Below are 57,671 nucleotides of genomic sequence, written 5' to 3' on the forward strand. Positions count from 1 at the left end.
CAGATATTTCAGCATTTTTTTCCATTTTTTTTGCATCGTCTACAAAATCTCTTCTTATAGATCTTATAGTTACTTTAGATTTTTCGCCGTATTCTTTAACGACTTTTGTCAATTCTTTTCTTCTGTCTTCAGTTAATTGTGGAAATGGTAATCTTATAATACTTCCATCATTTGAAGGAGTGATTCCCAAATTAGATGCTTGAATTTGCTTTTCAATTTCTTTCATTATTGATTTATCCCATGGCTGAATTGTAAGTAATCTAGCTTCTGGAGCAGAAATCGTAGCAACTTGTTTTAAAGGTGTTGATGTCCCATAATAATCTACCATAATATTATCTAATACGCTAGGATTCGCACGACCAGCTCTTACTGTTTTTAGTTCTTCCCTTAAAGCATGCAATGTTTTCTCAGCTTTTGTTTCCATATCTTTTAAAATTTGTTTACTCATTTTTATCCCCCTCAACAATTGTTCCAATATTTTCTCCATGAGAAACTCTAATTATATTTTTAGGATCATCTATACCAAAAACTACTAATCCCATATTATTTTCCATGCAAAGTGATGTAGCTGTTGCATCCATTATTCCTAAGCCTTTGTTTAAAATATCAATATAAGTAAGTTTATCGTATTTGATTGCATTTTTATTTTTATTAGGATCAGAATCGTATATACCATCTGTTCCTCTTTTACCTGCTAAAATAACATCAGCGTTAATTTCTACTGCTCTTAACGCAGCTGTTGTATCAGTAGAAAAATATGGTAATCCTGTTCCTGCAGCAAAAATTACAATTCTACCCTTTTCAATATGTCTTATCGCTCTCCTTCTAATATAAGGTTCTGCAACTTGTTTCATATCTATTGCTGTTTGTACTCTTGTTTGAATACCTTTTGCTTCCAAAGATGCTTGCAATCTCAAAGCATTTATTGTTGTTCCTAACATTCCCATTGAGTCCGATGTAGCTCTGTCAATTTTAGATGATCTTCCTCTCCAGAAATTTCCACCACCAACAACAATAGCAATTTCTAATCCTTCTTCGTGGACAGCTTTTATAGAATCGCAAATATTTTCTATAATATCATCATCTAATCCGTGTCCTTGGTCTCCACTTAAAGCTTCACCGCTTAATTTTAGTAGAACTCTTTTATATTTTAAACTCAAAATTTCCTCCTAATTAATAATAAGGTTTTCTTTAATTAATCATACCAAATTAACATTTTAAAATCAATATGATACTATGTAAAATAAAAAAAGCTGCAATATAGAAATTGCAGCAATAATTTTTATTGACCCATTTGTTTTTTTACTTCTTCAGCAAAATCTTCGTTTTTCTTTTCTAAACCTTCGCCAACTTCAAATCTAGCAAATCTACGAATTTTAATGTTTTCACCTATTTTTGCAATTAAATCTGTTAATAATTCTTCTACAGATTTATTAGGATCTTTAATGAATGGTTGTTCTAATAGACAAATTTGTGAGTAGAATTTGTTTATTCTTCCTTCAACTTTCTTTTCAGCAATCATTTTTGCTTTATCTTCAGGAATATTTTTTCCGTCGTTTTCGTTCATAGCTTGATGAACTAATACTTCTTTTTCTTTTTCTACTTCTTCAGATGGTACTTCATCACGACTTACGTATTTTGGATTTGATGCTACAACTTGCATTGCTATATCTTTTGCGAAATCCTTAAATTCTTCATTTTTTGCAACGAAATCAGTTTCGCTATTGATTTCAACAATAGCAGCAATTTTTCCACCGTGAATATAAGTTTCAACAATACCTTCAGATGCTAATCTTCCAGCTTTTTTTTCTGCTCCAGCAAGTCCTTTTTCTCTCAAAAGGTCAATTGCTTTTTCAATATTTCCATCTGCTTCAGTTAGGACTTTCTTACAGTCCATCATTCCTGCGCCAGTTTTTTCTCTTAATTCTTTTACCATACTAGCAGTAATTTGTGCCATTTTATTACCTCCAATTGAATTAAAAAGCGACTGTCAAACAATTATTTAATTTTAAGTTTAACCGTCGCTTATTTTTTATTATTCTTCGTCTGATTGTTCTTCAGAATTTTCAACAAATTCTTTTAAATCTTCTTCTGATACTGATTCTTCGTTTTCAGATTCTTCTGTATCATTTTCAGTTTCAGAATAAACTTCTTCTGAATCTTCACGACCTTGATTTGCTTCAATAACAGCATCAGCAATTGTAGAAGTTAAAAGCTTAACCGCTCTAATTGCATCATCGTTACCAGGAATAGCAATATCCAATTCGTCTGGATCACAGTTAGTATCTACGATACCTACAACTGGTATTCCTAATATTTTTGCTTCGTGAACAGCAATGTATTCTTTTTTAGGATCAACTACAAAAAGTACACTTGGCATTTTTGTCATTTTTCTAATACCACCAAGGTTTTTTTCTAGTTTTTCTCTTTCTCTTTCTAATTGGCTAACTTCTTTTTTAGGTAAAAGATCGAAAGTTCCATCTTCTTCCATTTCATATAATTGGTGAAGTCTATTAATTCTTGTTTTGATAGTTTTGTAGTTTGTTAACATACCACCTAACCATCTTTGGCTTACATAATGTTGTCCACATCTTTTAGCTTCTGTTTCGATTGCTTCTTGAGCTTGTTTTTTTGTTCCTACGAAAAGAACTTCTCCACCATCTGCGACGATGTCTCTTACATAATTGTAAGCATCATCAATTTGTTTTACAGTTTTTTGAAGATCTATAATATAGATTCCATTTCTTTCTGTAAATATAAATTTTGACATTTTTGGGTTCCATCTTCTTGTTTGATGTCCAAAGTGAACCCCAGCTTCTAACAATGATTTCATTGATACTACTGACATTTTTTCTACCTCCGTTTTTTTCCTCCAGACGACTCATCTACAAATGCGACAATTAAGCAACTGCATCAGTATCATCGGCTGTGTGTTTTACTTTCAAAGTATATCATATATGCTTTTATTTTTCAAGCTTTTTATAATCACATTTTTCATTAGAACAAAGAATGGATTCTCCATGCCTATTTTTTCTATGAACTAGTAAACTACCACATTCAGGACATTTCTCACCTGTAGGCTTATCCCATAAAGCGAAGTCGCAATTTGGATAATTTTCACATCCATAAAAAACTTTACCTCTTTTAGAAACTTTTTCTATTATTCTGTGACCACATTTTGGGCATTTTACTTTAGTATCTTTTACAATAGTTTCAGTATATTTGCAATCAGGAAAAGCACTGCAACCAATAAACTTTCCATTTCTCCCATGTTTTATTACCAAATCACTGCCACATTCAGGGCATTTGCGTCCAATTGGTTCGTCTTTAACTTTAAATTTATCTTGTGCATTTTTTGCATTGATTAAATCTTCATTAAATCCATCATAAAAATCTCTAATTACTTTTTTCCATTCAACGTCGTTTTCAGCAATATTATCTAATTCATTCTCCATTTCAGCAGTGAATTTTTCATTAATAATTGAATCAAAATATTTAACTACAAATTCACAAACTTTTTCTCCGATTTCTGTTGTATAAAATTTTTTCTCTTTTAATTCAACATAATTTCTAGACAAAATACTGCTTATAATCGATGCATAAGTACTTGGCCTACCAATGCCATCTTCTTCAAGTGTTTTTACAAGGCTTGCTTCTGTGTATCTAGGTTTTGGTTTAGTAAAATGTTGTTTAGATTCTATTTCTTTTGAAATTATAGAATCTTTTTCCTTTAATTCAGGCAATTCGCTATCTTTGGTATTCAAAGAATATACTCTTGTAAAACCGTCAAAAATCACCACGTTACCATTAGATCTAAAAGTATAACCATTGTTATCAAAATCTATTGATGTAGATAGATAACGTGCATCTTTCATCTGACTAGCAACAGTTCTTTCCCAAATTAATTTATATAATTTGTGCTGATCATCTGTCAAATATTTTTTAATTTCATTCGGTCTTCTTTTTACTGATGAGGGTCTAATACCTTCGTGAGCATCTTGTGATCCCTTTTTCTTTTTAGAATAATCGTATCCTTTTGTGGCATATTGTTTTCCATAGAGATTATTAATAACATCTAGGCAATCACTCACGCAAGCATGAGAAATTCTTGTTGAATCTGTTCTCATATAAGTAATCAAACCTACTGACCCTTCGCTACCCAAACTAATTCCTTCATATAATTGTTGAGCTATTCTCATTGTTTTAGAAGTTTGAAAATATAACTTTTTATATGCTTCTTGTTGAAGTGTGGATGTTGTGAAAGGAGCGTAAGGTTTCCTAGATTTTTTTTGTTGTCTTATAGAATTTACAACAAAATTATCTGACAAATCATTTAAAATTTTATCCGCTTCATCCTTGTTTTTTATATTGATTTTATTAGATTTATCGTTTTTTGAATAATATAGCTCAGAATCAAATTCCAATTTTTCTTTGGATAAATTTGCATGAATAGACCAGTATTCTTCTGGTTCAAACTCTCTTATCTCTTTTTCTCTTTCACAAATTAATCTTAAGGCTACAGACTGTACTCTACCAGCACTTAGGCCAGATTTAACTTTCTTCCATAATAATGGAGAAATGCTATACCCTACTATACGATCTAAAACCCTTCTTGCTTGTTGAGCATCTACCAATTTTAAATCGATAGCTTCAGGTTTTTTTATTGCTTCTTTTACAGAGTCTTTAGTTATCTCTTGAAATTTTACTCTATTTTCTTCCTCTGGATTTATATCTAATAAATAGCACAAATGCCAAGAAATAGCTTCTCCTTCCCTATCAGGGTCGGTTGCCAAGAAGATTTTTTGAGAATTTTTGTAATCTTTTTTTAAAGAATTGATTACACTGGCCTTACCACGCACATTAATATATTGTGGTTCGAAATCATTCTCTATATCTATGCCTAGTTTACTTTTTGGTAAATCTCTTAAATGACCAATTGTAGCTACAACTTTATATCCTGACCCTAACATTTTTTGAATTGTCTTTGCTTTAGTCGGAGATTCTACTACCACTAGCTTTTTGTTTGCCATTAAAAGTCTATCCTTTCTGTTAACTTTCTTGTAATTTCGATCTTAGTTCACTTATAGATTCAGTTGAAATTTGATCTTTATTTATTCCTAATTTATTTATTATCTCATTTAAATGTTCTTCATTTTTTACTTCAATTTCTAAATATGGATACGGATAAAAATCTTTATCCCAGCAATCAAAATCCAGTCTTGCATCCATAAACTCAAAAGATTTTCTTTCTTTCTTAGATGAAGATTGCTTATCCAATTTAACAAATTTTAATATTTGTTTCAAGTTTTCTTCGCTATCAAACTCTATAGTATATTCATCATAATGTCTAACGTTTGTATCATTAACTCTCTTCTTGTAAGTAAGAAATTTCTTGTTTTCATTATTAAAAATATCTTTTGAAATTCTAATTCTAAGATAATCACTACTATCAATTAAATCAAAATTATTAGATTCAATTAAAATATTTTCTTGAATTTCATGAGCAATCATTTTAGCTCCCATTTCAATAGCTTTATCCATCAAACCATTAAAATCATCAGTAAATACCTTGCATTCTAATTCTTTTTCCATTTTATTCCCTAATTTTCTTAACTTTAAAATCAATATAATCCGAGGACACACAATGTACATGTATTCCGTCTATTGTTCCTTCGACGACATTTTGATGTCCATATCCGTGCAAATGTCCATATATTAAATCTGTAACATTATAATTTTTCAAACAATTAAACAACGCATTAGGTTGTTTATTGATATCAAAAGGAGGATAATGAAGCATCATAATAATATCGTTGTTATTTCGGACACTTTCTAAACTCATATTCACTCTCAAAATTTCTCTTTGAAAAATCTTTTCATCTTTTTCTGTAGCTTCTTTGCTAGTTGGATCAAGCCATCCTCGTGATCCACATATATTGATATTTCCTAAGTCCAATGAATCATTTTGAATAAAATTAATAGATTCTAAATCTAATTTTCTTAATTTGCTTATACCAGACCACCAATAATCATGGTTACCTCTAGTTAAAATCTTTCTGCCTGGACTCTTATCGATTCTTTTCAAATCCACAAAAGCATCATCTAGTTGCATTGCCCAGGAAATATCTCCTGGAATAAGTATAATGTCTTCTTCATTTAATTTTTCTAGATTACGAAATATTTTTTCTTCATAATTATCCCAATTATCACCGAATACATCCATTGATTTTTCTTTTGTATAATCCAGATGTAAATCACCCATTGCATATATCATAATTACTTTAACTCAATTTTCTTATATATTATGTCTAGTTCATTTAACAATTGCTCATCTCTGTTTTGGCAAGAAAAAAGTATTATTTGATTATTATTTGAAATTTTAAATAACAAATCCAGACATTTCTTATATCTTACATCATCTAATTGAACAAAACAATCATCTAGTATCATCAAATAATCAAGACCCATTAATTCTTCGAGCACACTTATTCTAATAAAAACAGAAAGTAAGTCAAATGTTCCAGAACTTAAATGTTTTTGTTCGTAAAATTTTACTCCATCATAAATGCTAACATCTAAATTTTCATCAACTCTGAATCTATCCTTGTATTTAGTCGAATAAGCCATCATTTCTGAAACTTTCTTGTTGATTCTAGGTATAAAATTTTTGTGTAGTTTATTTATGCTTTTATTGATCAAATCCATAGCTAATTCTATAGATGTAATTTCATCTTCGTATTTTTGAATATTCTCATTGATATCTGCTAATCTTTCTTCTTTTTCCAATAAAAGATTTACAGATTTTTCAAGTATTTTTGTCCTTTCAAATAATTTCGCATTTTCTTCAATAGATTCGTCAATTTCTTTATTAAGTAAGTTGATATCTTTTATATCATTATCCTCAAGTTTTATTGAATCTGAATTAATATCTTCTAATAAAATACTAAAATCATATTCAGATGATATCTTTTGAAGTTGATCATCTTTATCTGAAATTCTATCAATCAATTGATCATACTCTATTTTTTTTCTTCTATAATCTTCAACATCTATGTTCTTCAAATTTCTTGATGACGATAAAATATTGTTAATCTTTGACTTGGAACTTTCATCTTCATTTATAATAGAATCTAGTCTTGAATCAATATCTTGGAGTTGTCCCTCAAGTTTATTTAAATAATCAATACTTTTATCCATATCTGAGTCATATCTAAAGTCATTAATTACCTCATTGTAGTCTTTGTACCTCATATTAGTAATTTGATTAACCTTTTGCACAATCTTATTTAATTGACGATTGTATGATAATTTCTTAAATTTATTGGATATACTAACTAAAATATAATAAAGAACAAATAATACAGGAGCAATAACTAGTTCTTTTGTATACCCCATCATATAAATCATTCCTGCAACAATTATTGTAAATATAATTCCAATAATTGATAGTTTGAGCTTTAATTTAGAAATTCCATTTAATTTTTCAATTAAATTATTCATCTCATCAATATAATCTCTTATAGTTTCATAATTGCTAAGTTTTGCTTTTAATTGGTAATAGTCCTTACTTAATAATTTCTTTTCCTTCGATAACTCATTAAATGTAATTCTATTATCGTTTAATAATTTATTTTGATATTCCAAATTATTAACATCATCTTCGTCAATGTCATTGATGTATTTAATCTTTGATACCCTGTCTAATAAACTTGCTTTTTCTTTTAAAATTTGCATTTTATAGTTTTTTGCATCTTCTATTTTTTCTATATCGTTCTTTTTATGCAAATTTACTAATTTTTCTTTATTTAAAAGCAGTTGTTCGTGTCTAAGTTTGTACTCATTTAGCTTATTTAAACTATCTTCATATTCTTTTTTGTCTTTATTAATATTTTTGATTTCATCTTCTAAATCAAACTTTTTTTGATATAAACTCCCCAACGGTTTTGCTTTAGATTGTTTAGTCCCAATATTTGATTTCATCTTTTCCAGATTATCTAGTGCTTTTTTAAATGAAACAGAATCATTATTGCTATCTGATGAATTCAATAGCATATCAACAATAGAACTTACATTCTTATCTTCTGCATCCAATTCTTTTAAATTAGAAAAAACAGTTGATTTGAAGATATCTGAAGGCATTTTAAAAAAGTATTCACCTGGAAATGATAAATTATCTTGATTAAAACCATCTAGATCAGTTTCGTTATTACCAGTAGTTTCATTGAAAATATTAAAATATTTTTCTTTAAAATTACGATAAATTACATATCTCTTATTATCTTTCTCCACTAAAATACTGCCCTCATAGTTTTCACTATTCCAAGGGCGATATTTTTCGTAGTCTTCAGTAAATACAGTTCTCTTTAAGTAAGGTTTAACAAATCCATAAAATACACCTTCTATAAATTTGGATATAGTGGTCTTTCCTGACTCATTTAACCCGTAAATTAGATTAAATTTGTCTCCAAATTCTATTGTGTAATTATTAAATCTGCCAAATGATATCAAATCTAATCTAATAATTTTCATAAATTATTCTCCATTAAGGACTTAATTCCTAAATTAATTGCTCTTTTAACCACAGGATCTTCTTGATTCAAGTTTTTTGTTTCCTCAATAAAATAACCCAACACATTATTTCTGTTAAATTCATAAATTTTATCCAAATTTATATTAGATTCTGTGTTGTCAATTATTTCTACATATTCGCAATATTTTTTTAAACTTTCTTGTAAAGAATCTATATCTAGATCAAACCCTTCTTCTAATTGTCCCTTTAAATTAATTCTAATGTAATTTGTCTTATCTTCAACTAAACATTTAGACAATGAACCAACCAAATCGTAATAACTAAATTTATCTGATATATTATAGTCAAATTCATTGAAGTTTGATTCAGAACAATCTAAAAAATCGATGTCAAGTCTGTAATCAACTATACTTCCAATAACAGCACCATGCATCCCTTTTTCTTTAAAACTCAACGGTTCAATAGAACCTGGATACACAAATTTATCATTAAAAATAGTCGGTTTATGTATATGACCTAAAGCCACATAATCAAAACCCAAATTATTTACTTTATCTTGATCAAAAAACATATAACAATTGTTATCATTTAATAAATCAGAATGAATCATTAAAACATTAGTTTTTAACTTGTCTAGTTTTAAATCATCAAAAATGTTCATAAAATCGTAGTTATTTTTATTGTAACTTATCCCATAAACATCAGTGTCATCAAATTCTATTTTTTCAAGAGTATCCTTTTTGAAAATATTTAGATTATCACTAATATTTACCATGTCCCATAAATTATCTTTATAAATAGGATCGTGATTTCCACCTATAATGCAAATTTGTGAATTTGTTCTAGAAAATAGATCAATTAAACGATTCATATCACTTAGGCTAAAATTTTCCAAATTATACAAATCTCCAGACAGAAAAATATAATCAACATTTTCATCAATACTATATTCGATTAATTTTTCAACAGATGTCCAAATTCTTTGTCTTCTAATTTTAGACAAAGATTGAGGAATTGAAGATTTTTCAAATTTCATGCCTAAGTGAAAATCAGCTGAATGTATGAACTTCAAAATATATCCTACTTTTCTGAATCTAATTGTTTTAATTCATCTTCTATTAACGCATGTAATACTCTTAATTCTTCTTCTGTGAATGTAAGACCTTTACTCATTCTTGTATGATCAGGATTCCATTCTCTAATATCGTATTTTGCATCGTAATCAGACCATTTTACAATATTTAATTCTTTATTCCAATTGTTAGCTTTTGTGGATAAAACTCCTATTCTTTCTACTATTTCAAATTTTAAATCAGCCATAATTACCTCCATTTTTATAAATATATTATAGCATTATTTTAAAATATGCAAATATATGTTTTTGTGTTAGAATATCATAGAGGTGAATTTCATGAAAAAGCAAAAATTAGCTCAAGTTGTAGCAATTATTTTAGTAGCAATGATGGTTGCTCCATTTATACTAAATGTAATAATGAACATGAGATAAAATGATAATCAAAAATATTGAGTTCAATGATAAAAAAGATAAGTTCGTAATTGAGACTGATACAAAAGAAAGTTTTTTACTAAGTTATAATGATTTTGAAAGATATAAAATTCATAACGAAATGACAATAGATGATGAACTATATACTCATTTATTGAATATCTCAAAATTTACAGAGGCTTTTGAAATCAGCCTTAATTTTTTATCATATAAATTACGAACTGAAAAAGAAATAACGACAAAATTAAAATCAAAAAAATTTAGTTCTGAAATTATTGAAGACGTTATAGAAAAATTAAAAAACCTAGATTTACTGGACGATTATAACTACGCGAAAATATTTATAAACGATAAAATTAATCTAACAAATTACAGTAAAAGAAGAATAATCAATGATTTATACCAAAAAGGTATTGATAAAAGAATTTATGAAGATTATTTGGAAAATGTCTTTGGATATAATATGGAGTTAGACAAAGCAACTCAAATAGTTGAAACTAAAATCAATATTTGGAAAGAAAAACATGAGGGCTATGATTTAAAGAATAAAATAGTTACTTTCTTGCTGCAAAAAGGTTTCAGTTATGATGTTGCGAAACAAGTAAGTGGTATGTATTAATGTATTATTTATATATTTTAGAATGTGCTGATAAAAGTTTATATACAGGTATTACCAATGATTTTTTAAAAAGAATTAAAATGCACAATAAAGGTAAAGCCAGTAAATATACAAGGGCAAGGCTTCCTGTAAACTATGTTTTTATGAAAAGAATTGATAATAAAAGTGATGCATTAAAATTAGAAATTAAAACAAAAAGTCTAACTCGTGATAAAAAATTAAAGCTAATAAATTCAAATGAAAACGAAATTAATACTATATTAAAAAAAGCTTAAGTATGATATAAATCAACTTAAGCTTTTAATTTTATAAATTGTTTTTTGCTAATTCAACTAATTTAGCGAATTCTTTTTCATCTCTAACAGCCATATCAGCAAGAACTTTTCTGTTCAAGTCAACACCAGCTACTTTTAAGCCGTGCATAAATTTGCTGTAGCTTAAATCGTGCATTCTTGTAGCTGCATTAATTCTAGCAATCCATAATTTTCTGAAATCTCTTTTTCTTCTTTTTCTTCCAACGTATGAATAAGCTAATGATTTCATTACAGCTTGATTAGCTGTTTTGAATAATGTATGTTTTGAGCCGTAATATCCTTTAGCTTGTTTTAATACTTTTTTATGTCTTTTTCTATTATTTGTACCACGTTTAATTCTAGCCATTTATATCCCCCCCTCTAACTAAGGAATCATTTTATCGATTCTTCTCATATCTGCATCGCTAACTGTTGTACCTTTTCTTAAGTTTCTAATTCTCTTTGCAGATTTTTTACCTGTTAAGTGACTTGCATAAGCTTTATATCTTCTTAACTTACCTGTACCAGTTCTTCTAAATCTCTTAGCAGAACCTCTATGTGTCTTCATTTTTGGCATATTATTTCCCCCTCTAATTTTCTTTATCAGTCAAAGGACCCATAAACATTATCATCATTCTACCTTCCATAGAAGGTTTCTTTTCTATTTGTCCTACATCTTTTGTTAATTCATAAAATTTATCAAGAACTTCCTTACCCAAATCTTTATGACCAAGTTCTCTACCTCTAAATCTAACAGAAACTTTTACTCTGTTTTCATTGCTTAAAAACTTGGATGCTTGATTAGCCTTAACTTCTAAATCGTGTTTTTCAATATTTGGTGAAAGTCTTATTTCTTTTACGTTAATTACTTTTTGATTTTTCTTCGCTTCTTTTTCTTTCTTTAATGCATCATATTTGTATTTTCCATAATCTAATATTTTGCATACAGGTGGCTTAGCATTTGGTGCTACATTTACTAAATCCAGATGCTTATCTTCAGCCATTTTCAAAGCTTCTTTAATAGGAATTACACCTATTTGTTCACCTTCGTCATCGATTAATCTAACTTTAGAAGATCTTATCTCCTCATTAATCATTAAGTCTTTTATATTATTCACCTCCAAAAAAATAATGGCGGGTAAAAATACCCGCCAAAAATTAATAATCAAATTAAATTTTAACCTTATGAATTCGAAATTATAAGGTGAGAGCGGATATCTCTACTTATCAACAACAAATATTGTATACTATGTTGAACATTTTGTCAACTATTTTTTCTTTGAATTTACAACATTAATTAAAATATATGGTAAATTAAAGTCTGAAGTATATGCTATATATTTATTCGACCAGTTGGGCTTAAATTTATCTTTGTAATTTCTTAAACCTTTAAAATTATATATCTTATTTTGAGTATTGTAAACAATATTTAGAATTTTTTCCTTCTTCTTTGAATAAATTTTATCTCCAACTTTAGATAAAGGTGCCATTCCTAGGTAGAATTTTTCAAAATTATTTTCTTGACCCCATAAAATTAACTTGATAAATATAAAATCCATCAACCCATCTTCATTTGATCTATCATATCTCATTAAATCTATAGAAAGTGTTTTATCATCATAAAAAGGCTGAAGATTTGCAAAAGCGAGTAATTCATCGCCTTTATAAATACACGCAATTTTTGTTCTTTTCAGATAATATTCGTCAAAGAATCCTAAACTAAATCCCATTTCATTTTTATTTCCTAACCATTTATCTGAAACAATTTTCATTTGAGATAACAGGTTATCAGTTGGATCTTCAACTTTGAATTCATAATTTCCTTTATCGAAATTATTGAGTACATGTCGCCAAGTTCTATTTTTCTTTCCTACTAAAGAAAATTGAGTTAAATCTACAGTTGCATCTTGTCCAACCTTTACGAATCTAAAACCTTGATCACAGTATAATTCAAGATTTTCTCCATTTATTTCATAAAAACAAACATTCATGTGATATTCATTGCAATAAACTATAAAATCATCAATTGCTTCAACGAAATTTTCTTTCTTACCTATTGGATCACCTAATACTATGACACTGTTTTTAACCGGTCGATACATTATCATTACTGTATTGGTCTTGTCAAAATACACATTTTTATCATTTAAATAAACTAAATGACTGAATTCATTTCCACCAAATTCTTCCAAGAATTTATCAATATTTTCAAAATCCTCATCTGTTAATTTTGTAAATGTGATCTTCTTAGTTCGTGTATATTGAGCAAGGTAAGATAATATCAGAACAAATAAAACATATAGAAGTATAAATTTCTTGTTTTCAACCAAATAATTTAGAGAATATTTTCGATGTGATGTCAAAAAATTTACCTTGCGAACAGTATTGCTAATAAAGATAAATAATACTGTGACAACTGATAATTTACCGATAGTATTTATAAAATATTTTGGGTTGATTTTGATAGCTTTTTCTGTGAATCCATCTTTCATTATATACATTACAATTCCCAATACTAATGTAATAATAGATTCTTCAATGTCTAATCCTTTTAATAGTGTTGAAAAAACTGAAACTATTAATACTGCTTCCGCTATATAAAAAGATTTTTTAACTGATTTTTTTATTCCTTGTGAAAGAAGTATTAGTAACCCACCTGATGTAAGAGTTATAAATCTAGCCAAAATCACTACATCTTTCTTAACAAATCTCTTTAAAAATTTTATTCTTAATAACATTGATGGAGTGGCAACACTTAAACATAATATTAGCCCAACGATTAGAGTAAAAATAGACAAAATATTAAATGCGAACTGTTTCTTGTATTGATCAGTATTGTAATTGTCGTAAATTCTTTTTAATATCATAATTAAAGAAATTATCCATGGAATAACACTACTTACAATTCTGTATATCAATATAGCAATTATTGCAGCTCTAGGTTCTATCAATTTACATAAAAAGTGTATTTCTATTAAATCCGAAACAACAAATCCGTCCTGCATCAAGCTAACTTGCCCAAATACATTTGAAACACAATAAATAAGCACCAAAGATGAAAGATTTACATTAGTAAATTGTTTTATCGCAAAAACGAAAAATAATATATTACATATTGTAACAACAGTTTCATAAGCAACTGATAAAACTTTTCTTTTGACACTTATGTTATCCTTTACAACAAAATCTAAATAATATGGACTTTTGTTTTTAAAATAAATAACACAAATACCAATAACCAATATTACTAAATAAATCAAAAATAGTGTCCATTCTGGTTTCATTAAAAATATCGTGAATATACTAATTAAAGATAAAGCGATAAAATTAGAAATATTTTTGTTTAAGTTCTGATTCCTATACTCATCTTCACCAATAAATACTGATTCTAATCCCTTTATCCATACAAATTTTCTTAATGATTCTAGAACCCAAAACTTTTTTATATCCTTGAAATCAAAATTTTTATTATATAAAAAATAGGAAATTGATGAAATAAGAAATACTAAAAGTCCAAATAAAGCAATTTGTAATTTTTGAGCAATACTCAAAAAAATCTTATATTTAAAAATATGATTAGGTGCTATAAAATTGTTCCTTACGATATATAAGACAATAATTGTGAATATTATAGTGTATGTTGTCCTAATGTATTTTAGTTTTTTATCCATTAATCCCCCTTTAAATGGATGATTGCTCATCGTACATTTGTTTGTAGAAACCATCTTTTAGTAATAGTTCATCATGAGTTCCACTTTCTATTATTTTACCATTGGATAAGGCAAAAATCTTGTCTACATTTCTAATTGTAGATAATCTGTGAGCTACTATCAATGTAGTTCTTGAATATTTTAATTTTTCTAATGGTTGTTGGATAATTTGCTCTGTTTCAGTATCAATATTCGATGTAGCTTCATCTAAAATTAATATTCTAGGATTTCTAATATATGCTCTTGCAAAGGAGATTAATTGTCTTTCTCCTTGTGAAAGATTAGAGCCTTTTTCTTTTATAGGTTCATTTAAACCTTTTTTAAGCAATGTATAGCATCCTAATTCTTCTAACGCATGGATCACTTCCTCGTCACTATAATCCTTATCTAAAGTTATATTTTCTTTTAATGTAGTTTCAAAAAGGAACGGATCTTGTAGTACAACCGCAAAGTTTTCTCTCATAATATCTTCATTTAAATTATTGATATTTACCCCATCAATTAAAATTTCACCACTTTTTACGTCATAAAACTTCAATATTAAATTAAGGATCGTTGATTTTCCACTACCTGTAGTCCCTACAAAAGCTGCACTAGTTGATTTTGGTATTTTAAATGAAATATCCTTCAATACATCATTTTTATCATAAGCAAAATAAACATTTTTAAATTCAATATCTCCCTTTAGATCTTCTATCACACCATCTGACTTTTCAATTGTATCTAATTTCATTATGTCAAATATGTGACTTGCAGATGCATAAGCTTGTTCCATATCTCCAAATCTTGTAACAATTACACTAACATTCGAAAAAATCTTTGAAGTATAATCGATAATTATATAAAGCCCACCAACTGTAACTGGATAGCTTTTGGTTATCTGACCATATCCAAAATAAAATAAAATTATAACTGTTGATAATAAACCAATTATATCAATAGCCCTGTATCCTCCATAGCTTCTTAATTTAGTAAGAGCTAAATTATTTCCAAAAATTTCTTTGTTAATTTTATCGAACTTATCTTTTATAGTTTGTTTGACATTTAAAGCTTGAATTATTTCCATATTATTAATATTTTCATTAATATTTGCGTTTATTTTACTAACCAGATGTCTGATTCTTTTGTTATGTTTTGCTGATTTATATCTATAGTCATAGAATATTAAGAAAACAAATGGAAACAAAATCAAAAGCATCAAAGACACTTTAATATTTGTTACAACCATCATAATATATATTGCAATTATCATTATTGCAGCAGTTGTAATATCTGCCAATATAAGTTGAAACATTATCTTTAATCTCATAGTATCATTCGTAATCCTTGATACGATACTTCCTGCTGCCAGATTGTCAAAGTATTCTATAGGTAATTCATTGATATGTTTATAAATATCATTTTGTACAAAATATGTTACGTTATTTGCTGCCAATTCAAAATAAATCATACTCAAGTTACTGAAAATTCCACACGCAACGTAAATCACCAAATAAATAGCCAAGTATTTAATAATTGATGAAAAATTTCCAACTATATTATTCTTTGCTACAAACTCATTTAACACAAATCCTATTACAATCGGACCCAAAATTTCCATTGAAGTTCTTAATAAGGAAAAGACAAATCCAATCACCAATTCTTTAGATTGCTTCATGGAATACATTTTTAGTTTTTCTGATACAAATTTATTTCTTAATTTACTCTTCATATCTGCCCCTTACTAATTGGATATTATATTGATTGTAATACCATTGTTTGTTTTCCATTAATTCCGAATGAGTACCCATCTCACTTATTTGACCATCTTTCATTACTATTATTAAATCAAAATCGTCAATCTGATTTAATCTATGAGTCGATAAGATTACTGTTTTTTTAAGTTTTTTTAACTCTATCAAAATATGTTTCTCAGTTTGAGTATCTAATGCGCTTAAACAGTCGTCTAATACAACCAAGTTTGAATCTTTTAATAAAGCTCTTGCTAATGAAATTCTTTGTTTTTGACCTCCAGATAATGACAGTCCGTTTTCACCACACAAAGTGTCAAATTCATCAGGAAAATTGACTATATCCTTATAAATATCCGCGCTTTTAGATACTTTAATCACTTCTTCATCTGTGGCCTCTATCTTGGAAAGTTTTATATTATTCTTTATTGTATCCGAAAAAATCATACTTTTTTGAGACACATACGCCATATTATCTCTAGCTGATTTTAAATTTAATAAATTCGTGTATTTACCGTTGATTTCAAATTCATCTTGCCTTGGATATAAGAATAATAATTGTTTAAGAATAGTTGACTTTCCTGACCCTGTCTTTCCAACAATAGCCACCCTCATGTTCTTCTTGAATTCAAAAGAAATATCTTTAAGTGCGAATTCTTTAGAGTAAGGATATTTGAAACTATAATTTTCAAACTTAATACTTTCTATATCATCAATTTCCTTGTAATCTTCGTTTAAATCTAATTCATCTTTATAGTCAAGTATATTATCGATTCTATCCATTGATGCATCGGCTTGTTGATATACATTTATGAAGTTTCCTAATGCATACATTGGCCAAATTAACATATTTAAATAATAAGTAAAAGAAACCAATTGACCAACAGATATTTGATTCTTACTTATTAAAAATGTTCCATATCCGATTGCTATAACAAAAGTCATTGCTGGAATTATTCTTTGAAAAGGAGCCATCATTGCTCTGTATTTTACAACATCCATGTTTTTTTGAACCAACATTTTAGATCGATTTTGAAACGAAAAATATCTAGCATTTTTTATCCCAAAAACTCTTATAATTCTAATACCTTCAACATCTTCTAACACACTATTGTTTAGCTTATCAAATGTAGATTGCACTATTGAGTATTTTTCATGGATTTTCTTACCAATCTTTAAACACAAAAATGCCAATATAGGAAGAGGTATTATAGAAACAAGTGTTAATCGAACGTCAACGACGACCATCATTATAATTATTATAAACAAAGGAAATACTGTAGAATCGAAAAATGTAAGAGTTCCAAATCCCATCAAATCGCTTAAACTATTGACATCTCCAGTAGCTCTGTTCATAAGTTCTCCCGTTTTGAAAGTTTGAAAATATTTCATGGATTCGTTTAAGTATTTATCCATAAGTCTATTTCTAGTTACATAGTCTATTTCATTCGAAGCTCTGAATGTGTAATAACACCATCCCATTGCAAAAAAATATTTAATTCCTATTACTAAAACATCAATTAAAAGTATAATTAAAAAAGGTTTTAATTCTATCGAATTATTTAATACTCTATCGGTTAATTTCCCTGTAATATATGGGGGAATTAATCCGACCAGGTCACTTAATAAAAGAAATGTAATAGCAAGAATTAATTTGTTTTTGTAATATTTTAGAAACCAATAAAATTTCTTGTACATTTTACCTCCTTCTATTAAAAATTTGCTCTGAAAAATTCAGAGCAAATTTTTATATTGTAAAATAAGCTTTATTTATAGAATTATTTTCTATTTTGATATTCATCTACTAATTCATCAATAAATTCATCAGTATTCTTAGATCCTACATCTCCAAGATCTCTTTTTCTTACTGATACCTCATTGTTATCAATTTCATTTTGTCCAATTATTAATGAATAGTTCACTTTCTTCAATTGAGATTCCCTGATCTTAAGACCGATTTTTTCACTTCTATCATCGACTTTCACTCTCAATCCACGTGCTTTCATTTTTTGTTGTAATTCATACGCATAATCATTGAATTTATCGCTAATAGGAAGAATTTCTACTTGAACTGGTGATAACCATAATGGGAATTTTCCAGCATAGTGTTCGATTAATATTCCCATAAATCTTTCTTCACTACCTAAAATAGCTCTATGAATCATCGCTGGACGTTTTTTAGATCCATCACTTGCTATATAAGTCATATCAAATCTTTCTGGCATTTGGAAATCTAATTGAATAGTTCCACATTGCCAAGTTCTACCAATTGCATCTTCCAAATGGAAATCTATTTTAGGGCCGTAGAAAGCACCGTCACCTTCATTAATCTTATATTCAAGACCTTTGTGTTCCAACGCACTCTTAAGTGAATTAATTGCTAAATCCCAATCTTCATCTGATCCCATTGAATCTTCTGGACGAGTTGACAATTCAACTTCGTATTTAAAACCAAACTTAGAATAAATATAATCACAGAAATCTATAATCTTAGTTACTTCTTCTTCTATTTGTTCAGGTAAACAGAATACATGTGCATCATCTTGTACGAAAGTTCTAACTCTGAATAAGCCATGCAATGCACCTGATAATTCATGGCGGTGAACTTGACCCAATTCTGCAACTTTAATTGGAAGCTCTCTGTAGCTGTGCAATTCATCCTTGTAAACTAAAATTGATCCTGGACAGTTCATTGGCTTTATTGCATAATCATCACCATCTATTTGAGTGAAATACATATTTTCTTTGTAGTGATCCCAGTGACCTGATTGGTGCCATAAATCTTCGTTCAAAATCAATGGAGTTTTGATTTGACCATATCCTCTATCTAAAAGTTGTTCCTTCAAGAATTTTTCTAGTTCATTTAACACAACCATTCCATTTGGATGGAAAAATGGGAAACCCGGTCCTTCTTCTTGAATTGAGAATAGCCCCATTTCTTTACCAATTTTTCTGTGATCTCTTTTCTTAGCTTCTTCCATTCTTTCTAAATATTCGTCTAATAATTTTTTCTTAGGGAATGAAATTCCGTAAATTCTTTGAAGCATCTTGTTATTTTCATCACCTCTCCAGTATGCACCGGCAATTGATAATAACTTGAATGCTTTAATATTTTTCACTTCTAATAAATGAGGTCCTCTACACAAATCAACGAAGTCTCCCATTTCATACAATGTAATTGTAGCATCTTCATCAAGATTTTCTATTAAGTCAACTTTATAATCTTGACCTTCTTTCTTAAATCTTTCCAAAGCTTCTTCTCTTGAAATCTCAACTCTTACTAATTTAGGATTTTCCTTAACTATTTTTTTCATTTCGGCTTCAATTTTTTCTAAATCCTCAGGTACAAACTTGTGATCTGTATCTAAATCATAATAGAATCCAGAATCAATTGATGGTCCAATTGCAAATTTTGTATCTGGATACAATCTTTGAATAGCATAAGCCATTAAGTGAGATGAAGTATGCCAAAAAACTTGCTTTCCTTCTTCATCATCAAATTTTACGAATTGAACTTCACAGTCAGAATTAATAGTTTCCATTAATCCCATAATTTTACCATCTACAACTGCTCCGACACAGTCTCTTGCTAATCCTTCAGAAATTGATTTGCAAACATCTAATAAACTTATTTCTTCATCAAATTCTTTTACGGATCCATCTTTTAATTTTACTTCAAACATAAATACCTCCTAATAAAAAAGAGACCCTCATCCCGATAGGGACAAGTGTCTCGTGGTTCCACCCTAATTTTTTCTCATTTGACAATAGGCTCCAAATTAGTATTCAGCATACTGATCTCTTAAGTAAAATTTCAGCCTAAGTTTTACTCTCTCTGAAAGTTCTTATATGCCTACTGGGATTTTTCATCGCCTTTATTTTAACTTTTCAATAATTTGGTTAAGCTCTAATAATTCTTGATTACCATTTACCATATTTCGTAAAGTAAATTTATTTTGCTCAACTTCATCTTGTCCTATTATTATAACATATTTTACGGATAATTTGTCAGCATAATTAAATTTCTTTTTTAATTTATCATCTTCAAGATAACTCATACATCTTACATAAGAACTTCTCAAATCATTCATCAACTTCACTGCATTTTTTTCATAACCTTTCATAGGAATAATGATGCAATCAAAGTTAGTTTGTTGTCCTTTAACCAAATTTAATTCTTGAAGTTGATAGAATAATCTAGTTAAGCCGATACTCATTCCTACTCCAGGCAACTTGCTTTTAGTAAAATTATTCGCTAGACTATCATATCTTCCTCCAGAACAAATCGATCCGATTTCACGATATTCCTTAAAAAATGTTTCAAATACTGAACCTGTGTAGTAATCAAGCCCTCTAGTTATAGATAAATTTATTTTAATATTATCTGGACTAACTCCTAAAGATAAAATATCGTCATATACAAATTTCAATTCATCAAGCCCACATACAAATAAATCATTAGCAATATTCAATGATTCAAGTTTTTCGATTATTTCTTGGTTAGTTCCATCTATTTGTAAGAAATTTAAAATCGAATCAATTTTTTCATTATCCAAGTTTAGCTTAGATAATTCTTCTTTTACATTATCTATTCCTATTTTATCTAATTTGTCAATTATTCTCAAACATGATTCAAAGTCTTCAACACCTAAATTAGAGAAATATCCATTCAATATTTTTCTGTTATTAAATTGAAATTCAAAATCTGGAACATCTATTGATTTTAAAGCTTCATACATGCATTTTACTATTTCTGCATCATTATATAAGCTCAATTTTTGATTTCCTATGATGTCTATATCGCATTGATAAAATTCTTTATATCTTCCTTTTTGATTTCTTTCTCCTCTATACACCTTAGCTATTTGATATCTTCTAAATGGGAATGCTAAGTCTTGCATGTACATTGAAACGTATTTTGCGAGTGGCACAGTTAAGTCAAATCTCAATCCTTGATTTTTCTTACTACTATCAATTCTATACACTTGCTTACTTGTTTCTCCTCCACCTTTAGATAGCAAAACGTCTAATTTTTCTATAGCAGGTGTATCGATTGAAAAAAATGCATTTTTAATAAAAACATCTTCTATTCTTCTTTTAATTGTATCGAACACCATTTGGTCTTCAGGAAGAAGTTCCATCATTCCCGGTAATGTAGATGGTTGAATCATAATTGACCTCCTATTAATTAAAAATTATAGATCCGCGATCTATAAAATCATCATCATCTGTATAATAGTATTTTATATTTTCTTTTTCTAAAAATTCAATAAGTTTATTTTTAAATTTATAATTTTCAAGATTGCCATAAAACACAACCCCTAAATCAGCACAATATCCACAAGTCCCACCAATAAATCCTGTATCATAACCTTCTAGTTTTATTTCACCAGAATCTATCAAATATGCCTTAATATTTTGTTTCTGAACACTATTATATATAGATTTATCACTGGTAATTACAAATTTATCAGTAACTATTGTTGAACATTTGGAATATCCTTGTTTGACCATTATTATTTTCTCATCTTTAAGTAATTTTAATACAACAGGATCTACAGATTTTTTATTACAGACTAAATGATTTTCAATTGAAAAGTTATTTAACAGGCAATCTTTCGGGTATGTGTTCGTTATCTCAAGCTCTGTTACATATAATGCTATATAATTTGGAAGATATGCCCTATAATGAAAATACGATTCTTGAGTACAAACGAATGCATTTTCATTTATTTTCCTAATTTGCATATCTACATGGTCACTAACTTTTTCATCCATTTTTTTACTATCGAAACTGTAAATAACTTCATAATCATTGCCTTTTAAAAATTTTATCAAGCCATTTTTAGCTTTAAAACTAATTATCGCAAATTTCTTATGAGATTCTTCAAACATATCATTCTTTATTTCTAATCTATTTTGATCATCCAAATGTTCTTTTATAATTTCATCGAAAATAAATCCATTGAACTTAAATTTAATTATATCAAATAAGTTTGATAGTGCATAATCCATTAAAAATCTAAAAATTTTAAAGAGTATTGATTTATTAATTTTATCTATATATATCTCTTTAATTAGCAACTCTTTATCATCTAAATCTAACACCAAATACCCAATTAACTTGGTTCCTTCAAAAATCACGAAATGATTTCTATTAGATATTTGTTTTTTCAAAGATTTAATTATTGTTATTTTATTTTTCGCCAAATTTGAATCAAACTTATTTTGAAATAAAAAATTATTTCTCAGTTTGTATACAAAATCTGATAGTTCCTCAATATACTCATCTTTTAATAAATCAATAAAAATCATATTAACTCCTTTACATATAAAAAAAAGGAAAGTCTATAATAAACTTTCCTTTGGAGGCGACACCCAGATTTGAACTGGGGGTGAAGGTGTTGCAGACCTCTGCCTTACCACTTGGCTATGTCGCCGTATGGAGCGGAAGACGAGACTCGAACTCGCGACCCTCGCCTTGGCAAGGCGATGCTCTACCACTGAGCCACTTCCGCACACATTTTGGTGCCCAGAGCCGGAATCGAACCAGCGACACAAGGATTTTCAGTCCTTTGCTCTACCGACTGAGCTATCTGGGCTTAATGTATCAAACATTACTTTACTAGTATAAACGATTAAATTTGTTTTGTCAAATTTTTTTACAACAATTTAAATCCGACTTTACAATTTACTTATACCTTTGTAATACTCTGTCATTTAACCCATACCACAATGCATCTTCTATAGAATTATTTAAAACAGTTTTCAAAGTTTTAACAATTTTTTTGTACAAATTTTCTAATTGCCACATATTCAAGAATTTTTCTTCAGAAATCACTACACTATCATTAATAGATTTCATCACTAACTGTTTGTCCATCTTGCTATTAATGCTAAATATCTTGTCTTTTAAGATGTTTTCACAATAATTATCTATTATTGAATCTTGTACTCTAAATGCATTTGATTTGTTTTTAATTGAACTAATCATCTTACTTTTTAAAAACTTAGCACTTCTGCTTTCAGTATTATGAAGAAGAATATCCGATTTTTTAATCGTAGATGCTGGAATATGTCTTAATGCATAAAACTCCAACTCATCACTTATATTCTTGTTATTAAAGCCTTCAGTATAAGCTTGAAGATAATAAGTGAATTCAATTTTATTAATATCTTCTGATATCAAATCAAAAATAGCTTTAATAATATTTTCTCTATCATTTCTATACGACAAATGATTAATTAAAACATTGTAAATTTTATTAAGAGCGTTATATTTGACATAACAAGGTTGTATTTTGTTTTCTTGTTGAACAATATCAAGCATTAAGTATAAAGCTAATAAATCGTCTTCGAAAAGAAATTTTTTCTCAAGCTTTTTCTTTAAATTGTTCGTGTTATAAGCTTTATACATAACTCCTACTCCTAATTATATTTAAAAAACAAAGGACTTTTGATAGTATCTTTCTGTAGAGAATACTTCAATAGTTTCAAAGATAAAACAGAAAATAGAATAATTCAAACCGTACGCAAAGTCCAAATCTCTTGTTTTATCTTCTGAAATGCTATATTCATCTACTATATCTTCAATATAATTCTTAACCAATGTTTTTAACATCACACATTCATCATTATCTATGCTTATTTGACTTGATGTTATTGCTTTTTTGTCAAATATATGATTTTGTGCTAACTTATTCAAAACTCTTTCGTAATTCATGTGATCTTTAAGGTGTTGATTACACCTCCATCTTTTTGCATGTGGAAGACACACATAATCACTTAGATAATGACTTATTACTCCAAGTTTTGTACTTAAAATCTTATTTTGCAATGAATTCAATCTTGTTAAATCTGTAAATTGAAAAAGATAAATTATAGTGATAATTTCTTTTACAATATAATTTATACTTTCTTCTTTGTAATGTGCTATTAGCTTGTATTTTGGTAAAATATCTGGACTAACGGCTCCCCATTCTAATTTTTTTATATTTAAATTGATTCCATAGGAATCTTTAATGTCTTGATTTATTTCTCTAACAATTCTCTTATGAGTTTCTGGAAAAATATCAATCACTACCTTTCGTCATTGGACATAATATTATTTTAGAGTAATTTAAGTTAAAAGTCAATTATTAACTTTTGCACATAAATACAAGAAAATCGCTAATTCTTAACGATTTTTCGTCTATAACTTCATTTATAAGATTAACAAATTCACTAGAATATTTTTCAGTTAAAAGAGAATAATCTATGTTAAGCGAATGAATTTCAAATTTTTTCATTTCACAAAAAACATTATAGATTAGATTTTTGAAAATATTTTTGTTGTTATTTCTTAAATCATCTGGCAAATTTGCCAATATCACATAATCCGAAGTTATATTAAAAGCGGGAATTATTTTACATTCGCCTTTTTCTATTCCACTTATTTTTGTAAGAGGTTCTAAAATTCTTTCTCCAGCTTTTTCAACTAATTTTTTTGAATTCTCTTCCAGAAGTGAATTTTCGATAAAATATAAAATTGCATCGCTTTGTAGCTCAAAAATATTGCCTTTAACAAATCTTATATCCATAAAATCTACCCCTTTTTATTTACTATATTACCAATATCAATTATAATACAACATAAGAAAAAAGTATATGAAAGGAATCAATAATTATGAATATAGCTATAGTATGTGAATACAATCCGTTCCATTTTGGGCATTTACATCAAATAGATCAAATAAAAAAAATTTTCCCAGAAGCAAATATAATTGCAATCATGAGCGGAAATGTAGTGCAACGTGGTGAATTTTCTATTTTAGATAAACTTCATAAAACTAAAATTGCTTTGGAACACGGGATAGACTGTGTTATTGAAATTCCTTCTGTATTTTCCTTGCAATCAGCGCAGAATTTCGCCTATTACGCTATTAAAATAATAGACACTATTGGATGTGATTATGTTTCTTTTGGAATTGAAACAGAAATAAAAGATCTAATTTCATACAAAGATTTTCTACTAGAAAATGAAGGTAATATTAAACAGTTTATACTAGAAAACAAAAATATTTCATATAATAAAAACATAATGATATTTTCAAAGCAAAACTACTCTGAATATTCCGATGAAATATTCAAATCAAATAACATTCTTGCTTTGGAATATATGAAATCATTAGATAAACTACACTCTAAATGTAAAATTCTGCCAATAAGAAGAGTCAATAGCGAATACAATTCAAATTCCTTAGAATGTATCTCTTATAGTGCATCCTCTATCAGAACTAATTTGATGTTATTAGAAGAATTTAAAGACAAAATTCCATCCTTAACTTACGAATATCTAAAACAAAATTCTATTAGATCTAACAAGAAGCTTTTAGACATATTATCTTATAAATTATTTGTGGAAAAATCAGAATTAGATAATATAACGGGTTATGAGAAAGGATTAGATAATCTTCTATCAAATGCATTGAATGAAAATTATGATGATTTTTTTGAAAACATAAAAAATAAAAAATATACCAAAAATCGACTTCAAAGATTGATTTTAAATTATATTTTAGGAGTAGATAAAAAATTTATAGATGATATCGTAAATGCAGATATTGAAGCTGTTCGCCTATTGGGATTCAAAAAAAACTTCGATTTGTCCGCAATTAAAAAAAATTGTAAAATTTATTCTTTGAACAGAGATTTTTCAAATTTATCTGATAATTACAAAAAATTATATGAATATGATATAAAAGTCAGTAGACTAATATATTCTACAAAAAAGGTTAATGATTTTTATAATTTTCCAGTAATAAAAAAATAGAGAATATTTTGAGGAACCCCAAAATATTCTCTTTATTTTATTGTCCTTGTTGTTTAGTCAAAATTCTTGGACCATCTTTTGTGATGGCTAATGTGTGTTCATATTGGCATGATTTTTTCCCGTCAATAGTTCTAGCTGTCCATCCATTTTTATCAATTTTCAACTTATGAGTTCCCATATTAATCATTGGTTCAATAGTTAAAACCATTCCCTCTTGTAATCTAAGACCTCTGTGTTCTTTACCATAGTGAAGAACCATAGGATCTTCATGCATACCTCTTCCAATCCCGTGGCCTGTGAATTCGCGTACTACAGAATAGCCATTAGTTTCTGCTATTGACTGAATTTTAGCTCCTATATCTCCTAGTCTATTGCCAATAACAGCTAATTTAATTCCTTCATACAAACATTCTCTTGTAACATCCATAAGTTTTTGAGTATCTTCATCTATTTGACCAACTGCATAGCTCCAACAGGAATCACTCATCCAACCATTCAATTCAACTACTGTATCTACTTTTAACAAATCACCAGATTTTAAAATATAATCAGATGGATATCCATGGCATATTTCATCATTTACAGAGCAACATGTAGCGTATGGGAATCCCTCAAATCCTATTTGAGCTGGTATTGCTCCCTTGCTTCTAATAAATTTTTCGCAAAAATCATTAACTTGCATTGTAGTCAAACCTGGTTTAACAAATTCCCTCAAAGCTTCATGCATTCCAGAAATAACATTTCCAGAAATATCCATTTTTTCTATTTCATCTTTATTTTTTATAATAATCATTTAATCACCTATTCAAAAAAGTTCTTAGGTAATGTAATTTTTACCTTTTTAATTCTTTTATCTTCCACAAAAATTATATTGTACAAAACATCATCTATTTCTATTTTTCTTTTAAAGCCATCTTCAGGTATATATCCCAATCGATTTATTAACATACCGCCTAATGTATCATAATCATCCGATAGCTCATCAATCTCAAGTCCAATGTTAGAATTAATTTCTTTTATAGAAGTACTACCTTTTACTATATAATTAAACTTGTCAACCTGAATAATATCAGGAGCTTCATGATCGTATTCATCTTCGATATTTCCAACTATTTCTTCAATTAAATCTTCCATCGATACAATACCTGAAAAACCACCATATTCATCAATTAAGATTGCCATGTGAATTCTTTTTTTCTTCATATCTGAGAATAAATCATTGATATTTTTAGTTTCTGATATAAAATACGCTGGCTTTAAAATCTTTCTTAAGTCAACATTATTAAATCCATGTTTGTAAGCTTCACTCATGTAATCTTTAATGTAGATGATGCCCAGTATGTTGTCAATATCACCTTCATATACTGGAATTCTTGAAAATTTTAGTTCCATTAATTTATCCAAATAATCTTCAATACAATCTTCAAGGTCAATTGCAAATACTTCTGTTCTTGCTGTCATTATTTCTTCAGCTGTTTTTTCATCAAAGTTAATAACAGCATCAATCATATCTTTTTCGTTTGAATTTATAATTCCTTGTTCCTTTCCGACCTCTACCATTGATTTTATTTCTTCAACAGTAATTTTGCTCTCCACATTCAAAGTTTTAATTCCAATTATACTCAGTATAAATTTTGTTGACTTTGAAAGTAAAAAAACAAATGGTTTTAAAATAAAGTAAATAAATTTTACAGCATTAATCGAAAATAACGCAAAAGAATCCGCCACACTCAAAGCAATTCTTTTTGGAATCAATTGTCCAAACAAAATATACAAAAACGATAAAACAATAAGTACAACACACACTGATATCCAATAAGTTACAGATTTATTTAATCCTAAAAATATCATCTTTTTACTCAAACTTACACTTAAACTAGATGCACATATTGCTGAAGCAACAAATCCAATATAAGTTAATATAACTTGAATAGTAGACAAAAATTTTGTGTGTTTTTCAAATTGTTCTAAAACAGATTTTGCCTTTTCATTTCCGTCATCACTCATAACCCTAAGCTTATTTTTATCACAAGATACAATTGCTATTTCACTTGCTGAAAAAAAAGCATTAATTACTATAAGTATTAATAAAATAACCAATTCTACAATAAGATTGGGCCCGACTTCGTCCATTTAATCCTCCTAAAATTATAGATAATAATATTATACAATAATTTTGAATTAAAATAAAACAAAATTAAAAACGGAATGTTTTCCGCAATAGAAAGATAACATTCCGCTTAAAATCATTTAATTCAATTCGTGTTTTAGAAAAACACTTCAAATACTAAAATATTCGATTTTTAGAATAAGTTTAGTATTACTCCACCATGCTGAGCAATCAATGGTGCGAATACTAATGATACTACCGTCATCAATTTAATTAATATGTTTAATGATGGACCTGAAGTATCCTTGAATGGATCCCCAACAGTATCTCCAACTACAGCTGCCTTATGAGCATCTGATCCTTTTCCACCGTGTTGACCTGATTCAATATATTTTTTAGCATTATCCCATGCTCCACCACTGTTTGACATGAATATTGCCATTAATACGCCTGTTACAAGTGAACCTGCTAAAAGTCCTCCTAAAGCTTCTGCGCCTAATAAGAATCCCATTATAACTGGACAAACTACAGCTAACAAACCTGGAACAAGCATTTGTCTTAATGCAGCACCTGTAGAAATATCTACACATTTTTTGTAATCAGGTTGTTGAGTACCTTCCATAATTCCTGGGAACTCTTTAAATTGTCTTCTAACTTCAACAATCATATCATTTGCAGCTGTTCCTACAGCATCCATAGTCAATGCTGAGAATAGGAATGGTAACATACCACCAATGAACATACCAGCTACAACTTCTGGACTTGTAACATCTATTTGTTTCAAACCTACTACAGCTGTATATGATGCAAATAATGCTAATGCTGTTAATGCAGCACTACCGATTGCAAATCCCTTTCCTATCGCAGCGGTAGTATTTCCAACTGAGTCTAATTTATCTGTAATATTTCTAACATCTTCTGGTAATTCGCACATTTCAGCAATACCACCAGCATTATCTGCTATTGGACCATAAGCGTCTACTGCAATTGTCATTCCACAAGTAGATAACATACCTACAGCAGCTACTGCAATACCATACAAACCTTCTGTAGGGTTTGTAGCACCATTTGATGCAAAGAATGAAATTATTATACCAATAGCTATAACAATAATTGGACCAGTAGTTGATTTCATTCCTGTAGCCAAACCTGAGATAATATTTGTAGAAGAACCTGTTTCTGATTCTTCAGCAATTTTTTGAACTGGCTTTTTATCTTCAGATGTGTAGTATTCAGTAAATTGTGAAATTATCAATCCAACTAATATACCAGCTAATACAGAGAAGAAAGCATTATTACTACCAAGAATAGATCTTGATAAGAAGAATGATCCTGCGATTGCTAATATTGAGCTGATAATTGTACCTGTATTCAAAGATTTTTGAGGATCTTTTCCTCCTCTAACTGTAAATACACCTATAATAGATGCAATAACACCTAAAGCTGCTGTTGCTATTGCAAATGATACACCAGCTTCTTTATAAGCTAATAAACCTAATGTAATACCTGATAAAATACTACCAGCATAGGATTCAAATAAGTCGGCTCCCATACCAGCAACATCCCCTACGTTGTCCCCAACATTATCTGCAATTACTGCAGGGTTTCTAGGGTCATCTTCAGGGATACCAGCTTCAACTTTACCAACCAAGTCTGCTCCAACATCAGCTGCTTTTGTATAGATACCTCCACCAACTCTGGCAAATAAAGCTATAGAAGAAGCACCAAAACTAAATCCAGTAACAACTTCAGCATCTTGGAAAATAATATAAGAAAGAGTTATACCTAAAATTCCTAATCCAACAACGCACATTCCCATTACTGCTCCACCAGAAAATGCTACGTTTAATGCTCCATTCATTCCTTCTTCTTTTGCCGCATTAGCTGTCCTAACGTTTGCCTTTGTTGCAGCTTGCATACCGATGTAACCTGCAAGTACACTAAATATTGCACCAGCTAAAAAACAAATAGCTGTCTTATAATCGATTGCAACACCTAGAATTACACATACTATAACTACAAAAATAATAAGTGCTTTGTACTGGCGAGAAAGATAAGCCATTGCTCCGTCGTGAATAAATCCAGATATCTCCCTCATTCTTTCATTACCAGCACCTTTTTTACTTATGCTACTAAATTTTATTGCAGCAAATAATAAAGCGATAATACCTGCTGCAATAGCTAAATAGTAATACATATTGTCCATGATTTACTCCTTTCAACTATTAAATTATTTTATATATGCTAACGCCAAAGCTGAAACCAAGAATATAACTGATGATACAATAACAACTCTGTTAATATAATTATCCTTAGTTAATCTTCCACCATGTCCACCGACATTAGTTTCGCCTGTTAACGCTGCCATCCCTTCTGATTTAGTTTCTTGACTCATCACTGCAATTATTATTACAATGCTGGCAATAACTAAAATTACTGAAAAAATAGTCTTCATTTATCCACCTCATTTCAATTAAGTTGATATATAAAATATAACATAGACATTCGATATTATCAAGATACTTCATATATCATTATTGCACAAAGTTATTATACCACAAATTTCTTTGAATTTAATTGATAATCAGTATTGATTTATCAGAAATCATGTGCTATACTTATTATGATATCAATTATCAATACTTATTATAGAGGTGGTTATGTTACAAGACATATTATTAGAACATTGTTATCCCACACTAAGTAATCTCAAATTTGCAAATATGATAAATGTTGATTATACAGATAGCATATTTGAAGACATATTTAAATTAAACGAAAAATTATCAGAATATAATTTTAGCTTAATTATTTTAAAGCAAACTAGAAAAAAGTTGTTGCTGTACTTAATAAATTACAATTTAATAGAAAACTATAATGATAAAAGGCTGCAAAATGCTTTGAAAAGTTATGGTTATCCTGCAGATAATTTTAATAGCAGCATAGATTTTTTAAAGAAAAGATTACTTGAAAATGAATTTCCTCATGAAATCGGATTTTTCTTAGGATATCCTTACGAGGATGTTCTTGGTTTTATCAATTACAACGGAAAAAATGAATGTATTTCCGGAAAGTGGAAAGTATATTCTGATGTAGAAAAAGCAAAAGATATATTTAAAAAATATGACTATGCTAAGCTCGTAACAAAAAGATTATCATTACAAGGAAATAACTTGTTTGATATAATAAATTATTTTAAGGAGTAAATTATGAATTTATTAATTTTATACTGGTCTCAAACTGGTAATACTGAAAAAATGGCTCAAATTATTAAAGAAGAATGTGAGTCAAAAGGATCTAAAGTCGAAATGGTATTTAGTGATGATTATAAAAACTATGATATAGACAATTTCGATGTCATTGCTTTTGGGTGCCCTGCTATGGGTGATGAAGAACTAGAAGATACTTCATTTGAACCGATGTTTTCTGATTTAGAAAATACATTAAGTGATAAAAAAATTGCTCTCTTTGGTTCTTATGAATGGAACAACGGTGAATGGATGGGCTTTTGGAAAGAAAGATGTTCGAAAAATAATTTAAACGTTATTGATACTGTAATTTGCTATGATACACCAGACGAAAATTCTACTGCTGATATCAAAAAATTCGCAGATAATTTATTAAAATAATACTTAAAAAAGCTTGGTAGTCATCTAAAACTACCAAGCTTTTTATTAGCCTTTTAATTCATTTCTGTTTTCTTGTAATTCTTCCAATAGATTGTTCAATTTGTCTTGAGTTGTTTCCAACATTTCATCGATATATTGGATAGATTGACTCTTTAATAGTCTAGCATTGTTTTCAGCTTGAGAAGTAATTTCTTCTGCATTTTTTTGAGCTGCAATAGTAACATCGTGTTCATTTACCATTGTTTCAAATCTGTTTCGAGCTTCTTGGTCTATTTTTTCTGCTTCTTTGTAAGCTTGAGTTCTAATATTTTCAGATTCTCTGTTAGCTTCATCAATAATTCTATTCTTTTCAGCATTAGTCCATTGAGCTTGTTTGATTTCTTCTGGTAAATTTTCTCTCATATCTTTTAAAACTGATAGAAGTTCTTCTCTTTCAACCATAACTTTTTTAGAAAATGGAACTGTTGATGCTTCATCAAGTATGTCTTCCATTTCTTCTATTAACTTAATAATATCCATGTAACCCTCCTGCATTGAGCTAATTATTCTTACAATTATTATAATAAAAATATCAAATTAATTCAAGATAAAGCATTTATTTATCGTTAAATTTATCCTTTATATCGTCAATGATATTTTCAGGAACAAGTTCTGATATATCAGCGCCGTAGGAAGCTATCTCTCTTACTATAGAAGACGAAAGAAATGCATATTTGCCATCTGCAACTAAAAACAATGTTTCTAATTCATTATTTAATTTCTTATTAGCCAAAGACATTTGCATTTCTGATTCAAAATCACTAACAGCACGTAGTCCCCTTATAATTGTACTACATCCTATTTGTTTTGCAAAATCTACAGTCAATCCTTCAAATTGATGAACTCTTACATTAGATAAATGGCTACAAGATTTTTTAATCATCGAAACTCTTTGTTCAAGAGAAAATGTGCTTTTCTTTTGAATGTTTTTTACAACAGCTACATTTACTTCTTCAAAAATTTTTGCACTTCTTTCAATAATATCCATGTGTCCATTCGTAATTGGATCAAAACTACCCGGATATAATACCTTTGTTTTATTCATTATCATTCCTCAAAAAATATATATTCTTCTTTTTACCATATTGTTTTTGTTTTTCTAATTTCAAATTTTTGAAATATTCATCAGACAATTCTTTTTCGGATTCTAATATAACAAGACAATCATCATTTAAAAGATCATTATCTATTAGCATCTGAATGGATTCTTTGTAATAATTTAATCTTTCATAAGGCGGATCGATAAAAACATAATCAAATTTTAATCCTTGTCTTCTGATATTTAATAAATTTTTCTTAAAATCACCTTTAAAGACTTTTGCGAATTCCTGTGATTTTGTATGCTCAATATTCTCATTGATGCATTTTATATTATCATTAGAAGCTTCACTAAATACTACTAAATCACATCCACGACTTATGAACTCTATACCAACTGCTCCACTTCCTGCAAATAAATCTAATGCTTTGGAATTAGGTTTTACTTGAAAAATCACGCTGAATATAGCTTCCTTTATTTTACCTTCTGTCGGTCTTGTAAATCTATCTAAATCGCTATTTAAGTTCATACCTCTCATTTTCCCTGAAATAACTTTCATTTCTCACCTCAATTAAAAATAACATTGTCTAGTAATTTATCTTTAAACTTATTAATTTCTTCATCCAAATACATATATTCTTTAGTTTCGCATAAATCATTCGTATATATATACTCAGTTATCACAGCAGCCTTTTCTATCAAATCATAGTCTTTTTCTAGATCTGCAATGTTTAGAAGTGGTATTCCTGATTGTCTAGTTCCTAACAAATCACCACTACCTCTCATCATCAAATCCTTTTGTGATAGTTCAAATCCGCTATTCGTATTAACCATAATATTCATTCTTTCCATTTGTTCATCAGAATATGCATTGTTGATAAGAATACAATAAGATTGATCTGAAGATCTGCCCACTCTACCTCTTAGTTGATGAAGTTGTGAAAGTCCAAATCTTTCTGCATTATATATAACAATTACATTTGCTTTTTTGACATCAACGCCAACTTCAATAACTGTTGTAGATACCAATATTTTTGTTTTTCCGTCTACAAAATCTTTCATAATCTCTTCTTTTTCCGAAGATTTCATTTTACCATGTAACATTCCAACATTTATATCAGAAAAATACTCACTAGATAACCTATTGTAAAGTTCTGTTACATTCTCTAAATCCAATGCTTCAGATTCTTCTATCAATGGACACACAACATAAGCTTGAAACCCATTTTCAACTTGTTTTCTGATAAAAGCTGCTATTCTTTTTTCATAACTAAATCCAACAGAATATGTTTCTATTACTTTTCTGCCTTTAGGCATTTCATTTATTGTTGATATATCCAAATCCCCATAGTAAGAAAGTGCTAAAGTTCTTGGAATTGGTGTAGCTGTCATCACAAGAACATCTGGATTTTTCCCCTTGTCTGAAATTTTCTTTCTTTGCCCTACACCAAATCTATGTTGCTCATCGGTAATTACGAGTCCAAGCTTTTTAAAATCCACAAAATCTTGAATTATTGCATGCGTACCAACTATGACATCAAAATAACCCGACTTTATTCCTTCTAAAACAGAATCTTTTTCCGATTTTGTTAAATCAGATTTTAATAAACAAACTTTTAACCCAAATTTTGAAAAATCATCCGATAAGTTTTCATAATGTTGTGTCGCTAAAATATCCGTAGGAGCCATAAAAGCTGATTGATAACCACTTGAATATGATTTGAATATCGCTGCTTCAGCTACTATTGTCTTTCCACTTCCTACATCTCCTTGAACCAATCTATTCATTCTCTTTTCAGATGTCATATCACTTTCAATATCTCTAATTGCTTCTAACTGTCCTTTTGTAAGTTCAAATTTTAAAGACTGTATGAAAATATCCATGCTTTCGTCAGTTTGAAATTTTATATAATTTTGTTCGTTTAGTGTTGTCTTCATTGATTTCATTGCCAATTGCATTATAATAACTTCTTCAAGAACAAGCGCTGTCCTAGCTCGTTTAAATTGTGCATAATCCACAGGTTTGTGTATGTTTTTTATTGCATTTCTTTTGTTCTCAATATCGTAGTTTTTAATCATACTATAAGGAATAACATTTTTAATTTCATCAATACAATGTTTAATAGCAAAATCAATGAATTTAATCATATCATTATTTGTAACGCCTTTTTTTACTTTGTAAATTGGATAAATAATACCCAATTTCCCACCAAAAGTTTTACTTAAAATTGGTGACGATATTTTGAATTGATTTTGAACTCTATTTATTTTCCCATACAAATAGTAGGTAGTGTTTGGTAGAATTTGATTTCTGATAAAAGGCTGATTAAACCATGACACACTTATTTTAGATGTATCGTCAAAAGCAATAGCAGATGTTAAGTTTAAATTTCTTCTAAGATATCTAGTTACAGGATTTGAAATAAATTTGACTTTTATAACGCAGCTTTCTTCATCTCGTATATCTATTATATTTTTTATTATTGATCTATTTTCGTACCTATACGGGAAATAATTCAATAAATCATTAACATCAAAAATACCCATTGAGTTTAAAACTTCTAATTTTTTCTTTCCTATTCCTTTTACTTCTGATAATTGCATAACTCACCACACAAAAAAATCCCTACATTAAACATACAAATAATAGACCGATAAAATCGATCTATTATTTGTAATTATTTGTAAGGAGTTATTCTATTGAAAATACATAGTAATATAAAGGTTGAGATCCTTCGACAACCTCAATATCAATATTTTTGTATTCTTCTTCCAAACTATCTTTCAATTTATTAGCCATCATTTCATCACAGCCTTCACCATAATAAATTGTAACCAATGAATCGTCTTTTTGAATTAGTTGTCTCAATAAATCCATTGAAACTTTATTAATATCATTACCAACCGCTCTGATATTCTTTTGGTCAAGACCTATAATGTCATCTTTCTTTACTTTAATATCTGACATATTTAAATCTTTTACCGCAAAAGTAACTTCACCAGTCTTAACTGTTGCTATTACATCGTTAAAACTATCAAAGTTTTCTTCTGCACTTGCTTCTTCATTGAATGCTAAAAGAGCCGAAATAGATTGTGGTACGGCTTTTGTCTCTACAACAAATACTTCTTTATCAACTATTTGTTTTGCTTGATTAGCTGATAATATGATGTTCTTATTGTTAGGAAATACAAAAACTGTCTTTGCATTAACTTTTTCTATAGAATTAACTATATCTTCAGTTGAAGGATTCATTGTTTGTCCACCAGTAATCACTTCATCAACATTTAACATATCGAAAACTTTACTGAATCCTTTACCACTGCTAACAACCACAAATCCAAAATCTTTTTCTGGTTCTGAAGGTTTTGTAGAAGCTTGACTAATTTCTTCTTCAGTAGAATGCAAGTTTTGATGTTGCAATCTCATATTATCTATTTTGATATCTCTTAGAGCACCTAATTCCATGGCAATTTCTAAAACTTTACCAGGATTATTAGTATGAATATGAGTTTTGATTACTCCATCACCTTTTACAACTAGTAAACAATCCCCAAAGTTTTCTAATTTTGATCTATATGAATTTTCATCTGCATCAGTCATTATAAAAAATTCAGTACAATATCCGAATTCTATTTCTTCATCTGATACAACATTCGTATTTTCATTAATAGTTCTAGAAGATTCGTCAATTACTGTTTCGGAAATCAATTTTTCATTATCGTAATTTAAAACGCCTTCTAAGAATAACATTAAACCTTGTCCACCTGCATCAACTACGTCGGCTTCTTTCAAAACAGGTAACATTTCTTTAGTTTTAAGAAGTGCCTTGTTACCTTCAGATATAATATCTGTCAAAAATTCTTTGATGTCTTCATAATTTTGGTAGTTTTGATCAGCAAACTCACCCATACATCTAGAAACTGTAAGAATTGTTCCTTCTGTTGGTTTCATTACAGCTTTGTATGCAGTTTTATAACTTTCAACAAATCCATCTCTTAATGCAAATATATTAAATTCAGTATAATCTTTAAATCCATTATAAAAACCTCTCATGATTTGAGAAGTAATTACACCAGAATTTCCTCTAGCTCCCATAAGAGAACCATCACTCATGGCTTTAGCTAAATTTGCAATACTCAAATCAGTTACGCCATTGACTTTAGAAATAGCTGATTTAATTGTCAATGTCATATTAGTGCCAGTATCTCCATCTGGAACTGGAAAAACATTTAAGCTATTTACTATTTCTCTTTTATTTTCTAAGTTCTTAAATCCCGCTAGAAGGCAATTCTTGAACAGTGTTGCGTCATTCTTCATTGTGCCCCCTATTTTTCTTCGTTTATTCTCATATCTTGAACAAGAACATTAACACATTCTACTTCAAGACCAGTTTTGTTTTCTACACTATATTTAACTGTATCAATGATATTTTGGCAAACCACAGCAATTTTGGTACCATATTCCAAAACTACAGTTAAATCTATTACAATTTTATTATTTTTTGTATAAACTTTTACTCCCTTACTCATATTGTCTTTATTGAGTAACATTAAAAATCCGTCTGATAAATTTTTATAAGCTAGTCCAACAATCCCGTAACAAGTCATAGCTGTTTCACTAGCAATAGTTCTAACGATATTATCTGATATTAATATTGAACCATATTCGTTATCAATTTTAGTAGTCATATTACCTCCTATTTGTGATACCTAATTAATTATATTATACTCTTTTAATGTTTAAGATTCTAATTTACATATTAATACTATATTATTATAACATATTTTAGCTCTAAAAGCTTGAAATTCAGTTTTAAAATATGCTATAATATCAAGAGACATTTGAAAAAGAACCAGGAGGTGTAATTATGTCCAAAAAATGTGAAATTTGTGGTAAATCAAGAACTTTCGGAAATAATAGATCATTTTCTTTAAGATCTTCAAATAGAAGCTGGGCACCTAACATCAGAAAAGTTAGAGCTTTAGTCGATGGCAAACCAAAAAGAATCAATGTATGCACTAGATGCTTAAGATCAGGTTTAGTTGAAAGACCTCAATTTATCAAAACAACAGAAGAAGAATAAAACAAAGAGTCGAAAACTTCGACTCTTTTTTAATCTCTAGAATCAATTAAAAGGCCATATCCCTCTATTAATTCTATATATGCTTTTTTATTTTTTATTTTATTACTAATCGTCAATGTTGAACAAAAATCAACATCTAAAAATTCGCTGTCGTATTCAAAACCATTTAACCTAATTTTCATTCCACTATTCGATAAAACTACAATGGAAATATAGTCATATCTCATAACACATTCTGTGCTTTCTCCTAAGAATTTAATTATATTATTGTTACCAATAAATATAAGTTCAATTCCTTTTTCATAGCATTTTTTTGAATAAATTAAATTCGACATTGTGTGATCTAATCTGGTTCCTGTTGCCCCAAAAGCATATATTGTATTACAGTTCTTTTCGATTAATATATTTATTGCGGCTTCAAAATCAGTAAAATCTTTTTTGCAATTATATTTTTCAAAAATCTTGTTGTTTTCTTCTAGAAAAATTTTGTCCTCATTATTTATAGAGTCAAAATCTCCTATAGCGAAATCAAAATCTTTATGATAATCTGTGAAATATTTTGTTCCACCATCTACAGCTATTTTAAAGTCTGATTTTTCATAATATTCTTCAAAAAGATTCTTATCAGATAATTCCCCTGCGCAACAAATCAAACCAATCATTTTTTACTTACCTTTGATACAGGTTTAATTAAAATTAATATGACAACTATAGCTATAATTCCATTAGGAACAATGTAGGTGATGTTATATAAGAATGATCCTAGTAATGCAGGAATATCTGTTGGCAATGTGTCTTTGAAAAATACATAACCACTTAAAATCGCAGCTACTCCTCTCATTAAAATAGCGAATATACATGCTAAAATCATTTTATAATTAATTTTGCCACTCAAAGTTTCTTCATTACATCCTAACCCTGATAATCCTAAAGCCATATAAGCTATTGGATAATCTAGTATATATTGTATTGGGTGGATAACATAAGGATCAACAAAGCTATCCAAAACTCCATACATTAATCCAATTACAATCCCTGGTTTTAGCCCCCATCTTAGTCCAAACAATAAAATCGGAACATATCCCGCTAGGGAAACAGATCCTCCTCTTGGCATTTTAAAAATAACAATGCTATTTAGTACAGCTGTCAAAGCTAAAGTAATTGCCCCTTCAACCATAAATCTCAAATTTTTATTCAAGATATCCTCCTTTTAACTATAATTTTTGATTGTAAATATCTAGTTGCGATTCTATGTCATGATTAAAAACATCTGAACCACTTACAATTAGATTAGCTCCAGATTCTAACACTTTATCGACATTAGAAGTTTTCACTCCTCCATCAACTTCCAGTAAAATATCTTTTTTTGATGTTTCTATCATTTTTCTTGCATCTTTTATTTTTGAATATTGACTCTCTATAAAGGATTGTCCTCCAAAGCCTGGATTTACACTCATTACAAGTATTATATCCAAATCATCAATAATATAATCACAACATTCCAATCCTGTGGATGGATTAAGTGCTAATCCACATTTTTTTCCAGCTTTATGAACAGTTTGAATAATCCTATGTGGATGAAAAGTTGCTTCTGGATGAAAAGTAATTATATCAGCTCCGGCATTCAAAATGTCATCTATAATATTTTCTGGTTTGTTAACCATCAAGTGACAATCAAGAATAAAGTCCGGATATTTTTCTCTTATTTGTTTTATAACTGCTGGACCAAAAGAAATATTTGGCACAAAATTTCCGTCCATAACATCCAAATGCAAATATTTTATTCCCTTATTTTTTAGTATATCTAAGTTTTTTTCTAACTCAAAAAAGTTACACGCCAACAAAGACGGACTTAAATTAGCCATTAATACCTCCTAATTTTTTTGTATTCTTCAACTATCTTCAAATAATTATCATATCTACTCTGGGATATTTCTCCAATTTCAACAAGTCTTTTTATTTCACATTTTGGTTCATTAATGTGATCACAATTATTGAACTTACATCTCAAACTATTTTTTTTAAATTCTACAAAATTATTTTTAATTTCAGATTTGTCATCTAAAAAAGACAAATCAAAAGAACTAAAACCCGGTGTGTCTAAAACGTAAGTATTGTCATCTACCATTTTAATTTCAATGTGTCTTGTCGTTTGCTTTCCTCTCTGAGTTTTAGCACTTATTTTACCAGAAATAAAATCCTCACTTGGAAATAATTTTTTTAAAGTACTGGATTTTCCCGCCCCGCTGGGACCAATAACACAATTGATATGATTTCTGAATTCATTTAATAATTCTTCATTAGTGATTGAAGATTCATTTGAGTTAAATATTACTTTATAGCCGATATTTCTGTATATATCAGCATAAAATTTTTTCTCATCTTCAGATACCAAATCAGACTTATTAAATACAATGACGCAATCAATGCTATTTTTCTCAATCATTAATAGATATTTGTCTAGTAACATTAGATTAATATTAGGTGACTTAATGCTACTTAGAACGAAACATTTATCTATATTACTCACTTCAGGGCGGTGCAAAAGCACAGATCTTGGATGTATTTTTAAAATAAATCCAAGACCATTTTCTACGTTTATATCTACTTTATCGCCTACAACTGGAGTTATTTTCTTGTTCCTAAAATTCCCCTTTGCCTTCGAAGGATACACTTCGTTTCCAACGCTTACATAGAATAATTCCCTTTGAATTTTCGTAATAACACCTGTTTTATCCGACATTAACTAATTCTCCATTAATATAGACTTTAATATCATTATTAGGTTTTACTTTTACTTTAATTCTGATATCTCCTTCAGAAGCATTATGATTTTCTTCATATATTATATTATTTTCAGTTTCATCTTTAATAGTTACTGTGTAAATTCCTTTTTCTACAGGTTTACTTATTCTGAATATTTTATCAATCATTTCAGGTTCTTTTTTCCCTTTACTGATTATAACATCAATTGAACTATCTTTTTTTAGTTTCTTTCCAGCATCATATTGTTGCCATATAACTTGATTTGTATCATATGAATTGCTAAATTTCTTTTCAATATTTCCTATATTTAGTCCGATTGATTTTAATTTATTACTAGCTTGACTTATATCCGCTCCTATTAAATCAACCATCTCTACTAGTTCTTCTTTTTTACCTAAAGAAATTACAACATCAACTTTCGAGTCTTTATTTATGCTAGTTCCTGAATCTGGATGTTGTTGCATAATTTTTCCAGCTTCAAAATTATCGCTGTTTTCTTTAGTTATTTCACCAATTTCTAAGCCTAATTTATTTAGTTGAATTTTAGCATTTTCAATAGTCATATTGGATAAATTAGGTACAGACACCTGTTCCTCGCCTTTGCTTACAACTAATTTTATAATAGTTCCTTTTTTCACTTCTGTACTGGATTCAGGATCTTGTTCTAATACTTTTCCTGGTTCAACATTACTTTCAGTCTTATATTCTGAAACAACAGCAATTAAATTATTAGCCTTAGCTTTATTTAAAGCTTCGGTTTCCGTTAAACCAGTTAACGCAGGAACTAAAACTAGGTCTTGCTTATTCTTGTTTATATATTTCTTGCCAAATATAATTGCAATAAATACCAAAGCTGCTAAAACTATAGGCAATAGAATCCACATAAATTTTTTGGATTTATTTTTATTATCTTTTGTAGAAGATTGTTTAGGCGTTTTATAAACTGCTTCTTTTACTTCAGGTTGTTCATCATTTTCTTTAATTATTGGATTTTTAGTAGTTTTTTGATATAAATCAGAAGAATAGTTTTGATAATTTCTCAACATTTCTTTCAATTCTGTAGCTGATTTAAATCTATCATTGGGATCTTTTGCCATCGCTTTAACTATTATATCATTAAGACCTTGTGGTAAATCATGACGAAGATTTATAGGTGGCACCAATGGATCTTGAATATGTTTCAATGCAATTCCAACAGCATTTGGTGCATCAAATGGTACTTCTCCTGTAGCCATTTGATACAATACAACACCTAATGAATATATATCACTTTTCTCATCAATAAATTTACCCTTTGCTTGTTCTGGTGAAATATAATGAACAGTTCCCAAAACAGTTGAAGTATATGTCAATGTTGCAGACGAAGAAATTCTTGCAATGCCAAAATCTGTAGCTTTTAAATTGTTAGATTTATCAATTAACATATTATGTGGTTTAATGTCTCTGTGAATAATTCCATTTTTATGAGCACATTCTAAAGCACTTGCTATTTGAACACCATAATTTACAATATCTTCAATCGGCAGAATTTGTTTTTCATCAATTATATCTTTTAAAGTCTTACCATCTACATATTCCATTACAATGTAATTATATTTACGACCATCAACATATGAACTTCCAACATCGAACACACTTACTATATTAGCGTGCGTCAAAGATGCAGCAGATTGTGCTTCCATTGCAAATTTTCTCAGAAAATCTTGGTCTTCCATATATTCATTTTTTAATACTTTAACAGCGACATATCGGTTTAAAACAGTGTCCAAAGCTTTGTACACTTTAGCCATACCACCAACGCCTACTTCTTCTATTATCTCGTATCTATCGCCTAAAACTTTACCTATCATAATTTTCCCCTTCATATAAATAAAGCGTAATAGTTATATTATCAATACCTTCGATATCATTTGCTTCATCAATCAGATTTTGAGTTATTTTATCCAAATCTGTTTCTTTTTTAATAATATCAACAATATCCTCATTTTCTAATTGTGAAGTCAAACCATCTGTGCACATTAATATCAAATCATCTTTAATAAGTCTAATATTAAAAATGTCTATATCTACAGTATCTTGAATTCCTAAAGATCTTGTAATAACATTTTTTTGTGCAAAATCTAAGGCCTCTTCTTCAGTTATAGTTCCAGATGATAATAAATCATTCACAAGAGAATGATCTACGGTAATTTGCTTTAATTCTCCATCCCTGTATAAGTACAATCTACTGTCTCCAACATTTGCGACAATAGCATTATCATCATAAACTAAACAAGCAACTATCGTTGTGCCCATATTTCTATGTTCAGAATTATTTTCACTATCTTTGTAAACTTCCTCATTTGCTAAAGTAATCGCTTTTATCAGTGTATTCTCGTAATCTTTTTCATTTTCATTTTCTTTTACGTAGTTTATAACAGTTTCGACAGCTTTTTTGCTTGCAACTTCACCAGCTTTATGTCCACCCATTCCGTCGCACACAACAAGTAAGCTAAAATCTTCTGTAATATAATTCATATGATAATCTTCATTAAGCTTTCTTACCAATCCGATATCTGTGCTTGAAGCATATTTCATTTCACACCTCTTTTTGTCATATTGTTAATTCTTAATTGTCCACAGGCTCCTTCAATATCAATGCCCTGTTTTCTTCTTATTGTAGTATTAACATTGTTTTTATTCATGTAATTCATAAATTCCATCATCTTGTTTCTATCTGGAGATTTTTGATTAAATTCTTCAATAGGATTTAATGTTATTAAGTTCAAAAGACAATTTCTATTTTTTAATAAATCAACTAGCTTGTCCATATATTTTTTTGAATCATTTACACTTTCGATTACCGTATACTCAAATCCAATTCGCCTTTTGGTTTTATCAAAATAATAGTCACAAGCATCTAGAATTTCTTCAATTGAGTATTTGTTTCCAATAGGCATTAGCTGACTTCTCTCATTATCAAATGGATTATGAAGTGAAATAGTTATGTTTATACCTATATTTTCATCTGCAAGTTTAATTATTTTATCTACTAATCCACATGTAGATAATGTTATATTTCGAATAGACATATCTTGTCCTTCTTTGTCTGTAATCAAATCGATAAACCTTATAACATTATCGTAATTATCTAATGGTTCCCCTATGCCCATTAAAACCATATTATTGATTCGTATACCCAAATCATTTTCTACCAAATATATCTGAGCACACATCTCATAAGGTTGTAAATTTCTTACGAAACTTTTCTTTGTCGATGCACAAAATTTGCATCCCATTTTACAACCAATTTGTGTTGATAAGCATATTGAAGTGTGAGTTTTATATTCCATAAACACCGTTTCAACGATATTACCATCATTCAACTCTATAAGATATTTTTTCGTGTTGTCTAATTTTGAATCAATCCTTTTGATAATAGAACAATTTTTGATACCATTGTATTCTTCTAGTTTTTTTCTTAAATCATTAGAAAAATTAGTCATATTGTGAGGATTGAATATTCTATTTTTATGAATAGCTTGAAAATACTGCAATGCTCTGAAAGATTTTTCACCGTTATTCACAAAAAATTCTTTCAGTTCATCGACAGTCATATTTTCCAAGACAATTTTATTTTGCATATTATTCACCAATTTAAATTATATCAAAAATCTCAAGTTTTGTAATCTATTAGTCTTTTACAAACTTTGAAATGAAAAAGCCCTGCGTTCCTTTTTGGAATGGCATAAGTTTTATAAATTCATTTTTATCTCCATAAAAATCAATATCTTCTCTTTTTAAGTTTAATTTGTTTTCAATATAATCCACATTTTTTTCGTTCTCTTCTTTTAAAAGAGAGCATGTAGAATATACTAATATGCCGCCTTTCTTTAAATATTTTTCACAATTTTCAAGAATTCTTCTTTGGATTCCAACTAAATCTTCTACATCTTTTTTCGTTCTGAATAACTTTATCTCTGGATTTTTATTGATAACACCAGTTGCAGAGCACGGTGCATCCACAAGAATTCTATCAAATTTATTTATCAAATCTTCTTGTAAAATAGTTGCATCAAAATTCATATATTGAACATTTTCAACTCCACATTTATTCACATTCTCTTTTATTCTATCTATTTTATTATTATTAATATCATTACAGTAAATAATCGATTGATTATTTGTTATTTCTTGAATGTTGCATGATTTTGACCCAGGAGCTGCACAAATATCAAGAACTATTGAGTTCTCCATTGGCTCTAAAACCTCTGCGCATAAACTACAAGAACCATCTTGGATAATAAATTTACCTTCTTTAAATTCGTTCGTATCTATTATCGATTCAGGATTTCTTACGATAAAACTATCTTTTAAAAAAGGATGTTCTTCTAATACGAATCCTTGCTTTTCTAAGTTAATTTTTAAATTATTTTCCTTCAATTTATTTTGTTTAATTACAAAATCAGATTTGTAAAAGAATGATTTTAGTAGTTTTTTTACAGTTTTTTTAGAATAAGATTTGTTCAACATCTTAAGTAATGCTTTGTTTATGGAGAATTTAATTTCATCTCCTAAATCTTCCTCATCCAAATTAATCCTGCAAACTTCCCTTAGAACAGCATTAACATAATCTTTATAATGTGTTAAGTTGTTAGCCAATTCTACTGCTTCGTCAACTACAGCATAATCAGCTGTTTTCATAAATAGTATTTCCGTAGTTGCCATTCGCAATATTTCCAGAACAATTTTATCAAGCTTATTTAATTCCAAATCGCTGCACTTAGATATTACATAATCTATGAAAAATCTATTTTCTATTTCTGTAAATACACACCTTTTAATGTACGCGATATCTCTCTTGTCCAAATCACCATAATCATAAGTCTTTAATAATTCAGAAGAGTATCCCGATTTATTATTAATTGAATTGGTAATATTAATTATTTCGTTTCTAATATTCATAATCTCTCATTTCTTTTAATTATTTTAATTACATAATATATTTTACACTAAAACAGTAAAAATAAAAAAATTGAACCTAGAAGGATTAACCTTAGGTTCAATCTACATTAATTTTTAATCTCTATCTCTTGATATCAGTACTAATCTTACCAATTGTAACAGTGAAACCAAAGCACTTGCAATATAAGTTAATGCAGCTGCTTTTAAAACTTGTTTCGCAGGTTCTATTTCATCATCAGCCAATAGTCCATTTGATAAAGCTCGTATAGCTCTACTACTAGCATCAAACTCAACCGGCAATGTAATTAGTTGGAATAAAACGGTCGCTGAGAATAAAATAATTCCAAATTCTACTAATGGTCTCATGCTAAACATAAATCCAAGTAAAAGTAAAATCCACACTGATTTCGATGCGAAATTCACAACAGGAAACAAAGATTCTCTAAATCTCAAGAAACCATAATTTTCCTTGTCTTGAATCGCATGACCTACTTCGTGACTTGCTACAGAAACTGCAGAAATCGACTGACTATTATACACCGCATCCGATAAAGCCAAAACTTTCTTTGATGAATCATAGTAATCAGTCAAGCTTCCTTGAACATTTACTATTTCTATATCAGACAAACCTTCGTAATCAAGCAAAACTCTTGCCATTTCTTTTCCAGTCAATCCTTTTGAATTTGTAATTTTATTATACTTATCAAAAGTATGAGTGACTTTGATTTGTGAGTAAAATGCCAATATCAAAGCCGGAATCAAAAGTAGCATAGTTCTATCATAATAAAAATTAAACAATGATTCCTCCTACAAAATTATTCCCTCTTCAAATGAATTTCCATTCAAATATTCGCTAACGTTAAGAGGTTTTTTATTTGGAAGTTGTAATCTTGTGATAACTATAAATCCATCTTCACAAGCAACTTTAATCCCATTCTTATCTACTTTTACAACTTCTCCATTCTTATTATCATTATATTGTTCTATTATGTTGATATTGTGAACTTTTACAGTTTTATCGTTTAATTTAAAAAACAAACCTGGCCAAGGAGTCAATCCTCTAAATTTATTGTAAATTACATCTGCTTTTTCATTAAAATTAATTTCACCCATAGATTTTTGAATTTTGCCTACTGTAGATGCTTCATTTTCATTTTGTTTTTCTCTTGAATCGAAATATTTTTTATAATCATTGATAACTTTATCTATTAAGTCAGCACCCATTATCATTAATTTATCGTGCAATTCTTCAAGCATAATTTCTTTGTTAAGCTTAATTTTATCTACAGCTAAAACATCCCCAGTATCAAGTCCTTGTTCAACTAACATTATACTTACACCGGATTCTTTATCGCCATTTATTAGAGAGTAATTTATCGGAGAAGCTCCTCTGTATTTGGGCAAAATTGATGCGTGAACATTTAAAATCTTGTTTTTAAACCTATCCAGTATTCTTTTTTTGATTAATTGACCATAAGCTACCACCACAATAAAATCAGGATTAAGTCTATCTAATAGATTAAAAACTTCATCGTCATTTATATTTTGTGGAGTAATAACCTCTATTCCCAAATCCATAGCTCTTTTTTTAACTGCCGTAGGTGAAAACTTATTTCTATTTCGTTTTTTATCTTGTTGTGATATCACTAATTGAATTTCGTTATTTGGGTTATCATATAATCTTTGCAAACTCTCAACTGCAAAATCTGGAGATCCCGCAAATACAATTTTATTTTTCATTATTTAATCTCTCAATCTCTTCATCAGAAAGATTCAATACTTTATCAGTGTACAATACGCCATCTAAATGATCTAATTCATGACAAAAACAATGTGCTTTGTAATCAGTGCCTGTTTTCCTTTGAACGTTTCCGTCCAAGTCTGTGTATTCTACAGTAACAATCTTAGGTCTTTCAACATATCCATTTTTACCAGGAACTGACAAACAACCTTCAACATTAATTTGCTTTTCATCTGATCTTTCTACGATTCTAGGATTTATTAGAACCATTTTACCGTCTTCATCTTGCATGTCTATTACTACTATTCGCTTAAGCATTCCTACTTGTACACAAGCCAATCCTATTCCTTTATTTTCATACATTGTTTCAAACATATCATCTACGATTTGTTTGATTCTATCATCTATTTTTTCAACCTCTCTTGATTTTTTTCTCAAGATTGGATCATTTTCTAATCTTATTTGTCTTAATGCCATTTTATCTCCTAAAAATAACTTTGAGGATCTAATGTTATTTTAAGCGTTATTCCCTCTAAGTTAATATTGTATTCATTGTTTATTAAAACTTTTTTTATTATTTCTATTATTTTATCCTCTCCATTAGGGAATTTATAGTACAAATCAAACCTGTACATATTATTAATTCTCTCTATTGGAGAAGGATGAGGCCCATTTATTAATGTTGTAGATAGTTTGTATCTTCTGATAAGGGCAGCAACGTAATTTGAAACTTCATTGATTTTTTTCATAGCAACATTTCTGTTTTTACTGGAAATATTGATATTTAATATTCTGAAAAAAGGAGGATAATTAAATGATTTTCTTAGCTTTATCTCCTTTTCATAAAACATCTTATAATCATGAAGTGCCGCCGATGTTATAGCAAAATTATCAGGCTTATATGTTTGAATAATCACATCTCCTTCATATTCTGCTCTTCCTGCTCTTCCAGCTACTTGAGTTATCAATTGAAAAGTTTTTTCATTAGATTTGTAATCTCCTAAGTTTAAACTAATATCTGCAGCCATTACTCCGACTAATGTAACATTTGGAAAATCAAATCCTTTCGACAACATTTGCGTCCCGATTAATATATCTATTTCTTGATTATTCATCATATCATAGATTTTTTTGTAATCTTTTTTTGTGTTCGTAGTGTCTCTATCCATTCGTGCAATTCGTGCATTTGGAAAAAGCTCTCTAGTTTCTTCTTCTAATTTTTGAGTACCCGCTCCAAACTCTTTTATAAATTTCGAGCCACAGTTTGGGCATACTTTCGGCTTTAGAGCTGTTCTTCCACACATGTGACAAATCAACCTATTTTTTGTTTTATGATATGTCATGGAAACATCGCAGCTATCACATTTTAGTACATATCCACATCTTCTGCACGAAATAAAAGAAGTGTGCCCTCTCTTGTTTAAAAACAAAATAGTTTGTTTTTTGTTGTTTAAATTATTTTGAATTTTATTGAGTAGAACTTTACTGAACATTCTCATGTTTCCAGTTTCAAGTTCTTTTCTCATATCTACAATCGTGCATTCAACAGGGTTTGTATCATTAGCTCTTTTATTCATTTGAATAAGATTGTACTCACCTTTTAAAGCTTTGCTGTATTCTTCAACTCCAGGAGTTGCTGAACCCAATAAAAGCTTTGCACCATTATATTCTGCTCTAAATCTGGAAATATCAATAGCGTTGTATTTAGGATTTTTTTCACTTACATAACTTGTTTCGTGCTCTTCATCTATTATTATCAATCCTAAATTTTTAAACGGAGAAAATACAGCACTTCTAGCTCCAACTACTATTTTATATTCTCCATTATACATTTTTCGAAATTGTTCGAATTTTTCGTTAACATTTAGCTTAGAGTGAATTATCGCAACTTTTCCTGGAAACCTACCCTCAAACCTTTCAATAGTCTGCGGAGTCAATGATATTTCTGGAACCAGAACTATGCTATCTTTACCTTCATTTAACATTTTTTCAACCAAATGCAAATACACTTCAGTTTTACCACTACCCGTTACACCATGTAACAAATTAAATTGATTTTCTAAAATCGAATTATAGGCTTTTTCTTGCTGTGAATTTAGTTTTATTTTTTGATAAGTTCTAGTATCGTCGACGACAACTCTGTCAACTTCTTTGAAGTAAATTTCAACAATTTTCTTATCTTCAAGTGCTTTTACTACACTTGAAGTCGTATTAGTTTTCGCTAAAAGCTCACTATAAAGTATGTTCTTTTTAGTTTTTAGCATATCAACTATTTTTTGTTGAGCATTTGCTCTTTTTGAAATAACTGGATTATCATCTATAAGTTTGACGTATTTCAATAGCTTTGGTGTGATTTGTTGATCATATACTAAATCCATTTTCAAAAAATCAGATTTTACATATTCCATTAGCTTTTTATGGCTAATGTCTGAAATTTCTTTAATTTCTGAATATTCTTTCTTGGTTTTAAGAATATTGTACAAATCTTCATCTACATTCAGTAGTTTATCATTTGCAGTGAAATATTCTTTTAATTCTTCAAAGTTTCCAGGCGGCAAAATAGTTTGAAAAGCAGAGCTAAAATCGCTTAAATATTTATCAACCATGAAAAAAGCAATATCGATGGATTCTTGTGTTACAATAGGATTCAAGTCTACTACTGATATTATTTCTTTGTAATCAATATCTTTTCTAGGGTTATCATTAATTCTAACCACTAACGCTAATTTATTAATATTTGATTTGCCAAAAGGGACTATAACTCTCATTCCAACTTCGACATCTTCACTTGAATAATATGAGTATAGCCTGTTAGTCATCTTCGATTTGTTTCTAAAAATAACATCAATATACATGTTTACCTACTTTATCAAATCCAATATCTTATCTGCGATATTTAACTTTGTGTCCTTATCAATTTCTAATATATTATCTTTGCTGATTATAGTTACCTTATTATATTCTGAATTAAATCCAATGTCTTTTTTTGATACATCGTTTAATACTATAAAATCTAGATTTTTTTTATCTAACTTTTTCTTAGCATTTTCTAATAAATTATTTGTTTCTGCGGCAAATCCAATAAAGATTTGATTATCTTTTTTATTTAATGATTTTAAAATATCTGGGTTTTCTTCTAATTCTAAAGAATTAATGCCATCTTGTTTTTTTATTTTTAAATCTTTTCTGTTCTTTACTTTAAAATCACTTACAGCTGCCGCCATAATTAAACAGTCAAAGTCGTCAATATAACTTTCAATTTTTTCTTTCATTTCAATTGCAGACTCCACTTTTATGTTTTCAATACCATATGGATTTTCTGCTGTTGTTTTTCCAGAAATAATTGTTACATCGGCTCCTCTCATACAAGCTTTCTTAGCAATCGAATATCCCATTTTACCACTGGAATCATTCGTTATATATCGTACAGGATCAATTCTTTCAACTGTTGCTCCTGCAGTAATCAAAATTTTCTTACCTTGTAAATCTTTTTCGCAAAAGTATTTTTCAACTTCTTCAACAATTTCCCAAGGTTCTTTTAATCTTCCGTTTCCTTCTGTATTACAAGCAAGCATTCCACTATTTGAATCTACAATTAAGTGTTTTTTTTGTTTCAAATCTTCTATGTTTTTTTGTGTCGCAGGATTATTCAACATATTGGTATTCATACTTACACAAAACATTATTGGCTTGGTATATGCTAGCGCGGTAGATGATAACAAATCGTCCGCGATACCATAATTTATTTTAGCCATCGTATTTGCACTAGCAGGTGCAATCAAAAACAAATCTGCCCATTTTGCAAGCTCTATATGTTCAACAACCTTGTGTGAATTATTATGAAACATTTTGTTTTTTACATCGCATTTGCCAATTGTTTCAAAAGTCATTGGACTTACAAATTCACAAGCTGAATCAGTCATAATTATTTTGATATTATAGTCAAGTTTTTTTAGTCTACTTACAACATCTACAACCTTGTAAATAGCAATTCCTCCAGTAACACCTAAAAGAATATTTTTATTCATTTGATTTGTTTTCCCAAACCTTTTTTTCCATAACTTCTTCTAAAGCTGTAGTAACTGGTTGAGCTTTTGCTTTCTTTAGTTTTGTGTCTTTGCCATCTATTAACATTCTTGCTCTTTTGCTTACCATTACACAAAGTGCATATCTACTATTGTTTATTTCTGATAATTTTTTAAATGATGGATTAATCATATTTTTCTCCTTTTACAACTCTAAATTTTTCTGCATCAATTATAGTTTCAATATTTTTTACAGTTTCATCGACATCTTCATTGATAACTGCATAATCATATTCATCAATAAAACTCAATTCTTTCTTGGCGTTTTGCATTCTAATATTAATTGTTTCTTCGTCTTCTGTATTTCTTCCTTCAATTCTCCTCCTAAGTTCAATCAAATCTGGTGGAAGAATGAATACAAAAACAGCTTCTGGATAGTTTTCTTTTACTTTTAATGCTCCTTGAACATCAATTTCTAGAATAACTATTTCTCCTTTATTTATTTGATCAAAAACAAATGATTTTGGAGTTCCATAATAATTATTATGCACATTAGCATATTCAATGAAATCTCCTTGCTCTATTTTCTTCTTAAACTCATCTAAACTCAAAAAATAATAATTTTCTCCGTCTACTTCATAAGGTCTCTTCTTCCTTGTTGTAGCAGATACAGAATATACAATATCATTTTTTTGTGATATTAATTTTTCACAAACAGTTCCTTTTCCAACTCCCGATGGACCAGAAACAACTAATAAAAATCCGTCTCTCATTTTAATCTTCCTTATTATTTGATTTATCTAATCTCATTTGTAAAGTCTCTGGTTGAAGGCAACTCAACACAACATGACTTGAATCCATAATTATTACGCTTCTAGTTTTTCTACCAAAAGTAACATCGATAAGATTATTGTCTTCCTTTGCTTTTTGAACAATTCTTTTAATTGGATTTGTTTCGGGACTAACAATCGCAATAATCCTGTTGCTATTTACTAAATTTGAAAATCCTATACCTAAACTTTCCATTTTCCCTCTATTCAATGTTTTGTACTTGTTCTCTCAATTTTTCAATCAAACTTTTAACTTCAATAACGCAAATAGAAATAGATTCATCATTCGATTTCGAAGAAATTGTATTAATTTCGCGATTCATTTCTTGAATTATAAAATCCAATTTACGCCCTATGCAATCTTTCATATCCATTGCTGATTTAAATTGAACTATATGAGAATCAAATCTCTTTAATTCTTCGTTAATGTCCACTTTGTCAGCCATTAAAGCAACTTCCAAGTACATTCTGTCCTTATCAATTGTTTCTTCATCTAACAATTCAGATATTTTATTAAATAAATTTTCTCTGTATTCTTTTACACTATTTTCAGTCAAGCTTGATATTTTAGATATTTGTTCTTCTATTTTTGATAGATTGGTCGATAAATCTTCCTTCAAATTATCGCCTTCAATAGATCTCATCGAATATATTTTATTCACAGCTTCATCTAAAACTTTTAAAATATTATCGTGTAAAAATTCATTATCTAAATCTTTGTAAGTAAATGACATTACATCATCATATTTTACTAAATCCCTGACATTGATATCTGATGCCATATCTAACTTTTGATTTAATGAATCAAGCTTTTCCTTGATTTTTTGAGCTAATTCATAGTTGATATCCACACTGTCAACTGATAGTTGATATTTTTTAATTTTGATATAAACATCAACTCTTCCACGTTTTAACTTGTTTTTGATTAATGATTTCATGTCTTCCAACATAAGATTCAAATAACTCGGCATTGAAAAATTGAAATCCAAATACCTATTATTAACAGATTTGATTTCAATATCTATGCTGCAATCTTCCAATTCCAAACTAGAAGATCCAAATCCTGTCATAGACTTCATTCTATCGCCTCCTCTGATATTGTTAGTGTATATTAATATTTAAGAATTTACAATGATTTATTACAATTTTTAAACAATTTCTTTGATTTTGTCAATATCATAAGAACTCATATCGACATTAACAGTGTTGAAATTATTGTAAAACACCATTCCAGGTTTTGCTCCCTTAGCTTTTTTAACATTTTTCTTTTCGGTATAATCAACTTCAACGTATTTTTCTTTACTCATTGAGGAGAAATACGCCGCTAAGAAACAAGCAATGCCGTAGTCTTCTTCAGTCAAGTTTTCGTTTCGCATTATGACGTGTGAACCTGGCATATCTTTTACGTGAACGAAAATATCTTCTTTATTAGCTTGTTTCAAAGTTAGATTATCATTTTGGTAATTATTTTTACCTACAAAAATATCAACGTTATTTTCTGTTACAAAATGTCTTGGCTTTGATGGTTTTACTTTTGCAGTTTTTTTCTTAGATTTTTTTATCAAACCTATTTTTACTATCTCATCCTTAATTTCTGATAGTTCTTGATACTCTGTTACTCTCTCCAAAGTTTCTAGAAGTTGTAGAAGATATTCATTCTCTTGTTTTATAAGAGGAAGCTCTTGTGTAATCATTTTTTCTCTAGTTTTTAATTTACTATATTTTTTGTAGTAATTTTGTGCGTTTTCATTTCCAGATTTTATTGGATTCAATGGAATCTCAATTGGGTTCATTTCATCATAGAAATTTTGTACATTTATTTTATCCACGCCTTTATGAATCAAATGCATATTTGAACTTATCAAATCAGCATAAACTTTGTAAATATCCCTTTTCTTAGCTTCTTGCAAATCTACAGTTAAATTGCTCAATTTATTTGAATTTCTTTGAATTTTATTTGAAACGATTTTCTTCAAGTGCGAAGATTTTTGTGTAATTGAATCGTTTGAACTGTGTTTTTTATAATAATAATCCAACATTTCGTGAATATCATCAAAGTTTTTCTTTTGATATCCGTATTTTTCTAATTTAATTACATGAAAATCCTTTAATTTTTCATCTTCATCGATGACTATAGAATAATCATAATCACAATTTCTGATAGCTTCTCTAACTTCAATAAAAGCTTGATTAAATCGAGATTTTTCATCTTCGGTCAAATCTTCGAGCCTTATATTAAAATCCAAATCTGCTCTCAGGCATATTTCTCTAGAAATAGTTGGAGAAAATCCAGTATAATTCATATAAAAAACTTTTTGTAGTTTAGTAGTCCCCTCAGCTATTTCTGTTGGAAGATCATCTGATTGCAGAATGTTTCTCTTGTCATCTTCCAAGCATGAATACTTGGTTTTTGGAAGTATTTGTCTGATGCTTTTAGTGTCGAAGCTAATTCTTTTGATTGCATCTACAATCATCTTACTTTCTTTTTCAATTAAAATTATATTAGAATGCTTGCCCATAAGTTCTACAACTAATGTGTAGTTCATGTCATAACCCATCTCATCTCTGCTATTGATGTCAATATTAACAACTCTGTCCATCGATTCTTGATAAATATCAGTTATAACTGCTCCTTGTAAGTATTTTCGCATCAGCATACAGAAATTATACGCCTCAATTGGATTTTTCTTATTTTCATTTGTAAAATGCATCCTCGGTAATGATGAGGATGCAGAAATAAGAAGTTTATAATTTTGTTTGTTATTATAGATAATTAAATCCAATTCGTTTTTATCTGGTTGATTAACCTTACTGATTTTACCGTTCGTTAATTTTTCTTTTATATCATCTACTATCGCTTTTGTTACAATTCCGTCAAAGCTCATTATTACTCCTTATCTTCTCATTGCTCTTTGCATATTTCTCAAATCATCGCGTTTTTTCAAAGTTTCTCTCTTATCATACAGATTCTTACCCTTTGCAAGAGCTATCTCTACTTTTACAAGTCCATTTTTTTCATATACTCTTAAAGGTATCAAAGTATAACCTTGTTCTTTTGTTTTTCCTATTAATTTTCTGATTTCAGATTTATGCATTAAAAGTTTTCTTTTTCTTAAACTATCCACGTTAAAAATATTTCCTTGAGTATACGGACTTACATTCATCGAATAAACAAAAACTTCTGAATTTTCTATCATGCAATAACTTTCCTTAATGGAAACTTTTCCTTTTTTGATAGACTTTACTTCAGTTCCTTTCAGTTCAATTCCACATTCGTACACATCTTCGATAAAATATTCGTGACGTGCTTTCTTATTGTTTGCTAATAATTTTATATCACTCATTATTTTCCTTTTCTAATTTACAAATTCAAAATCTATTTGACGTTTATCTTTGTCACTATTTATAACTTTAACTCTAACTTTTTGCCCAATATGGTATGATTTTTTAGTTCTTTCTCCATAAACTGTGTAGTTTTTATCGTCAAATACATAATAATCATCTATCATAGATTGAAATTGTACTAAACCTTCAATCGTGTTGTCAAGTTGTACAAAAATTCCAAATTTTGTTAGCGAACTAATAATTCCCTCAAATTCTTCATCTATGTGTTGCTGCATATATTCTGCAGATTTCATATCAATAGCTTCTCTTTCAGCTTCCTCAGCTCTTCTCTCAGTTGCTGAGCATTGTTTTGCAATGTCTTTGATATATTTCATGAATTCTTTTTCGTTATTAGTATCTGGCTTATGATTTATAAAATTCTTCACAATTCTGTGTATAAATAAATCCGGATATCTTCTGATTGGAGAAGTGAAGTGCGTATAGAACATCGATGCAAGTCCAAAATGAATGCTAGGATTTTGGCTGTACTCAGCTTTTTGCATAGATCGTAATAAAAGCGAAGATAATAGAGGTTTTTCAGGCTTGCCATCTAGTTCATTTAAAATTCTTTGGTAATCCTTTGAATATAAATTCTTATCTTTCAAATGATATCCAAAATTAGACAAAATTCTTTTAAAAGTATTCACCTTTTCTTCGTCAGGTTCTTCGTGAACTCTGTATAAAAACGGTCTATCCAAATATCCAAAATGACTTGCCACTGTTTCGTTTGTAATCAGCATGAACTCTTCAATCAATTTATTTCCAATTCTTCTCTCATCTTTTGTAACATCAACTACTTTAGAGTTTTCATCTAAAATAATTTTAGTTTCTGGAAAATCAAAGTCAATACTTCCTCTGTTTTTTCTTCTAACACTTAGAATTTCATACAATTCTTTCATTAGTAATAAATTATCCGTGAGTTTTTCATCATCATAAGGATTTTCTATATCTTCTAAAAAGTCTGACACATTTTTGTAGACTAATCTATAATCAGAGTTTATAACAGACTCATAGAATTTGTAGTCAAGAGTTTTACCCGTTGGTGAAATTTCCATTTTAACCGTTAAACAAAGCCTGTCTTCATTAGGGTTTAGTGAGCAAATTCCATTAGATAATTCTATAGGTAACATAGGAATTACTCTATCCAACATATACACACTTGTTCCTCTTCTGAAAGCTTCCTTATCAAGTGCAGTATTCTTTCTAACATAGTGGCTGACATCAGCAATGTGAACATATAGTATGAAGTTGTCACCTTTTTTTGAAATACTAATGGCATCATCAAAATCTTTTGCATCAGACCCGTCAATTGTAACTGTAAATAAATCTCTAAAATCCATTCTAGATTTCTTTTCTGATTCATCAACCTGTTGCTCAATTTCCCTAGCTTGTTCTTTAACTTTCTTTGGAAATTCATATGGTAATTTAAAAGTCTTTGCTATAGAATAAATGTCAATTCCAGGATCGTCCTTGCCTCCTAAGACTTCAACTATAACACCTTCTGGATTTTTGTGTTTTTTAGATGGAGTTTTGATTAATTTAACTACGACTTTATCGTTGTTTTTCGCCCCATTCTTATTACCAGATTGGACAAAAACGTCGAATCCGTATTTTTTATCATCTAATATTACAAATCCATAACCCTTTGCTTCATCAAAAGTTCCCACAAGTTTTTTTGTTTCTCTGGATAGAATTTGTAAAACTTTCCCTTCAGGACTTCTGTTTGGTTTTTTATCTACTGTTATTGTAACTAAGACTTTATCTTTATGGATTGCACCATTTAAATCCTTTTTGGCTATAAATATATCATCAATACTTTCATCATCAGGAATAAAATAGCAAAAATCACTTCCAGATCCTTGAATAGTACCCGGATATGC

General features: G+C 28.9%; 58 protein-coding genes, 3 tRNA genes and 1 other annotated feature (2 of these 62 only partly in view). Of the genes, 6 read left to right on the plus strand and 55 right to left on the minus strand.

Annotated features, from left to right (window positions below):
- The 10 genes from frr to GKF99_RS03185 form a co-directional block, all read right to left on the minus strand.
- A protein-coding gene (gene frr / locus GKF99_RS03140) for a ribosome recycling factor (protein ID WP_094207095.1) crosses the window boundary here: on the minus strand, window positions 1-448 show its 5' portion. It extends 110 nt beyond the left edge of the window; 448 of the gene's 558 nt are visible here — the first part of the coding sequence; its start codon is at window positions 446-448; its stop codon lies beyond the left edge, outside the window.
- The gene (pyrH, locus tag GKF99_RS03145) at window positions 441-1,160 is read right to left on the minus strand and encodes a UMP kinase (RefSeq protein ID WP_094205628.1); all 720 of its coding nucleotides are present in this window, start codon (window positions 1,158-1,160) and stop codon (window positions 441-443) included. Before pyrH ends, frr begins: the two co-directional genes overlap by 8 nt.
- Window positions 1,161-1,282: 122 nt before the next feature.
- Window positions 1,283-1,957 carry a translation elongation factor Ts gene (tsf, locus tag GKF99_RS03150; RefSeq protein ID WP_094207094.1) on the minus strand — a complete coding sequence of 225 codons (675 nt, stop codon included), beginning with the start codon at window positions 1,955-1,957 and terminating at the stop codon, window positions 1,283-1,285.
- 78 nt (window positions 1,958-2,035) lie between these two features.
- Complete coding sequence (gene rpsB, locus GKF99_RS03155; RefSeq protein WP_094203599.1) at window positions 2,036-2,848, minus strand: 30S ribosomal protein S2; 813 nt, start codon at window positions 2,846-2,848, stop codon at window positions 2,036-2,038.
- A 115-nt stretch (window positions 2,849-2,963) separates the two neighbouring features.
- Window positions 2,964-5,030: a type I DNA topoisomerase gene (gene topA, locus GKF99_RS03160; protein ID WP_154272640.1), complete on the minus strand. Its 2,067-nt coding sequence runs from the start codon at window positions 5,028-5,030 to the stop codon at window positions 2,964-2,966.
- 19 nt (window positions 5,031-5,049) lie between these two features.
- On the minus strand, window positions 5,050-5,592 hold the full coding sequence (locus GKF99_RS03165) for a class IV adenylate cyclase (RefSeq protein WP_094207092.1): 543 nt from the start codon (window positions 5,590-5,592) through the stop codon (window positions 5,050-5,052).
- A gap of 1 nt (window position 5,593) precedes the next feature.
- Complete coding sequence (locus tag GKF99_RS03170) at window positions 5,594-6,274, minus strand: metallophosphoesterase (RefSeq protein ID WP_094207091.1); 681 nt, start codon at window positions 6,272-6,274, stop codon at window positions 5,594-5,596.
- Between the two features lie 2 nt (window positions 6,275-6,276).
- Entirely contained in the window at window positions 6,277-8,529 is a 2,253-nt protein-coding gene (locus tag GKF99_RS03175; protein ID WP_154272641.1) for an AAA family ATPase, read from the minus strand.
- A complete protein-coding gene (locus GKF99_RS03180; RefSeq protein WP_154272642.1) occupies window positions 8,526-9,602 on the minus strand; it encodes a DNA repair exonuclease in 1,077 nt (358 codons plus the stop codon). Before GKF99_RS03180 ends, GKF99_RS03175 begins: the two co-directional genes overlap by 4 nt.
- An 8-nt stretch (window positions 9,603-9,610) precedes the next feature.
- Entirely contained in the window at window positions 9,611-9,850 is a 240-nt protein-coding gene (locus GKF99_RS03185) for a PC4/YdbC family ssDNA-binding protein (RefSeq protein ID WP_035109486.1), read from the minus strand.
- A gap of 188 nt (window positions 9,851-10,038) precedes the next feature.
- Between GKF99_RS03185 and GKF99_RS03190 the strand changes: the two genes are divergently transcribed.
- On the plus strand, window positions 10,039-10,656 hold the full coding sequence (locus tag GKF99_RS03190; RefSeq protein ID WP_002836334.1) for a RecX family transcriptional regulator: 618 nt from the start codon (window positions 10,039-10,041) through the stop codon (window positions 10,654-10,656).
- The gene (locus GKF99_RS03195; protein ID WP_002836332.1) at window positions 10,656-10,931 is read left to right on the plus strand and encodes a GIY-YIG nuclease family protein; all 276 of its coding nucleotides are present in this window, start codon (window positions 10,656-10,658) and stop codon (window positions 10,929-10,931) included. Before GKF99_RS03190 ends, GKF99_RS03195 begins: the two co-directional genes overlap by 1 nt.
- A 31-nt stretch (window positions 10,932-10,962) precedes the next feature.
- On the opposite strand, the gene rplT is transcribed toward GKF99_RS03195, so the two are convergent.
- The 15 genes from rplT to GKF99_RS03270 form a co-directional block, all read right to left on the minus strand.
- Window positions 10,963-11,316 (minus strand): 50S ribosomal protein L20, encoded by a 354-nt coding sequence (gene rplT, locus GKF99_RS03200; protein WP_002838114.1) that lies wholly within the window; start codon window positions 11,314-11,316, stop codon window positions 10,963-10,965.
- An 18-nt stretch (window positions 11,317-11,334) separates the two neighbouring features.
- Window positions 11,335-11,526: a 50S ribosomal protein L35 gene (gene rpmI / locus GKF99_RS03205; protein WP_002836329.1), complete on the minus strand. Its 192-nt coding sequence runs from the start codon at window positions 11,524-11,526 to the stop codon at window positions 11,335-11,337.
- 13 nt (window positions 11,527-11,539) lie between these two features.
- Window positions 11,540-12,046: a translation initiation factor IF-3 gene (gene infC / locus GKF99_RS03210; protein WP_002836327.1), complete on the minus strand. Its 507-nt coding sequence runs from the start codon at window positions 12,044-12,046 to the stop codon at window positions 11,540-11,542.
- 23 nt (window positions 12,047-12,069) lie between these two features.
- Window positions 12,070-12,181 (minus strand) — a sequence feature (ribosomal protein L20 leader region).
- Between the two features lie 36 nt (window positions 12,182-12,217).
- Window positions 12,218-14,620, minus strand: a complete 2,403-nt coding sequence (mprF, locus tag GKF99_RS03215; RefSeq protein WP_154272643.1) for a bifunctional lysylphosphatidylglycerol flippase/synthetase MprF — start codon at window positions 14,618-14,620, stop codon at window positions 12,218-12,220.
- Between the two features lie 10 nt (window positions 14,621-14,630).
- Window positions 14,631-16,370: an ABC transporter ATP-binding protein gene (locus tag GKF99_RS03220; RefSeq protein ID WP_154272644.1), complete on the minus strand. Its 1,740-nt coding sequence runs from the start codon at window positions 16,368-16,370 to the stop codon at window positions 14,631-14,633.
- On the minus strand, window positions 16,360-18,087 hold the full coding sequence (locus GKF99_RS03225) for an ABC transporter ATP-binding protein (protein WP_154272645.1): 1,728 nt from the start codon (window positions 18,085-18,087) through the stop codon (window positions 16,360-16,362). The genes GKF99_RS03220 and GKF99_RS03225 overlap by 11 nt, the downstream gene beginning before the upstream one ends.
- Window positions 18,088-18,167: 80 nt before the next feature.
- Window positions 18,168-20,072, minus strand: coding sequence for a threonine--tRNA ligase (gene thrS / locus GKF99_RS03230; RefSeq protein ID WP_154272646.1), 1,905 nt, complete (start codon window positions 20,070-20,072; stop codon window positions 18,168-18,170).
- A 192-nt stretch (window positions 20,073-20,264) separates the two neighbouring features.
- Window positions 20,265-21,560 (minus strand): histidine--tRNA ligase, encoded by a 1,296-nt coding sequence (gene hisS / locus GKF99_RS03235; protein WP_154272647.1) that lies wholly within the window; start codon window positions 21,558-21,560, stop codon window positions 20,265-20,267.
- Window positions 21,561-21,573: 13 nt separating this feature from the next.
- Window positions 21,574-22,704, minus strand: a complete 1,131-nt coding sequence (locus GKF99_RS03240) for a DUF6873 family GME fold protein (protein WP_154272648.1) — start codon at window positions 22,702-22,704, stop codon at window positions 21,574-21,576.
- A 51-nt stretch (window positions 22,705-22,755) separates the two neighbouring features.
- Window positions 22,756-22,829: transfer RNA gene (locus tag GKF99_RS03245), tRNA-Cys, on the minus strand.
- Window positions 22,830-22,832: 3 nt separating this feature from the next.
- Window positions 22,833-22,907, minus strand: a tRNA-Gly gene (locus GKF99_RS03250).
- A gap of 8 nt (window positions 22,908-22,915) precedes the next feature.
- A tRNA-Phe gene (locus tag GKF99_RS03255) sits at window positions 22,916-22,991 on the minus strand.
- Between the two features lie 89 nt (window positions 22,992-23,080).
- The gene (locus GKF99_RS03260; protein WP_094224639.1) at window positions 23,081-23,806 is read right to left on the minus strand and encodes a hypothetical protein; all 726 of its coding nucleotides are present in this window, start codon (window positions 23,804-23,806) and stop codon (window positions 23,081-23,083) included.
- 21 nt (window positions 23,807-23,827) lie between these two features.
- Window positions 23,828-24,469, minus strand: coding sequence for a zinc dependent phospholipase C family protein (locus tag GKF99_RS03265; RefSeq protein WP_094224638.1), 642 nt, complete (start codon window positions 24,467-24,469; stop codon window positions 23,828-23,830).
- Between the two features lie 58 nt (window positions 24,470-24,527).
- Window positions 24,528-24,968: a hypothetical protein gene (locus GKF99_RS03270; protein ID WP_154272649.1), complete on the minus strand. Its 441-nt coding sequence runs from the start codon at window positions 24,966-24,968 to the stop codon at window positions 24,528-24,530.
- Window positions 24,969-25,054: 86 nt separating this feature from the next.
- On the opposite strand from GKF99_RS03270, the gene GKF99_RS03275 reads away from it, so the two are divergent.
- Window positions 25,055-26,200: a nucleotidyltransferase family protein gene (locus GKF99_RS03275; protein ID WP_154272650.1), complete on the plus strand. Its 1,146-nt coding sequence runs from the start codon at window positions 25,055-25,057 to the stop codon at window positions 26,198-26,200.
- Between the two features lie 37 nt (window positions 26,201-26,237).
- Here the strand turns inward: GKF99_RS03275 and map are convergent, their stop codons facing one another.
- From map to secG, 4 genes are all read right to left on the minus strand, one after another.
- Window positions 26,238-26,993, minus strand: coding sequence for a type I methionyl aminopeptidase (gene map / locus GKF99_RS03280; RefSeq protein WP_110058087.1), 756 nt, complete (start codon window positions 26,991-26,993; stop codon window positions 26,238-26,240).
- A gap of 8 nt (window positions 26,994-27,001) precedes the next feature.
- Window positions 27,002-28,333: a hemolysin family protein gene (locus GKF99_RS03285; protein WP_110058088.1), complete on the minus strand. Its 1,332-nt coding sequence runs from the start codon at window positions 28,331-28,333 to the stop codon at window positions 27,002-27,004.
- Window positions 28,334-28,503: 170 nt separating this feature from the next.
- A complete protein-coding gene (locus tag GKF99_RS03290) occupies window positions 28,504-30,516 on the minus strand; it encodes a sodium-translocating pyrophosphatase (RefSeq protein WP_154272651.1) in 2,013 nt (670 codons plus the stop codon).
- A gap of 24 nt (window positions 30,517-30,540) precedes the next feature.
- The gene (gene secG / locus GKF99_RS03295) at window positions 30,541-30,765 is read right to left on the minus strand and encodes a preprotein translocase subunit SecG (RefSeq protein ID WP_002836307.1); all 225 of its coding nucleotides are present in this window, start codon (window positions 30,763-30,765) and stop codon (window positions 30,541-30,543) included.
- Window positions 30,766-30,970: 205 nt separating this feature from the next.
- Here secG and GKF99_RS03300 point away from each other — a divergent pair, with 205 nt between their 5' ends.
- Complete coding sequence (locus GKF99_RS03300) at window positions 30,971-31,516, plus strand: DUF3793 family protein (RefSeq protein WP_094207074.1); 546 nt, start codon at window positions 30,971-30,973, stop codon at window positions 31,514-31,516.
- Window positions 31,517-31,519: 3 nt separating this feature from the next.
- Window positions 31,520-31,939, plus strand: a complete 420-nt coding sequence (locus GKF99_RS03305) for a flavodoxin (RefSeq protein WP_094205602.1) — start codon at window positions 31,520-31,522, stop codon at window positions 31,937-31,939.
- 45 nt (window positions 31,940-31,984) lie between these two features.
- On the opposite strand, the gene GKF99_RS03310 is transcribed toward GKF99_RS03305, so the two are convergent.
- The 6 genes from GKF99_RS03310 to GKF99_RS03335 all read right to left on the minus strand — a co-directional run bounded on the left by GKF99_RS03310 (window position 31,985) and on the right by GKF99_RS03335 (window position 37,706).
- A complete protein-coding gene (locus GKF99_RS03310) occupies window positions 31,985-32,458 on the minus strand; it encodes a hypothetical protein (RefSeq protein ID WP_035109473.1) in 474 nt (157 codons plus the stop codon).
- Window positions 32,459-32,534: 76 nt separating this feature from the next.
- Window positions 32,535-33,023, minus strand: a complete 489-nt coding sequence (coaD, locus tag GKF99_RS03315) for a pantetheine-phosphate adenylyltransferase (protein WP_094205600.1) — start codon at window positions 33,021-33,023, stop codon at window positions 32,535-32,537.
- Window positions 33,016-33,576: a 16S rRNA (guanine(966)-N(2))-methyltransferase RsmD gene (rsmD, locus tag GKF99_RS03320; RefSeq protein ID WP_094207073.1), complete on the minus strand. Its 561-nt coding sequence runs from the start codon at window positions 33,574-33,576 to the stop codon at window positions 33,016-33,018. Before rsmD ends, coaD begins: the two co-directional genes overlap by 8 nt.
- Window positions 33,577-33,584: 8 nt before the next feature.
- Window positions 33,585-35,621: an ATP-dependent DNA helicase RecG gene (gene recG, locus GKF99_RS03325; RefSeq protein ID WP_154272652.1), complete on the minus strand. Its 2,037-nt coding sequence runs from the start codon at window positions 35,619-35,621 to the stop codon at window positions 33,585-33,587.
- An 88-nt stretch (window positions 35,622-35,709) separates the two neighbouring features.
- The gene (locus GKF99_RS03330; protein WP_154272653.1) at window positions 35,710-37,335 is read right to left on the minus strand and encodes a DAK2 domain-containing protein; all 1,626 of its coding nucleotides are present in this window, start codon (window positions 37,333-37,335) and stop codon (window positions 35,710-35,712) included.
- 8 nt (window positions 37,336-37,343) lie between these two features.
- Complete coding sequence (locus GKF99_RS03335) at window positions 37,344-37,706, minus strand: Asp23/Gls24 family envelope stress response protein (protein ID WP_002836299.1); 363 nt, start codon at window positions 37,704-37,706, stop codon at window positions 37,344-37,346.
- A 179-nt stretch (window positions 37,707-37,885) separates the two neighbouring features.
- On the opposite strand from GKF99_RS03335, the gene rpmB reads away from it, so the two are divergent.
- Complete coding sequence (rpmB, locus tag GKF99_RS03340) at window positions 37,886-38,101, plus strand: 50S ribosomal protein L28 (RefSeq protein ID WP_002836298.1); 216 nt, start codon at window positions 37,886-37,888, stop codon at window positions 38,099-38,101.
- 29 nt (window positions 38,102-38,130) lie between these two features.
- On the opposite strand, the gene GKF99_RS03345 is transcribed toward rpmB, so the two are convergent.
- The 20 genes from GKF99_RS03345 to rnr all read right to left on the minus strand — a co-directional run.
- Window positions 38,131-38,763, minus strand: a complete 633-nt coding sequence (locus GKF99_RS03345) for a thiamine diphosphokinase (protein ID WP_094207070.1) — start codon at window positions 38,761-38,763, stop codon at window positions 38,131-38,133.
- A complete protein-coding gene (gene thiT / locus GKF99_RS03350) occupies window positions 38,760-39,299 on the minus strand; it encodes an energy-coupled thiamine transporter ThiT (RefSeq protein ID WP_094207069.1) in 540 nt (179 codons plus the stop codon). The genes GKF99_RS03345 and thiT overlap by 4 nt, the downstream gene beginning before the upstream one ends.
- Before the next feature lie 16 nt (window positions 39,300-39,315).
- Entirely contained in the window at window positions 39,316-39,966 is a 651-nt protein-coding gene (gene rpe, locus GKF99_RS03355; RefSeq protein ID WP_094207068.1) for a ribulose-phosphate 3-epimerase, read from the minus strand.
- Entirely contained in the window at window positions 39,966-40,844 is an 879-nt protein-coding gene (gene rsgA, locus GKF99_RS03360) for a ribosome small subunit-dependent GTPase A (protein ID WP_094207067.1), read from the minus strand. Before rsgA ends, rpe begins: the two co-directional genes overlap by 1 nt.
- Window positions 40,834-42,717 carry a Stk1 family PASTA domain-containing Ser/Thr kinase gene (gene pknB / locus GKF99_RS03365; RefSeq protein WP_094207066.1) on the minus strand — a complete coding sequence of 628 codons (1,884 nt, stop codon included), beginning with the start codon at window positions 42,715-42,717 and terminating at the stop codon, window positions 40,834-40,836. The genes rsgA and pknB overlap by 11 nt, the downstream gene beginning before the upstream one ends.
- Complete coding sequence (locus GKF99_RS03370; protein WP_154272654.1) at window positions 42,707-43,444, minus strand: Stp1/IreP family PP2C-type Ser/Thr phosphatase; 738 nt, start codon at window positions 43,442-43,444, stop codon at window positions 42,707-42,709. The genes pknB and GKF99_RS03370 overlap by 11 nt, the downstream gene beginning before the upstream one ends.
- Window positions 43,441-44,490 (minus strand): 23S rRNA (adenine(2503)-C(2))-methyltransferase RlmN, encoded by a 1,050-nt coding sequence (gene rlmN / locus GKF99_RS03375; RefSeq protein WP_154272655.1) that lies wholly within the window; start codon window positions 44,488-44,490, stop codon window positions 43,441-43,443. Before rlmN ends, GKF99_RS03370 begins: the two co-directional genes overlap by 4 nt.
- Window positions 44,491-44,539: 49 nt before the next feature.
- Entirely contained in the window at window positions 44,540-45,811 is a 1,272-nt protein-coding gene (rsmB, locus tag GKF99_RS03380) for a 16S rRNA (cytosine(967)-C(5))-methyltransferase RsmB (protein ID WP_154272656.1), read from the minus strand.
- A 114-nt stretch (window positions 45,812-45,925) separates the two neighbouring features.
- A complete protein-coding gene (locus GKF99_RS03385; protein WP_154272657.1) occupies window positions 45,926-46,609 on the minus strand; it encodes a zinc metallopeptidase in 684 nt (227 codons plus the stop codon).
- A 9-nt stretch (window positions 46,610-46,618) separates the two neighbouring features.
- On the minus strand, window positions 46,619-47,551 hold the full coding sequence (fmt, locus tag GKF99_RS03390) for a methionyl-tRNA formyltransferase (RefSeq protein ID WP_154271154.1): 933 nt from the start codon (window positions 47,549-47,551) through the stop codon (window positions 46,619-46,621).
- Complete coding sequence (def, locus tag GKF99_RS03395; RefSeq protein WP_154271155.1) at window positions 47,541-48,029, minus strand: peptide deformylase; 489 nt, start codon at window positions 48,027-48,029, stop codon at window positions 47,541-47,543. Before def ends, fmt begins: the two co-directional genes overlap by 11 nt.
- Before the next feature lie 8 nt (window positions 48,030-48,037).
- Window positions 48,038-50,407 (minus strand): primosomal protein N', encoded by a 2,370-nt coding sequence (priA, locus tag GKF99_RS03400; RefSeq protein WP_094207060.1) that lies wholly within the window; start codon window positions 50,405-50,407, stop codon window positions 48,038-48,040.
- Between the two features lie 6 nt (window positions 50,408-50,413).
- Window positions 50,414-51,580 (minus strand): bifunctional phosphopantothenoylcysteine decarboxylase/phosphopantothenate--cysteine ligase CoaBC, encoded by a 1,167-nt coding sequence (gene coaBC, locus GKF99_RS03405; RefSeq protein WP_154271156.1) that lies wholly within the window; start codon window positions 51,578-51,580, stop codon window positions 50,414-50,416.
- Window positions 51,573-51,770: a DNA-directed RNA polymerase subunit omega gene (gene rpoZ, locus GKF99_RS03410; protein ID WP_094203559.1), complete on the minus strand. Its 198-nt coding sequence runs from the start codon at window positions 51,768-51,770 to the stop codon at window positions 51,573-51,575. Before rpoZ ends, coaBC begins: the two co-directional genes overlap by 8 nt.
- Complete coding sequence (gmk, locus tag GKF99_RS03415) at window positions 51,763-52,350, minus strand: guanylate kinase (RefSeq protein ID WP_094207058.1); 588 nt, start codon at window positions 52,348-52,350, stop codon at window positions 51,763-51,765. Before gmk ends, rpoZ begins: the two co-directional genes overlap by 8 nt.
- A 1-nt stretch (window position 52,351) precedes the next feature.
- Complete coding sequence (locus GKF99_RS03420; protein ID WP_002838275.1) at window positions 52,352-52,603, minus strand: DUF370 domain-containing protein; 252 nt, start codon at window positions 52,601-52,603, stop codon at window positions 52,352-52,354.
- Window positions 52,604-52,610: 7 nt separating this feature from the next.
- Window positions 52,611-53,486 carry a YicC/YloC family endoribonuclease gene (locus GKF99_RS03425; protein WP_154272658.1) on the minus strand — a complete coding sequence of 292 codons (876 nt, stop codon included), beginning with the start codon at window positions 53,484-53,486 and terminating at the stop codon, window positions 52,611-52,613.
- A 69-nt stretch (window positions 53,487-53,555) separates the two neighbouring features.
- Complete coding sequence (locus GKF99_RS03430) at window positions 53,556-55,292, minus strand: NFACT RNA binding domain-containing protein (RefSeq protein ID WP_154272659.1); 1,737 nt, start codon at window positions 55,290-55,292, stop codon at window positions 53,556-53,558.
- A 9-nt stretch (window positions 55,293-55,301) separates the two neighbouring features.
- Entirely contained in the window at window positions 55,302-55,751 is a 450-nt protein-coding gene (smpB, locus tag GKF99_RS03435; RefSeq protein ID WP_094205581.1) for an SsrA-binding protein SmpB, read from the minus strand.
- Between the two features lie 12 nt (window positions 55,752-55,763).
- A protein-coding gene (rnr, locus tag GKF99_RS03440) for a ribonuclease R (protein WP_154272660.1) crosses the window boundary here: on the minus strand, window positions 55,764-57,671 show its 3' portion. Its footprint extends 198 nt past the window's final position; only the last 1,908 of its 2,106 coding nucleotides appear in the window; its start codon lies beyond the right edge, outside the window — the gene reads right to left on this strand; the stop codon is at window positions 55,764-55,766.

The sequence above is a fragment of the Finegoldia sp. BIOML-A2 genome (genome assembly GCF_009678315.1).
In the GTDB taxonomy this organism is placed as follows: domain Bacteria; phylum Bacillota; class Clostridia; order Tissierellales; family Peptoniphilaceae; genus Finegoldia; species Finegoldia magna.

Excerpts from the sequence above, each read along its gene's own strand:
- tsf (WP_094207094.1), bottom strand. The coding sequence starts at position 1,957 with ATGGCACAAATTACTGCTAGTATGGTAAAAGAATTAAGAGAAAAAACT.
- rpsB (WP_094203599.1), bottom strand. The coding sequence starts at position 2,848 with ATGTCAGTAGTATCAATGAAATCATTGTTAGAAGCTGGGGTTCACTTT.
- topA (WP_154272640.1), bottom strand. The coding sequence starts at position 5,030 with ATGGCAAACAAAAAGCTAGTGGTAGTAGAATCTCCGACTAAAGCAAAG.
- GKF99_RS03165 (WP_094207092.1), bottom strand. The coding sequence starts at position 5,592 with ATGGAAAAAGAATTAGAATGCAAGGTATTTACTGATGATTTTAATGGT.
- GKF99_RS03170 (WP_094207091.1), bottom strand. The coding sequence starts at position 6,274 with ATGATATATGCAATGGGTGATTTACATCTGGATTATACAAAAGAAAAA.
- GKF99_RS03175 (WP_154272641.1), bottom strand. The coding sequence starts at position 8,529 with ATGAAAATTATTAGATTAGATTTGATATCATTTGGCAGATTTAATAAT.
- GKF99_RS03185 (WP_035109486.1), bottom strand. The coding sequence starts at position 9,850 with ATGGCTGATTTAAAATTTGAAATAGTAGAAAGAATAGGAGTTTTATCC.
- GKF99_RS03190 (WP_002836334.1), top strand. The coding sequence starts at position 10,039 with ATGATAATCAAAAATATTGAGTTCAATGATAAAAAAGATAAGTTCGTA.
- GKF99_RS03195 (WP_002836332.1), top strand. The coding sequence starts at position 10,656 with ATGTATTATTTATATATTTTAGAATGTGCTGATAAAAGTTTATATACA.
- rplT (WP_002838114.1), bottom strand. The coding sequence starts at position 11,316 with ATGGCTAGAATTAAACGTGGTACAAATAATAGAAAAAGACATAAAAAA.
- rpmI (WP_002836329.1), bottom strand. The coding sequence starts at position 11,526 with ATGCCAAAAATGAAGACACATAGAGGTTCTGCTAAGAGATTTAGAAGA.
- infC (WP_002836327.1), bottom strand. The coding sequence starts at position 12,046 with ATGATTAATGAGGAGATAAGATCTTCTAAAGTTAGATTAATCGATGAC.
- mprF (WP_154272643.1), bottom strand. The coding sequence starts at position 14,620 with ATGGATAAAAAACTAAAATACATTAGGACAACATACACTATAATATTC.
- GKF99_RS03220 (WP_154272644.1), bottom strand. The coding sequence starts at position 16,370 with ATGAAGAGTAAATTAAGAAATAAATTTGTATCAGAAAAACTAAAAATG.
- GKF99_RS03225 (WP_154272645.1), bottom strand. The coding sequence starts at position 18,087 with ATGTACAAGAAATTTTATTGGTTTCTAAAATATTACAAAAACAAATTA.
- thrS (WP_154272646.1), bottom strand. The coding sequence starts at position 20,072 with ATGTTTGAAGTAAAATTAAAAGATGGATCCGTAAAAGAATTTGATGAA.
- hisS (WP_154272647.1), bottom strand. The coding sequence starts at position 21,560 with ATGATTCAACCATCTACATTACCGGGAATGATGGAACTTCTTCCTGAA.
- GKF99_RS03240 (WP_154272648.1), bottom strand. The coding sequence starts at position 22,704 with ATGATTTTTATTGATTTATTAAAAGATGAGTATATTGAGGAACTATCA.
- GKF99_RS03260 (WP_094224639.1), bottom strand. The coding sequence starts at position 23,806 with ATGTATAAAGCTTATAACACGAACAATTTAAAGAAAAAGCTTGAGAAA.
- GKF99_RS03270 (WP_154272649.1), bottom strand. The coding sequence starts at position 24,968 with ATGGATATAAGATTTGTTAAAGGCAATATTTTTGAGCTACAAAGCGAT.
- GKF99_RS03275 (WP_154272650.1), top strand. The coding sequence starts at position 25,055 with ATGAATATAGCTATAGTATGTGAATACAATCCGTTCCATTTTGGGCAT.
- map (WP_110058087.1), bottom strand. The coding sequence starts at position 26,993 with ATGATTATTATAAAAAATAAAGATGAAATAGAAAAAATGGATATTTCT.
- GKF99_RS03285 (WP_110058088.1), bottom strand. The coding sequence starts at position 28,333 with ATGGACGAAGTCGGGCCCAATCTTATTGTAGAATTGGTTATTTTATTA.
- GKF99_RS03290 (WP_154272651.1), bottom strand. The coding sequence starts at position 30,516 with ATGGACAATATGTATTACTATTTAGCTATTGCAGCAGGTATTATCGCT.
- secG (WP_002836307.1), bottom strand. The coding sequence starts at position 30,765 with ATGAAGACTATTTTTTCAGTAATTTTAGTTATTGCCAGCATTGTAATA.
- GKF99_RS03300 (WP_094207074.1), top strand. The coding sequence starts at position 30,971 with ATGTTACAAGACATATTATTAGAACATTGTTATCCCACACTAAGTAAT.
- GKF99_RS03305 (WP_094205602.1), top strand. The coding sequence starts at position 31,520 with ATGAATTTATTAATTTTATACTGGTCTCAAACTGGTAATACTGAAAAA.
- GKF99_RS03310 (WP_035109473.1), bottom strand. The coding sequence starts at position 32,458 with ATGGATATTATTAAGTTAATAGAAGAAATGGAAGACATACTTGATGAA.
- coaD (WP_094205600.1), bottom strand. The coding sequence starts at position 33,023 with ATGAATAAAACAAAGGTATTATATCCGGGTAGTTTTGATCCAATTACG.
- rsmD (WP_094207073.1), bottom strand. The coding sequence starts at position 33,576 with ATGAAAGTTATTTCAGGGAAAATGAGAGGTATGAACTTAAATAGCGAT.
- recG (WP_154272652.1), bottom strand. The coding sequence starts at position 35,621 with ATGCAATTATCAGAAGTAAAAGGAATAGGAAAGAAAAAATTAGAAGTT.
- GKF99_RS03330 (WP_154272653.1), bottom strand. The coding sequence starts at position 37,335 with ATGAAGAATGACGCAACACTGTTCAAGAATTGCCTTCTAGCGGGATTT.
- GKF99_RS03335 (WP_002836299.1), bottom strand. The coding sequence starts at position 37,706 with ATGACTACTAAAATTGATAACGAATATGGTTCAATATTAATATCAGAT.
- rpmB (WP_002836298.1), top strand. The coding sequence starts at position 37,886 with ATGTCCAAAAAATGTGAAATTTGTGGTAAATCAAGAACTTTCGGAAAT.
- GKF99_RS03345 (WP_094207070.1), bottom strand. The coding sequence starts at position 38,763 with ATGATTGGTTTGATTTGTTGCGCAGGGGAATTATCTGATAAGAATCTT.
- rpe (WP_094207068.1), bottom strand. The coding sequence starts at position 39,966 with ATGGCTAATTTAAGTCCGTCTTTGTTGGCGTGTAACTTTTTTGAGTTA.
- rsgA (WP_094207067.1), bottom strand. The coding sequence starts at position 40,844 with ATGTCGGATAAAACAGGTGTTATTACGAAAATTCAAAGGGAATTATTC.
- pknB (WP_094207066.1), bottom strand. The coding sequence starts at position 42,717 with ATGATAGGTAAAGTTTTAGGCGATAGATACGAGATAATAGAAGAAGTA.
- GKF99_RS03370 (WP_154272654.1), bottom strand. The coding sequence starts at position 43,444 with ATGAAATATGCTTCAAGCACAGATATCGGATTGGTAAGAAAGCTTAAT.
- rlmN (WP_154272655.1), bottom strand. The coding sequence starts at position 44,490 with ATGCAAAATAAAATTGTCTTGGAAAATATGACTGTCGATGAACTGAAA.
- rsmB (WP_154272656.1), bottom strand. The coding sequence starts at position 45,811 with ATGAATATTAGAAACGAAATAATTAATATTACCAATTCAATTAATAAT.
- fmt (WP_154271154.1), bottom strand. The coding sequence starts at position 47,551 with ATGAAAAATAAAATTGTATTTGCGGGATCTCCAGATTTTGCAGTTGAG.
- def (WP_154271155.1), bottom strand. The coding sequence starts at position 48,029 with ATGGCATTAAGACAAATAAGATTAGAAAATGATCCAATCTTGAGAAAA.
- priA (WP_094207060.1), bottom strand. The coding sequence starts at position 50,407 with ATGTATATTGATGTTATTTTTAGAAACAAATCGAAGATGACTAACAGG.
- coaBC (WP_154271156.1), bottom strand. The coding sequence starts at position 51,580 with ATGAATAAAAATATTCTTTTAGGTGTTACTGGAGGAATTGCTATTTAC.
- rpoZ (WP_094203559.1), bottom strand. The coding sequence starts at position 51,770 with ATGATTAATCCATCATTTAAAAAATTATCAGAAATAAACAATAGTAGA.
- gmk (WP_094207058.1), bottom strand. The coding sequence starts at position 52,350 with ATGAGAGACGGATTTTTATTAGTTGTTTCTGGTCCATCGGGAGTTGGA.
- GKF99_RS03420 (WP_002838275.1), bottom strand. The coding sequence starts at position 52,603 with ATGGAAAGTTTAGGTATAGGATTTTCAAATTTAGTAAATAGCAACAGG.
- GKF99_RS03425 (WP_154272658.1), bottom strand. The coding sequence starts at position 53,486 with ATGAAGTCTATGACAGGATTTGGATCTTCTAGTTTGGAATTGGAAGAT.
- GKF99_RS03430 (WP_154272659.1), bottom strand. The coding sequence starts at position 55,292 with ATGAGCTTTGACGGAATTGTAACAAAAGCGATAGTAGATGATATAAAA.
- smpB (WP_094205581.1), bottom strand. The coding sequence starts at position 55,751 with ATGAGTGATATAAAATTATTAGCAAACAATAAGAAAGCACGTCACGAA.